Annotated in this window: 56 protein-coding genes (1 of these 56 running past the window's edge); 23 read left to right on the top strand and 33 right to left on the bottom strand. The window is 71.5% G+C overall.

What is annotated here, in order from left to right; translation table 11 throughout:
* From AB0E05_RS28555 to AB0E05_RS28535, 5 genes are all read right to left on the bottom strand, one after another.
* Positions 1-408, bottom strand: the start of a protein-coding gene (locus tag AB0E05_RS28555) for a methyltransferase (protein WP_361968608.1). The gene continues 612 nt to the left of window position 1, outside the view; the window shows 408 of its 1,020 coding nt (coding positions 1-408); its start codon is at positions 406-408; its stop codon lies beyond the left edge, outside the window.
* 85 nt (positions 409-493) lie between these two features.
* The gene (locus AB0E05_RS28550; RefSeq protein ID WP_361968606.1) at positions 494-1,603 is read right to left on the bottom strand and encodes a DegT/DnrJ/EryC1/StrS family aminotransferase; all 1,110 of its coding nucleotides are present in this window, start codon (positions 1,601-1,603) and stop codon (positions 494-496) included.
* On the bottom strand, positions 1,600-2,043 hold the full coding sequence (locus AB0E05_RS28545) for an FdtA/QdtA family cupin domain-containing protein (protein WP_361968604.1): 444 nt from the start codon (positions 2,041-2,043) through the stop codon (positions 1,600-1,602). The genes AB0E05_RS28550 and AB0E05_RS28545 overlap by 4 nt, the downstream gene beginning before the upstream one ends.
* Positions 2,040-2,861: a class I SAM-dependent methyltransferase gene (locus tag AB0E05_RS28540; protein WP_361968602.1), complete on the bottom strand. Its 822-nt coding sequence runs from the start codon at positions 2,859-2,861 to the stop codon at positions 2,040-2,042. The genes AB0E05_RS28545 and AB0E05_RS28540 overlap by 4 nt, the downstream gene beginning before the upstream one ends.
* Complete coding sequence (locus AB0E05_RS28535; protein ID WP_361968600.1) at positions 2,858-3,997, bottom strand: glycosyltransferase; 1,140 nt, start codon at positions 3,995-3,997, stop codon at positions 2,858-2,860. Before AB0E05_RS28535 ends, AB0E05_RS28540 begins: the two co-directional genes overlap by 4 nt.
* An 815-nt stretch (positions 3,998-4,812) precedes the next feature.
* On the opposite strand from AB0E05_RS28535, the gene AB0E05_RS28530 reads away from it, so the two are divergent.
* The 4 genes from AB0E05_RS28530 to AB0E05_RS28515 all read left to right on the top strand — a co-directional run bounded on the left by AB0E05_RS28530 (position 4,813) and on the right by AB0E05_RS28515 (position 8,915).
* The gene (locus AB0E05_RS28530; RefSeq protein WP_361968598.1) at positions 4,813-5,880 is read left to right on the top strand and encodes a glucose-1-phosphate thymidylyltransferase; all 1,068 of its coding nucleotides are present in this window, start codon (positions 4,813-4,815) and stop codon (positions 5,878-5,880) included.
* A complete protein-coding gene (gene rfbB / locus AB0E05_RS28525; protein WP_361968596.1) occupies positions 5,877-6,863 on the top strand; it encodes a dTDP-glucose 4,6-dehydratase in 987 nt (328 codons plus the stop codon). Before AB0E05_RS28530 ends, rfbB begins: the two co-directional genes overlap by 4 nt.
* A 197-nt stretch (positions 6,864-7,060) precedes the next feature.
* The gene (locus AB0E05_RS28520) at positions 7,061-7,666 is read left to right on the top strand and encodes a response regulator transcription factor (protein WP_361968594.1); all 606 of its coding nucleotides are present in this window, start codon (positions 7,061-7,063) and stop codon (positions 7,664-7,666) included.
* Positions 7,667-8,303: 637 nt separating this feature from the next.
* The gene (locus tag AB0E05_RS28515; RefSeq protein WP_361968592.1) at positions 8,304-8,915 is read left to right on the top strand and encodes a hypothetical protein; all 612 of its coding nucleotides are present in this window, start codon (positions 8,304-8,306) and stop codon (positions 8,913-8,915) included.
* A 159-nt stretch (positions 8,916-9,074) separates the two neighbouring features.
* On the opposite strand, the gene AB0E05_RS28510 is transcribed toward AB0E05_RS28515, so the two are convergent.
* The 14 genes from AB0E05_RS28510 to AB0E05_RS28445 all read right to left on the bottom strand — a co-directional run bounded on the left by AB0E05_RS28510 (position 9,075) and on the right by AB0E05_RS28445 (position 21,250).
* Complete coding sequence (locus AB0E05_RS28510) at positions 9,075-10,067, bottom strand: acyltransferase domain-containing protein (protein WP_361968590.1); 993 nt, start codon at positions 10,065-10,067, stop codon at positions 9,075-9,077.
* Positions 10,064-11,035: an ACP S-malonyltransferase gene (locus AB0E05_RS28505; protein WP_361968588.1), complete on the bottom strand. Its 972-nt coding sequence runs from the start codon at positions 11,033-11,035 to the stop codon at positions 10,064-10,066. Before AB0E05_RS28505 ends, AB0E05_RS28510 begins: the two co-directional genes overlap by 4 nt.
* A gap of 103 nt (positions 11,036-11,138) precedes the next feature.
* Entirely contained in the window at positions 11,139-11,357 is a 219-nt protein-coding gene (locus AB0E05_RS28500; RefSeq protein ID WP_361968586.1) for a ferredoxin, read from the bottom strand.
* The gene (locus tag AB0E05_RS28495; RefSeq protein WP_361539909.1) at positions 11,354-12,538 is read right to left on the bottom strand and encodes a cytochrome P450; all 1,185 of its coding nucleotides are present in this window, start codon (positions 12,536-12,538) and stop codon (positions 11,354-11,356) included. Before AB0E05_RS28495 ends, AB0E05_RS28500 begins: the two co-directional genes overlap by 4 nt.
* 30 nt (positions 12,539-12,568) lie before the next feature.
* On the bottom strand, positions 12,569-12,829 hold the full coding sequence (locus tag AB0E05_RS28490; RefSeq protein WP_361968584.1) for an acyl carrier protein: 261 nt from the start codon (positions 12,827-12,829) through the stop codon (positions 12,569-12,571).
* Positions 12,830-12,896: 67 nt separating this feature from the next.
* Entirely contained in the window at positions 12,897-14,102 is a 1,206-nt protein-coding gene (locus AB0E05_RS28485) for a ketosynthase chain-length factor (protein ID WP_361968583.1), read from the bottom strand.
* Positions 14,099-15,370, bottom strand: coding sequence for a beta-ketoacyl-[acyl-carrier-protein] synthase family protein (locus AB0E05_RS28480; RefSeq protein ID WP_361968582.1), 1,272 nt, complete (start codon positions 15,368-15,370; stop codon positions 14,099-14,101). The genes AB0E05_RS28485 and AB0E05_RS28480 overlap by 4 nt, the downstream gene beginning before the upstream one ends.
* Positions 15,371-15,565: 195 nt before the next feature.
* Positions 15,566-17,101 carry an FAD-dependent monooxygenase gene (locus AB0E05_RS28475; protein WP_361968580.1) on the bottom strand — a complete coding sequence of 512 codons (1,536 nt, stop codon included), beginning with the start codon at positions 17,099-17,101 and terminating at the stop codon, positions 15,566-15,568.
* Positions 17,098-18,045, bottom strand: coding sequence for an aromatase/cyclase (locus AB0E05_RS28470; protein ID WP_361968578.1), 948 nt, complete (start codon positions 18,043-18,045; stop codon positions 17,098-17,100). Before AB0E05_RS28470 ends, AB0E05_RS28475 begins: the two co-directional genes overlap by 4 nt.
* A 32-nt stretch (positions 18,046-18,077) precedes the next feature.
* Positions 18,078-18,326, bottom strand: coding sequence for an acyl carrier protein (locus tag AB0E05_RS28465; RefSeq protein WP_361968576.1), 249 nt, complete (start codon positions 18,324-18,326; stop codon positions 18,078-18,080).
* Between the two features lie 14 nt (positions 18,327-18,340).
* Positions 18,341-18,667 carry a TcmI family type II polyketide cyclase gene (locus AB0E05_RS28460; RefSeq protein WP_361968574.1) on the bottom strand — a complete coding sequence of 109 codons (327 nt, stop codon included), beginning with the start codon at positions 18,665-18,667 and terminating at the stop codon, positions 18,341-18,343.
* An 88-nt stretch (positions 18,668-18,755) separates the two neighbouring features.
* The gene (locus AB0E05_RS28455) at positions 18,756-20,306 is read right to left on the bottom strand and encodes an FAD-dependent monooxygenase (RefSeq protein ID WP_361968572.1); all 1,551 of its coding nucleotides are present in this window, start codon (positions 20,304-20,306) and stop codon (positions 18,756-18,758) included.
* Positions 20,303-20,872, bottom strand: a complete 570-nt coding sequence (locus AB0E05_RS28450) for an NAD(P)H-dependent oxidoreductase (protein WP_361968570.1) — start codon at positions 20,870-20,872, stop codon at positions 20,303-20,305. Before AB0E05_RS28450 ends, AB0E05_RS28455 begins: the two co-directional genes overlap by 4 nt.
* A 54-nt stretch (positions 20,873-20,926) precedes the next feature.
* Positions 20,927-21,250: a darcynin family protein gene (locus tag AB0E05_RS28445; protein WP_361968568.1), complete on the bottom strand. Its 324-nt coding sequence runs from the start codon at positions 21,248-21,250 to the stop codon at positions 20,927-20,929.
* Between the two features lie 227 nt (positions 21,251-21,477).
* Here AB0E05_RS28445 and AB0E05_RS28440 point away from each other — a divergent pair, with 227 nt between their 5' ends.
* The gene (locus tag AB0E05_RS28440) at positions 21,478-21,987 is read left to right on the top strand and encodes a MarR family winged helix-turn-helix transcriptional regulator (RefSeq protein ID WP_361968566.1); all 510 of its coding nucleotides are present in this window, start codon (positions 21,478-21,480) and stop codon (positions 21,985-21,987) included.
* 17 nt (positions 21,988-22,004) lie between these two features.
* Here the strand turns inward: AB0E05_RS28440 and AB0E05_RS28435 are convergent, their stop codons facing one another.
* From AB0E05_RS28435 to AB0E05_RS28425, 3 genes are all read right to left on the bottom strand, one after another.
* Positions 22,005-22,790, bottom strand: coding sequence for an SDR family NAD(P)-dependent oxidoreductase (locus AB0E05_RS28435; RefSeq protein ID WP_361968564.1), 786 nt, complete (start codon positions 22,788-22,790; stop codon positions 22,005-22,007).
* A gap of 316 nt (positions 22,791-23,106) precedes the next feature.
* The gene (locus AB0E05_RS28430) at positions 23,107-24,309 is read right to left on the bottom strand and encodes a DegT/DnrJ/EryC1/StrS family aminotransferase (protein WP_361968562.1); all 1,203 of its coding nucleotides are present in this window, start codon (positions 24,307-24,309) and stop codon (positions 23,107-23,109) included.
* Positions 24,306-26,042: a carbamoyltransferase C-terminal domain-containing protein gene (locus AB0E05_RS28425; RefSeq protein ID WP_361968560.1), complete on the bottom strand. Its 1,737-nt coding sequence runs from the start codon at positions 26,040-26,042 to the stop codon at positions 24,306-24,308. The genes AB0E05_RS28430 and AB0E05_RS28425 overlap by 4 nt, the downstream gene beginning before the upstream one ends.
* 323 nt (positions 26,043-26,365) lie before the next feature.
* On the opposite strand from AB0E05_RS28425, the gene AB0E05_RS28420 reads away from it, so the two are divergent.
* On the top strand, positions 26,366-27,424 hold the full coding sequence (locus AB0E05_RS28420; protein ID WP_361968558.1) for a radical SAM protein: 1,059 nt from the start codon (positions 26,366-26,368) through the stop codon (positions 27,422-27,424).
* Between the two features lie 82 nt (positions 27,425-27,506).
* Positions 27,507-28,583: a methyltransferase gene (locus AB0E05_RS28415; protein ID WP_361968556.1), complete on the top strand. Its 1,077-nt coding sequence runs from the start codon at positions 27,507-27,509 to the stop codon at positions 28,581-28,583.
* A 49-nt stretch (positions 28,584-28,632) separates the two neighbouring features.
* Here AB0E05_RS28415 and AB0E05_RS28410 read toward each other — a convergent pair whose 3' ends face one another.
* Together AB0E05_RS28410 and AB0E05_RS28405 are read right to left on the bottom strand one after the other, a co-directional pair.
* Positions 28,633-29,160 (bottom strand): hypothetical protein, encoded by a 528-nt coding sequence (locus AB0E05_RS28410; protein ID WP_361968554.1) that lies wholly within the window; start codon positions 29,158-29,160, stop codon positions 28,633-28,635.
* Complete coding sequence (locus tag AB0E05_RS28405; RefSeq protein ID WP_361968552.1) at positions 29,157-29,795, bottom strand: hypothetical protein; 639 nt, start codon at positions 29,793-29,795, stop codon at positions 29,157-29,159. Before AB0E05_RS28405 ends, AB0E05_RS28410 begins: the two co-directional genes overlap by 4 nt.
* A 713-nt stretch (positions 29,796-30,508) precedes the next feature.
* Here AB0E05_RS28405 and AB0E05_RS28400 point away from each other — a divergent pair.
* The 7 genes from AB0E05_RS28400 (at position 30,509) to AB0E05_RS28370 (ending at position 40,112) form a co-directional block, all read left to right on the top strand.
* On the top strand, positions 30,509-32,410 hold the full coding sequence (locus AB0E05_RS28400) for a KedN5 family methylcobalamin-dependent radical SAM C-methyltransferase (RefSeq protein ID WP_361968550.1): 1,902 nt from the start codon (positions 30,509-30,511) through the stop codon (positions 32,408-32,410).
* Positions 32,411-32,433: 23 nt separating this feature from the next.
* Positions 32,434-32,718: a phosphopantetheine-binding protein gene (locus AB0E05_RS28395; protein ID WP_361968548.1), complete on the top strand. Its 285-nt coding sequence runs from the start codon at positions 32,434-32,436 to the stop codon at positions 32,716-32,718.
* Between the two features lie 5 nt (positions 32,719-32,723).
* Positions 32,724-33,914, top strand: coding sequence for a glycosyltransferase (locus AB0E05_RS28390; RefSeq protein ID WP_361968546.1), 1,191 nt, complete (start codon positions 32,724-32,726; stop codon positions 33,912-33,914).
* Positions 33,911-35,578: a beta-ketoacyl synthase N-terminal-like domain-containing protein gene (locus AB0E05_RS28385; protein WP_361968544.1), complete on the top strand. Its 1,668-nt coding sequence runs from the start codon at positions 33,911-33,913 to the stop codon at positions 35,576-35,578. Before AB0E05_RS28390 ends, AB0E05_RS28385 begins: the two co-directional genes overlap by 4 nt.
* A complete protein-coding gene (locus AB0E05_RS28380; RefSeq protein ID WP_361968542.1) occupies positions 35,571-37,304 on the top strand; it encodes a radical SAM protein in 1,734 nt (577 codons plus the stop codon). Before AB0E05_RS28385 ends, AB0E05_RS28380 begins: the two co-directional genes overlap by 8 nt.
* 93 nt (positions 37,305-37,397) lie before the next feature.
* On the top strand, positions 37,398-39,134 hold the full coding sequence (locus tag AB0E05_RS28375) for a radical SAM protein (RefSeq protein WP_361968540.1): 1,737 nt from the start codon (positions 37,398-37,400) through the stop codon (positions 39,132-39,134).
* A 3-nt stretch (positions 39,135-39,137) separates the two neighbouring features.
* A complete protein-coding gene (locus AB0E05_RS28370; protein WP_361968538.1) occupies positions 39,138-40,112 on the top strand; it encodes a Gfo/Idh/MocA family oxidoreductase in 975 nt (324 codons plus the stop codon).
* Between the two features lie 46 nt (positions 40,113-40,158).
* On the opposite strand, the gene AB0E05_RS28365 is transcribed toward AB0E05_RS28370, so the two are convergent.
* Positions 40,159-40,944, bottom strand: a complete 786-nt coding sequence (locus AB0E05_RS28365; RefSeq protein WP_361968536.1) for an alpha/beta hydrolase — start codon at positions 40,942-40,944, stop codon at positions 40,159-40,161.
* A gap of 192 nt (positions 40,945-41,136) precedes the next feature.
* Here AB0E05_RS28365 and AB0E05_RS28360 point away from each other — a divergent pair, with 192 nt between their 5' ends.
* From AB0E05_RS28360 to AB0E05_RS28345, 4 genes are all read left to right on the top strand, one after another.
* Complete coding sequence (locus tag AB0E05_RS28360) at positions 41,137-42,357, top strand: bis-aminopropyl spermidine synthase family protein (protein ID WP_361968534.1); 1,221 nt, start codon at positions 41,137-41,139, stop codon at positions 42,355-42,357.
* Between the two features lie 123 nt (positions 42,358-42,480).
* A complete protein-coding gene (locus AB0E05_RS28355; protein WP_361968532.1) occupies positions 42,481-42,903 on the top strand; it encodes a GNAT family N-acetyltransferase in 423 nt (140 codons plus the stop codon).
* Positions 42,900-43,982: an HAD-IIIC family phosphatase gene (locus tag AB0E05_RS28350; protein ID WP_361968530.1), complete on the top strand. Its 1,083-nt coding sequence runs from the start codon at positions 42,900-42,902 to the stop codon at positions 43,980-43,982. Before AB0E05_RS28355 ends, AB0E05_RS28350 begins: the two co-directional genes overlap by 4 nt.
* Positions 43,979-44,248, top strand: a complete 270-nt coding sequence (locus tag AB0E05_RS28345) for a phosphopantetheine-binding protein (RefSeq protein ID WP_361968528.1) — start codon at positions 43,979-43,981, stop codon at positions 44,246-44,248. Before AB0E05_RS28350 ends, AB0E05_RS28345 begins: the two co-directional genes overlap by 4 nt.
* 163 nt (positions 44,249-44,411) lie before the next feature.
* Here AB0E05_RS28345 and AB0E05_RS28340 read toward each other — a convergent pair whose 3' ends face one another.
* The 3 genes from AB0E05_RS28340 to AB0E05_RS28330 form a co-directional block, all read right to left on the bottom strand.
* Positions 44,412-44,813, bottom strand: coding sequence for an S-adenosylmethionine decarboxylase (locus tag AB0E05_RS28340; RefSeq protein ID WP_361968526.1), 402 nt, complete (start codon positions 44,811-44,813; stop codon positions 44,412-44,414).
* Between the two features lie 88 nt (positions 44,814-44,901).
* Entirely contained in the window at positions 44,902-46,356 is a 1,455-nt protein-coding gene (locus AB0E05_RS28335; protein ID WP_361968524.1) for a fatty acid--CoA ligase family protein, read from the bottom strand.
* A 2-nt stretch (positions 46,357-46,358) separates the two neighbouring features.
* A complete protein-coding gene (locus tag AB0E05_RS28330; protein ID WP_361968522.1) occupies positions 46,359-47,639 on the bottom strand; it encodes an aspartate aminotransferase family protein in 1,281 nt (426 codons plus the stop codon).
* A 341-nt stretch (positions 47,640-47,980) separates the two neighbouring features.
* On the opposite strand from AB0E05_RS28330, the gene AB0E05_RS28325 reads away from it, so the two are divergent.
* Positions 47,981-48,709 (top strand): SDR family oxidoreductase, encoded by a 729-nt coding sequence (locus tag AB0E05_RS28325; protein WP_361968520.1) that lies wholly within the window; start codon positions 47,981-47,983, stop codon positions 48,707-48,709.
* Positions 48,615-49,445 carry a histidine phosphatase family protein gene (locus AB0E05_RS28320; RefSeq protein WP_361968518.1) on the top strand — a complete coding sequence of 277 codons (831 nt, stop codon included), beginning with the start codon at positions 48,615-48,617 and terminating at the stop codon, positions 49,443-49,445. Before AB0E05_RS28325 ends, AB0E05_RS28320 begins: the two co-directional genes overlap by 95 nt.
* Before the next feature lie 83 nt (positions 49,446-49,528).
* Here AB0E05_RS28320 and AB0E05_RS28315 read toward each other — a convergent pair whose 3' ends face one another.
* A complete protein-coding gene (locus AB0E05_RS28315) occupies positions 49,529-50,275 on the bottom strand; it encodes a class I SAM-dependent methyltransferase (RefSeq protein WP_361968703.1) in 747 nt (248 codons plus the stop codon).
* A 245-nt stretch (positions 50,276-50,520) separates the two neighbouring features.
* On the opposite strand from AB0E05_RS28315, the gene AB0E05_RS28310 reads away from it, so the two are divergent.
* Complete coding sequence (locus AB0E05_RS28310) at positions 50,521-51,333, top strand: serine protease (protein WP_361968516.1); 813 nt, start codon at positions 50,521-50,523, stop codon at positions 51,331-51,333.
* Between the two features lie 331 nt (positions 51,334-51,664).
* Complete coding sequence (locus AB0E05_RS28305; protein ID WP_361968514.1) at positions 51,665-53,041, top strand: MFS transporter; 1,377 nt, start codon at positions 51,665-51,667, stop codon at positions 53,039-53,041.
* Positions 53,042-53,056: 15 nt separating this feature from the next.
* On the opposite strand, the gene AB0E05_RS28300 is transcribed toward AB0E05_RS28305, so the two are convergent.
* On the bottom strand, positions 53,057-53,530 hold the full coding sequence (locus tag AB0E05_RS28300) for an Rrf2 family transcriptional regulator (protein ID WP_361968512.1): 474 nt from the start codon (positions 53,528-53,530) through the stop codon (positions 53,057-53,059).
* Positions 53,531-53,659: 129 nt separating this feature from the next.
* On the opposite strand from AB0E05_RS28300, the gene AB0E05_RS28295 reads away from it, so the two are divergent.
* Complete coding sequence (locus AB0E05_RS28295) at positions 53,660-54,406, top strand: SDR family oxidoreductase (protein ID WP_361968510.1); 747 nt, start codon at positions 53,660-53,662, stop codon at positions 54,404-54,406.
* A 283-nt stretch (positions 54,407-54,689) separates the two neighbouring features.
* Here AB0E05_RS28295 and AB0E05_RS28290 read toward each other — a convergent pair whose 3' ends face one another.
* From AB0E05_RS28290 to AB0E05_RS28280, 3 genes are all read right to left on the bottom strand, one after another.
* The gene (locus AB0E05_RS28290; protein WP_361968508.1) at positions 54,690-55,115 is read right to left on the bottom strand and encodes a DUF732 domain-containing protein; all 426 of its coding nucleotides are present in this window, start codon (positions 55,113-55,115) and stop codon (positions 54,690-54,692) included.
* Between the two features lie 128 nt (positions 55,116-55,243).
* Positions 55,244-55,441, bottom strand: a complete 198-nt coding sequence (locus tag AB0E05_RS28285) for a hypothetical protein (protein WP_361968506.1) — start codon at positions 55,439-55,441, stop codon at positions 55,244-55,246.
* Positions 55,438-55,749, bottom strand: a complete 312-nt coding sequence (locus AB0E05_RS28280; RefSeq protein ID WP_361968504.1) for a hypothetical protein — start codon at positions 55,747-55,749, stop codon at positions 55,438-55,440. The genes AB0E05_RS28285 and AB0E05_RS28280 overlap by 4 nt, the downstream gene beginning before the upstream one ends.
* Positions 55,750-55,844: the final 95 nt, after the last annotated feature.

Here is a 55,844-nt window from a genome sequence, read left to right as displayed (position 1 = left end):
CCACACGTCCTGGCCGTGCATCCGCTCGAAGGCCGGGGAGCCGGTGCGCACGCTGTCGGCGAGCCCGGCCCAGGTGGCGCGGTCGGCGGTGAGCCCGACCCAGCGGGCGAAGTTGCGCATGGAGGTCGGCGAGTCGGTGCGCAGGGCCTCGCCGACCGGGGTGTTGGCGAACACCTTGCCGTCGCGCTCCTCGAAGAGCCCGACGTCCGTGCCCGCCCGCAGCAGGCGGTAGAGCGTGGGCGGGTGGGCGCCCACGGCCGCGGCGATCTCGTCCGAGGTCCGGGGCCCGTCGCCGAGGGCGTCGGCGATGCCGAGCTCGGCCGCCGCGCTGACGGCGGCGGCCATCCAGCTGGCGGTGGCGAGCTGGAGCACCCGGACGGACGGCGGCAGCTGGGGAGGAGGGGTCATGGCGCGCGGTTCCCTTTCGGTCGCGGTCGGGTGGAGGTGGTGGGGTGGAGCGGGGTGCGGGACGGGGCGGTGCCGCGCGGGCGGCTCACACCGCGTCGCGCACCGCGTCGATGACGTATCGGACGTCCCCGTCGCTGAGATGGGGGCCCATCGGCAGGCTCAGCACCTGCGCCGCGACGGCCTCCGCACGCGGGTACGTCCCCGCCGGCCAGCGCTTCTCATCGGCGTAGGCGGGGGAGAGGTGGACCGGTACGGGGTAGTGGATCAAGGTGCCCACCCCCGCGTCGGTCAGGCTGCGCTGCACCGCGTCCCGGTCGTCGCAGCACACGACGTAGAGGTGCCAGGAGGGCTCGGCCCCCTCGGGCACGGCCGTCGGCCGCAGCCCGGGCAGGTCCGCGAAGGCGGCCCGGTAGCGTTCGGCGATCTCGGCCCGTCGGCCGTTCCAGCGCTCCAGGTGTGGGAGCTTGGCCCGCAGCACCGCGGCGTGCAGCTCGTCCAGCCGGGAGTTGGTCGACTTCAGCTCGTGGTGGTACTTGCTGCGGGAGCCGTAGTTCCGCAGCAGCCGCAGCCGGTCGGCGAGTTCGGCGTCGTCGGTGAGCACGCCGCCGCCGTCGCCGAGCGCGCCCAGGTTCTTCCCGGGGTAGAAGCTGAACGCGGTGGCGGTCGCCTGCCCGCCGCCGCCAACCCGGGTGCCGTGCAGCCGGGCGCCGTGCGCCTGCGCCGCGTCGTCGATCAGCGCGAGTCCGTGCCGGTCGGCGATCCGCCGCAGCGCGGGCAGGTCCGCCGGCTGTCCGTAGAGGTGCACGGGCATGACGGCGCGGGTCGCGGGGGTGATCGCCGCCTCGACCGCGGCCGGATCCAGCAGATGGGTGTCCGGGTCGACCTCGACGGGCACCACGTCCGCGCCCGTCTCGGAGACCGCGAGCCAGGTGGCGATGTACGTGGCGCTGGGCACCACGACCTCGTCGCCCGGGCCGATGTCGAGCGCCCGCAGGGCGAGTTCCAGCGCGTCGCACCCGGTGGCGACGCTCACGCAGTGCGCGGCCCCGCAGTAGGCGGCGTACTCCTCCTCGAAGGCGCGCACCTCCTCGCCGAGCACGAACCACCCCGAGTCCACGACGCGGTGGTACGCGGCGTCCAACTCGGCCCGGATCTCGGCGTGCGGCCCCTTCAGGTCCAGATACGGGACCTTCATGTCCGCGCTCCCGCGTCCGCGAGGAACTCGTCGTAACGGCGGTAGTAGTCCGCCTCGTCGTAGTGCTCGGAGGCCAGGACCAGCGCGATGGCGCCCGCGGAGAAGTTCACCAGGCTGTTCCACACCATCGGGCCGATGTAGAGGCCCTGCCCGGGGTCGTCGAGGCGGCAGACGGCGGTGTCGACGGTGTCGTCGACGGCGACGTCGAAGCTGCCGTTGATGGGGATGACGAACTGCTCCAGATTGCGGTGGGCGTGGTCGCCGCGGACCGACGACGGAGGCAGGTCGTACAAGTAGAAGAGCCGCTTGACCGGGAAGCCGATGTCCTTGGCGCCCTCGACCACGGCCAACTGGCCGCGCGGGTCCCCGATCGTCTGGAGGTTCATCAGTGTGCACGGGCGGACCTTGCCGACCCGGCTGACGTCCGTGCCGTGGTTCATCGCCGCCCTCCGTCCGTCGTGCCGTGCGCCTTCTCGTCCGTCTTCGCGGGCGCGACGCCGAGGAAGAGCCCGCGGCCCGACGGCCCGTCCTTGAGGAACTCCACCGCGAAGCCGGCCTGCTCGAAGGCCTCCTCGTACTGCTCGCGGGTGAAGAGCGTGAGCACGTGCAGGTCGGAGAAGCGGCGCACGCCGTTCACGGGCTCCGCGACGGTGTACTCGACGGTCATCCGGCTGGTGTTCCCGGCGCGCACGGTGTGGGAGACCCGGGCGATGGTCCGGCCGTCGACCTCCACCAGGCTGCTGCCGACGTAGCCGTCGAGGAACGTCTCGGGGAACCACCACGGCTCGACCAGCGCGACCCCGCCGGGCGCCGTGTGCGCCCGGAAGGTGCGCAGGGTCCGCCGGAGGTCCTCGACCGTCTTCAGATAGCCCACCGAGCTGAACAGGCAGGTCACGGCGGAGAACCGACGGCTGAGGTTGAAGGAGCGCATGTCGTCCTGGTGGACGGCGACGCCCGGCAGCTGGCGGGTCGCCAGGGTGTGCATCCACGGCGACAGCTCGACGCCCTCGACGTGGTCGACCGAGGCGCGCAGCGCCGCGAGGTGGGCACCGGTGCCGCAGGCCACGTCGAGCAGGCTGGTGACCTCGGGGCGCCGGGTGCGCAGCACGGCGAGGAAGGCGTCCGCCTCGGCGGCGTAGTCGCGGCCCCGGCCGCGGTAGATCGCGTCGTAGACGTCGGCGTGCTCGGCGCCGTACGCCTGCTCGACGTCGGCGGGGGTCACCGGCGCGGTGGGCCGGGTGACCGAGGGGGCGTTCATCCGCGCACCAGTCCTTCCAGGTCCTTGACCACGTCGTTCGGGGTGGGCAGGGAGTTGAGTTCATCGGCGAGGACCCGGGCCTGCTGGCCGTAGCTCCCGTCGGACAGCACCTTGCGGCAGGCTTCGAAGGTGCCGTCGGGGGAGCCCTCCTCGCGGTGCAGCACGACCGCGGAGCCCTGCTGCTGCAGCAGGGCCAGCGACGGCTCGAAGGCGACGAACTGGTTGAGCACGACCTGCGGGATCCCGGCGGACATGGCGTTCAGCGCGGTCAGACCGCCGCTGTGCACGATGCCGTCACAGGTGCGCAGCAGGAACTCCAGCGGCACCCAGCCGGCGCGGACCTGCGGGAAGCGCTCGCGCAGCTTCTCCGTCGCGGCCTCGTTCGCGGCGACCACGATCTCGGCGTCCAGGTCCACCAGCCGGGTCAGCAGCGCGCACAGGTGCTCGAAGATCTGCGGCATGGCGGTGCGGAAGCTGCCGTACGTGACGCAGATCCGCGGGCGCTCGCCCTTGGCGTACATCCACGGCTCCAGCGCCCGCTGACGGTTGCCGGGCACCCAGCGCATGGGGCGGCCGGGCGTGGCGAACGAGGGGAGGAGGCTCGGCGGGCAGATGTCCAGGAAGACGTCCGGGGCGGGCAGTTCCGCGAGGCCCAGCCGCTCCAGCTCGGGGGCGAGCTCCTCGGCGGCGTACTGCTCGGCGCCCCCGAAGTGCAGCCAGTCCCACGCCTGGCGGACGTGCGGGACGCCGAGGTGGGCGGCGATCAGCCCGGCGGCGTGCGCGTCGGTGCCGCCGATGACGAGGTCGGGGCGCCAGTGCCGGGTGAGTTCGAGCAGCCCGTCGAGGCTGACGGCGGCCTGCCGGCCGAACCAGCGCCCCACGTACGGCAGTTCCTGATCCGGCGACCAGGGGAACTCGATCGGGCCGCCGGGGCGGTCGAGCTGCTTGATGCTCTCGGTGGTGTGCTCGGTGACCACGGCCACCGGGGGCAGCCCGACCGACTCGATGCTGGAGGTCAGCTCGTCGAAGGAGGCCACCAGGATCTCGTGACCTGCGTTGCGCACCGCGGTCGCGAGCGGGGCGAGGGCGAAGACGCCGGCGGGGCTGGTTCCCGCTGCGATGAACAGGACTTTCATGCTTCTCCGTAAGGTCTGGGCCGCCGTCCGGGCAGGGCGGAGCGCCGGCTCGCGGTGAGGGCGCGGGCCGGTCGGGACGCCGAGGTGTCCGGGAGGGCGTACGGGATGCGCGACGCGGGATGCGTACGGGAAGGAGCAGCGCCGTGCGCTCGAAGGGCGCGGTGCGCGGAGGGTGAGTCGGAACGCCGGGTGAGGGTCGGGTCCGGGCGGCGCTCAGAGTGGGAACGGGCCGGTGAGGCACAGCAGTTCCACGATGGACGCAATCTTCTTCACGGCTGGTCGCGGTGTCAAGGGGGGTCGGGCGGACCCCGTGGGCGTCGGGTCGCTCCGCCTCGGCGCCGTGCTCCGGGGGCCGGAGGTGAGGGCCGAAGGTCTGTTGACAAGCGGTCCAGGGAGCAATTAGCTTTATCATGAAGATACCTCAGGGCGGAGATAATCTCCGTCCGAGTGGGCGACCCGGTCGGTCGGTTCAAACCCCCGTAGCCGACCGGCCGGGTCCTTCGTCCAGTCCCGCCGCCGGCGTGAGGAATTCAGTGCCGGGATGTGCACAATGAATGCCCCTGGTAAATCAACATTCCACCCGGGCAGCAATTCATGGGGTGGTGACGAGAAAGCCTGGACAGTCCAGTCGGCGTGTGCCTAGGCTTTATTGCCGGTGCATCACCCTTGACCAAGCCTGTTGGTCCGCCTCTGATGTGAAGGATGGGCGGCATAAGGCTTCGGCCGGAATCTGGGAGAAAAATGCCGTCGCACAAGTCCGTCATCGATGCTCGTTACGGCGTCCGCAGCCAATTCCTGGCGCGAGGTGGCCGCCCGTGAAGGCCCTCGTCCTGTCCGGCGGCGCCGGAACGCGGCTCCGTCCCCTCACCCACACCTCCGCCAAGCAGTTGGTCCCCGTCGCCAACAAGCCCGTGCTCTTCTACGGTCTTGAAGCCATTGCCGAAGCGGGGATCCGTGAGGTCGGCATCATCGTCGGCGACACTGCGGACGAGATTCGCGAGGCAGTCGGCGACGGCTCCAAATTCGGCATCGACGTCACCTACATTCCCCAGGAACTTCCCCTTGGACTCGCCCACGCGGTGCTGGTCGCCCGGGACTTCCTCGGGGACGACGACTTCGTGATGTACCTCGGCGACAATTTCATCGTCGGCGGCATCGCGGACCTGGTGCACGGCTTTTGCGAGGACCGCCCGGACGCCCAGATCCTGCTGACCCGGGTGTCGGACCCCTCGGTCTTCGGCGTCGCCGAACTCGACGCGGCCGGGGAGGTGGTCCGGCTGGAGGAGAAGCCCCAGCACCCGCAGAGCGACCTGGCCCTCGTCGGCGTCTATCTGTTCACCCCCGCCGTGCACGAGGCGGTCCGTGCGATCCAGCCCTCCCTGCGCGGCGAGTTGGAGATCACGCACGCCATCCAGTGGCTCATCGACCGCAGCTACCGGGTGCGCTCCACCACCATCACCGGCTACTGGAAGGACACCGGCAACGTCATCGACATGCTGGAGGTCAACCGGTCCGTGCTGGAGACCATGGAGCCCTGGATCGAGGGCAGCGTCGACGAGGAGAGCCAGCTCATCGGGCGGGTGACCGTCGAAGCGGGCGCCCGGGTGGAGCGGTCGCGGATCGTCGGACCGGCGATCATCGGGCGCGGAACCGTGATCAGCGACTCGTACGTCGGGGCGTACACCTCCGTGTCGGAGGGCTGCCGGATCGAGAACAGCGAGATCGAGTTCTCCATCGTGCTGCGCGACTCCTCGATCAAGGGGGTGCGTCGGGTGGAGGCTTCGCTCATCGGGCGCAACGTGACCGTCGCGCCCGCCCCCGCCGTCCCGCACGCCCACCGACTGATCCTCGGCGACCACAGCAAGGTGCAGATCTCCTCATGACTTCGACACACATCCTGGTGACCGGCGGCGCGGGCTTCATCGGCTCGCACTACGTGCGCACGCTCCTCGGGCCGAACGGCCCCGGTGACGTCAAGGTCACCGTCCTCGACCGGCTGACGTACGCCGGCAATCCGGCGAACCTGGACCCGGTGCGCGAGCACCCCGCCTTCGGCTTCGTCCGCGGCGACGTCACCGACAGTTCGCTGGTGGGCATGTTGATGGCCCGGGTCGACGAGGTCGTCCACTTCGCGGCCGAGTCCCACGTGGACCGCTCCTTGGAGTCCTCGGCCCCCTTCGTGCGCACCAACGTGGTGGGCACCCAGGTCCTGTTGGACGCGGCACTCAAGGAGGGAGTGCGCACCTTCGTCCAGATTTCGACCGACGAGGTGTACGGCTCCATCGACGAGGGCTCCTGGTCGGAGGAGCGACCGCTCGCGCCCAACTCGCCCTACTCCGCCAGCAAGGCCGCGGCCGATCTGCTGGCGTTGAGCTACCACCGCAGCCACGGCCTGGACGTGCGGGTCACCCGGTGCTCCAACAACTACGGCCCCCACCAGTACCCGGAAAAGATCATTCCGTTGTTTGTGACCAACCTCCTGGACGGGGAGAAGGTTCCCCTCTACGGTGACGGGCGCAACGTCCGTGACTGGCTGCACGTGGACGATCATGTGCAGGGTGTCGAGCTGGTGCGCACCAAGGGTCGCCCGGGCGAGGTCTACAACATCGGGGGTGGCACCGAGCTGACCAACCGTGAGCTCGCGGATCTGTTGGTGACGGCGTGCGGCGCCGACGGCGACAGCGTGAAGTACGTCGCCGATCGCAAAGGTCACGACCGCCGGTACTCAGTCGACTGTACTAAGATCCGCACCGAGCTGGGATACCAGCCTGTCCGAAACTTGACTGCCGGACTGGCTGAAACTGTCGCTTGGTATCGGGGGAATCGCAAGTGGTGGGAGCCGTTGAAGGAGCGCGCGATGGTGTGAGACCGTCCGCATCGCGCGCCGGCGCGCCGGCTGGTGCGCCCACATCTCATCCGCTTAACCGCAGGGTAAGCGGGTCTTCAATCCGTGCACAGGGAAACTTGTCCCTGCCCAAACGGATCCTCAGAGGCTAAGCTCGTGACCGACTGGCGTTGCCATTGGCGCGCTGCAGGACACTCGCGTTCACCTCTGGAGGGAAAGTGATTAAGGTTCTGCTCGCCCAAGACGGCCGTATGGTACGGGGGGCATTTCTCGCGCTTCTGGCGCAGGAGAACGACATCGTCGTCGTTGCCGAATTAGCGGCGGGACGCGAGTTGGTGCCGGCTGCACGCCGTTTTGAGCCGGACGTTGCGGTGATCGATATCGATACGCCGGGACATGATGACCTGTCGTCTATCCAACAAATTCATGAAGAGCTGCCGAACACGCGCACGCTCATTCTGACGAGTACGTGGCGGCCGACGATCGTGCGGCGGGCCCTCGATATCCAGGTGGGCGGATTCCTGGTCAAGGAATCCCCACCAGAGAAACTCGTCAGCACCATAAGGGAGTTGGCGGCGGGGCTGCGGGTCATCGACTTCGACCTCGCCGTTTCGGCGTGGCAGTCACCGCCGCCGCCACTCACGGAGCGTCAACTGGAGATCCTGCGGCTGGCGGCGGCCGGTGACGGCGTGCCCGAGATCGCCGCGCGGCTCCATCTGTCGCCGGGTACGGTCCGCAACTACCTGAGCTCGGTCACCACCAAGCTCAATGCGCGGACCAGGATGGATGCGGTCCGGATCGCGGCCGACGCGGGCTGGTTGTGACCTTCCCTCCTTCGGCGTCCATGCGGCCGGGGCGGGCCCGAGGTGGCTGGAACACCTACGGTGCCCACCCCGGCCCTTGCGCGTTGGCGACCGCTCCGCGGGGCCGGCGGGGCAAGGACGGCGGGCGTTCGCCGGGGCTCCGTAGGGCACTTCGCGGGCTCGCCATCGGGGCTTGGGAAGATGTTTTCTCGCCAGTCACGACGTGTACTTCGGTTGTGCTGACAGTTATTTATGCAGGTGAGACCCGGTGAATGACGCCTTCTGGATGTCATGTTCGCGCCGGACGTGACCATCACGTGATTGACGCACATGACGATGTGCGTTCTTCACGATGCGCATGGGTTTTCCATAATGTGTTGATGATGAAGACACTCCCCCGTGGAGTCTTGCTGCCCTACGGTGGTGGGAAACCAGTCGAGATGTCTGGCTGAAACAAGGGGGATCTGGCGCGACTATGCGAAGCCCGTCATGGAATCACTGCCGCGCTCCGAAAGTCACGGTCGGTTGCACAGCCGAGGGAGGCACCACCCTGTGCGACTGCTGCAAGGACGAACTGTTCACCGCCTTCGGGGAGCTGCCCGCGCTGTACTTCGCGTGTGAGGCGGCCCTCGGGGGATCCCGTACGGTCCAGGAAAGGGTGTCCGGCGGCGCCGGGCGGCGTGACCTGCCGTTCGACGACAACGCCGCCGAAGTGCGCTCCCGGGTCCGGGCGGTACTGGCCTCCTGGTCGGCCCTGGTGGTCGAGGAGCGGGGGATCGAGGCGCCCGAACGGCGTGTCGCGCCGATGGCACGCTTCTGCCAGGACCACGTGTCCTGGCTCGCCGAGCACTGGGCGGCCAGGGACGTGTTGGAGGAGTTGCGGGCCCTCACCCGGCTCGCCCGCAGGGCCACCGAGTCCGACCGGGTGCGGATCGTGCCCCTCGGCGCCTGCGTCCACCAGGACTGCTCCGGCAAGCTGAGGGCCGTGGTCAAGTCGCCGAGCGCCGACGCGAAGCCGTCGGAGATCCGGTGCAGCGCGGACGTGACCCACGCGTGGGGACCGGACGAGTGGGCCGCGCTCCGCACGGCCGCGCACGGCCGCACCGCCAGCCCGCGCGCCTGGTACACGGTCGTGGACATCAAGGCGCTGTGGAACCTGCCGAACGGCAGCATCTACCGACTCGCCAACCAGAACGAATGGCGTCGGCGAAAGGTCGCGGGACGCGTGTACTACCACGCTGGGGACGTGACCGCGGCGCTGCGGGGCTGACCTGATGCGGCGCCGGCGCCGGTGAACGTGTGGGGCGCCACCCGACGGGGTGGGCGCCCCACACGTGCGTGCGCGCCCGCACGTATATGAGCGTTCGTCACCGGCGCGACGACGAGCACATCGGACCGGGAAGCCCCGGCCAGGGGCTTCCCGAACCGCTCACGGCGCCGGCTGCGGCACCGACCCCGTCAGCCGCTGCACCGCCCCCGTCCACACGGGCCAGGGCTCGCGCGAAGCGGGCGCCAACAGCGGTACGACGGGGCTGTCGCCTGCGCGCACCGAAGGGTGACGGCGCGCCAGGGTCGCCAGCGCCCCCGCGGGGGCGGCGTCGGCCACCGTGTGCGCCGCACCGTCCAACACGGTGCACAGCGCCGGCCAGAACCGCACGGGCAGCGCCATCTGGTCGGCCCAGAAGTCGGGCCGCACCGCCTCGCCGTCCGACACCGGCCGACCGGTGCGGGTGGACACGATCGGTATCCGCGGCGGGCTCAGCACCTCGGCCGCGACCGCGGCGCGGAACCGGTCCGCGGCCCGCTGCATCGCCGGGGCGTGCCACGGCTCCAACGCCCGTACCCGGCGCGCCGTGAGTCCCTGCTCGCGCAGGGTCCGTTCGGCCGCGGTCAACGCCGGCTCCGGGCCGGCGAGCACCGTCTGCGCCGGCCCGTTGTGCGCACCCAGCGCCACGTCCGCGCACCCGCCCTCGGCCCGTACCCGCTCCAGCACCGGCTCCGGCGCCCCCGCCACGGCCAGCATGCCGCCGGCGGGGGCCTCCGCGAGCGAGGCGCAGCGCGCCGCGAGGATCCGGGCCGCCGCGGCGGGGGAGAACACCCCCGCGAGCGTCGCGGCGGCCAACTCGCCCACGCTGTGCCCGATCAGGACGGCCGGGCGCACGCCGCGGGCCGCCAGCGCCTCCCCGATGCCGTACCCGATCAGGAACAGCAGGGGCTGCGCGGTGACGCCCCGGTCGGCGGGCGCGCCGTCGACCAGGCCGAGCCACGTCTGACGCACCCCCGCCCCCCAGGGCCCCAGCGCGGGCAGGAACGCATCGGCGACCGCGGTGAACCGGGGCTCGCGCCGGTACAGCTCGACGGCCATGCCGACGTGTTGGAAGCCCTGCCCCGGCAGGAGCAGGGCGATCGGGGGCGCGGTCACCGGGCCAGCGCCCCGGGGGAGTGCGCCGCGCCCAGCGCCGCCACGGCCTGGGCCAGGCGCGGGGCGTCATTGGTGCGGTACACCTCCGAGTCCGGGGAGATCCGCTGGCACAGCTTGCTCAGCGCCTTGCCGGCGCCGACCTCGACGAACCGCCCGACGCCCGAGGCCGTCAGGGCGCGCACGGTGTCCGCCCACAGCACCCGACTGGTGAACTGACGGCGCAGGCACCGGGCGGCCTGCCGTGCGTCGAGCACCGGGGCCGCGGTCAGCGCCGAGTAGATCGGGATCACCGGGTCCCGCAGTTCGAGGCCGTCGATCGCGCGCCCGAACTCCTCCTCGATGCCCGACAGGAGGCTGCAGTGCGCCGGCCCGCCGATGTCCAGGGTGAGCACCCGCTCGGCGCCCGCGGCGTCCGCGTACTTGAGCAACTGCGCCACTCCGGCGAGTCCGCCGGACACCACGATCTGCCGGTCCTCGTTGAGGTTGGCGATCTCCACGACCTCGCCCGTGTCGGCGGCGGCACGGGCGCACAGCTCCTCCACCCCGGCGACCGGGATGCCGATCACGACGCCCAGACAGCCGGGCACGGTCCGGTTGACCGAGTCCATCAGCTCGCCGCGCAGCCGGACCAGGCGCAGCCCGTCCCGCAGGTCGAGCACCCCGGCCGCGACCATCGCGGCGAACTCGCCCAGGCTGTGCCCGGTCACCACGTCGGGAACGACGCCGTGGCCGCGCAGCACCTCATGGGCGACGACACTGGTCAGGAACACCGCCGGCTGGGTGACGGGCATGGTCCGCAGCTCCTGCGCCGGCCCCTCCCAACACAGCTGCGTCAGCGGGATCCCGAGGATCTCGTCGGCGACCCGGTAGTGGGACTCGATCAGGTCCGGCCGGTCCGCGACGAGGTCACGGCCCATCCCGACGCGCTGCGACCCCTGTCCCGGGAAGACGAAGGCGGTCGAACTCATCCCGGGCGTCACCCCCTTCTACTCCGTGGCTTTCCTTCATGGCTTCGGTCTCGTGCTGCACCGCTGTCGCCGACCCCCGCTCCGGTGCGGGCGCGGACGGCGCTCAGGTGAACCTGAGCGCCGCGATGGGACACGTGTGCACGGCGCTGAGCGCCGCCTCCCGCTGGTCCTCCGGTACGTCCCCGGCCACCAGCACGTTCGCGTGGCCGTCGTCGAGCAAGAGCAGTTCGGGCGCCTCCGCCTCGCACAGCCCGTACCCCTCGCACCGGTCGAGGTCGACGGTGATCCGCATCCCGTCGGTCTTCTCCCCGGCAGTGGTCACGTGTGCAGCGTGACCGGCAGCGAGGCGATGCCGCGGATGGTGTTGTGCAACCGCCAGGTGGGCTCGCCGACCTCGATGGAACGGACCTTCGTCGACAGCGCCTTGAGCAGGCTGTGCCCCTCAAGCCGGGACAGCGCCTGACCCACGCACCCGTGGATGCCGTGGCCGAAGCCGACGTGCTGCGCCACCGCGCGGCGGTGGATGTCGAAGGCGTCCGGCTCCGTCCAGTGGCGCTCGTCGCGGTTGGCCGAGCCGTACAGCAGCAGGACGCGCATCCCGGGCTCCAGCGACACCCCGCCGAGCTCCCGCTCGCGGGTCACCAGCCGGGTGAAGCCGCGCAGCGGCGACTCGATGCGGATGATCTCGTTGAACGCCCGCGGGATGTGCGACTCGTCCGCGCGGATCTCCTCCCACTGCTCCTGGTGCGTGCCCAGCAGCCACAGCATGCTGGAGAGCGCACTGACGGAGGTGTCCATCGACGGGGCGAGGAAGTCGCCGAGGAGCCCCGGCAGCAGATACTCCTCGATCTTGCCGTCCTTCGCGTCGGTCACCAACTGCTCGCCCCAACTGCCCGGCCGCAGATTGCCGGGCACGGACATCCGCGCCAGGAACTCCGACATCTCCTTCAGCAGCGGGAAGCCCGACATCGTCCGCTGGTTGAGCGGACCGAAGGCGTTGAAGCCGGCGGTCGCCCACTCCAACAGCCGCTCCTTGCCCTCGTCCACCGGCCAGCCGAGCAGATCGGGCACCACGGCCAGCGGGAACGCCTGCGCGAAGTCGGTGACCGCGTCGAAGGTGCCCTTCTCGATGAGCTGGTCGACGAGGGTGTTCGCCCAGCCCTCGATGTAGTCGTGGAACTCCTCCAGCGCCTTGGGCTTCAGATGGCGGGCCACCAGCCCGCGCACGTAGTCGTGGTACGGCGGGTCGCTGGTGAAGCTGGACCCCTTCTGGGCCTTGTTGAGCGTCTCCGTCAGGCCCACGCCCGACGCCGACGAGAAGGTGGTGTGGTCGTGCAGCGCGTCGTACACCTCGCGGTAGCGCGCCACCGCGTAGACCTCGTGCGCCTCCAGCCACACCACGGGTCCCAGGTCGCGAAGTCGTCGGTAGTCCTCGTACGGGGAGAGGATCGACGCGTCGGTGTACGGGTCGATGTCGCTGCGGGGGATGGTGCCGGTCGCCATGGTGCTCCGTCTCCTTGGAAGTTCTTCGGGTCAGCCGCGGGACGCGGGGGCCGACAGATGGGCATTGACCACGCCGACCAGGTCGCGCGGGGTCTCGACGTCGGCGAACGCCGTGTCCTCGAACTCCAGCCCGTACTCACGACCGATGCGGCTGCCGGTCTCCAGCAGCGCCAGGGAGTCGTACCCGAGGTCGTCGAAGCTGGCGTCGAGGATGTCGCCGTCCAACTCGGCGGTGGCGCCGGCTCCTTCCCGCAGGATGCGCTTGAGGTCGTCGATGGAGAAGCTGCTCATGTTCCGCTCCTTCGTGGCGGTCGTGCTGCGCCGGGGCGCGTCTGTCGGATCGGGCTGACGGCGGCTCTCACGCCGCCCGCACCACGACGGCGGAGTTGAAGCCGCCGTGTCCGCGGGCGAGGACGACCGCGGTGCGCACCGCGGCCTGCCGCGGCTGGCCGGTGACCAGGTCGATGCCGTACGCGGCGGCGTCGTCGACGTGCAGCGTCGGCGGGATCACCCCGTCGCGGACCGCCAGCAGCGCGGTCGCCACGTCCAGCGCGGCGGCGCCCGCGGTCAGCCGGCCCGTCATCGTCTTCGGGGCCGTCACCGGCACCCCGCCGCGGCCGAAGACCTCGTTGATCGCATCGGCCTCGATGCGGTCGAGTTCGGGCACGGCGGCGCCGTCCGCGAAGACCACGTCGACCTCGTCGGGCCGCACCTGGGCGTCTTCCAGCGCCAGCGTCAGGGCCCGGCGCAACCCCGGCTCGCGCCCGCTGCCGGGCCGCGGGTCCATCGTGGAGCCGTACCCGGCGATCAGCCCGTGGATCCGGGCGCCGCGCTCCCGCGCCGCCGCCACGTCCTCCACCACCAGGTGCGCCCCGCCCTCACCCGGCACGTGCCCGCTGGCCCGTGCGTCGAAGGGCAGGTAGGCGCGCTCCGGATCCTCCGAGGTGCTCATCCGGTCGCCCGCCATCTGCGCCACCCAGCCCCAGGGGCACAGCGAACCGTCCACCCCGCCCGAGACCACCAGTTGGGTGCCCTTGCGGATCTGGCGGCGGCTCTGGGCCAGCGCGTCCAATCCGCCGGCCTGGTCGCTGACGACGACCCCGCTGGGGCCGCGCATGCCGTGCCGGATCGAGATCTGCCCGGAGTTCACCGCGTAGAACCAGGCGTACGACTGGTACGCACTGACGTACTTCGGGCCCTCGCGCCAGAGGTTCTCCAACTCCCGCTGGCCGAACTCGAAGCCGCCCGCCGAGCTGGCGGTGATCACCCCGGCGCCGAAGTCCGGCAGGTCCTGCGGCTGCACGCCCGCGTCGTCCAGCGCCCACTGCGCCGCGATCAGCGACAGCCGGGTCATGTGGTCGGTCTGCGGGACGAGCCGGCTCGGCAGGTGCTCGGCCGGGTCCAGGTCGATCTCGCCGGCGAGCTTCGCGGGGTAGCCGGAGGCGTCGAAGCGGCGCAGCGGACCGATGCCGCTGCGCCCCGCCAAGGTGGCCTTCCAGTACTCCTCGGTGCCCTGCCCGTTGGGGGCGATGGCTCCGATGCCGGTGACAGCCACGGCCGTCATGCCGCGCTCCTCTCGGGACGGGACAGGACCATGGCGCTCTGGAAGCCGCCGAAGCCGCTGCCGACCGTGAGCACCCGGTCGGTGCGCCAGTCACGGGCGGTCAGGGGCACGTAGTCCAGGTCGAGTTCGGGGTCCTGCTGGTGCAGGTTCGCGGTGGGGGGCACCACGTTGTGCCGGATGGCGAGCGCGGACGCGGCGATCTCGATGGAGCCGATCGCACCCAGGGAGTGGCCCACCATCGACTTGATGGAGCTGACCGGCACCCGGTAGGCGTGCGCGCCCAGGCTGGCCTTGAAGGCGGCCGTCTCGTGCCGGTCGTTCTGCTTGGTGCCGGAGCCGTGGGCATTGACGTAGTCGATGTCCGTCGGCGAGAACCGGCTCTCGTCCAGCGCGGCCGTGATCGCCGCCGCCATCTCGGCGCCGTCCGGGCGCAGCCCGGTCATGTGGTACGCGTTGCTGCGCGTGGCGTACCCGGTGACCTCGGCGTACACGGTCGCACCGCGGCGCCGGGCCGACTCGTACTCCTCCAGCACGAACACCGCGGCGCCTTCGCCGAGGACGAAGCCGTTGCGGGTGCTGTCGTAGGGGCGGGAGGCGTGCTCCGGGTCGTCGTTGTGGACCGTGGTGGCCTTGATGGCGTCGAAGCAGGCGACCGTGATGGGGGAGATCGGGGCCTCCGTGGCCCCGGTGACCATCACGTCGGCGCTGCCCTCACGGATCAGCTCCACGGCGTGCCCCACGGCGTCGATGCCGGAGGTGCAGCCGGTGGACACCACCGTGGCCGGTCCCTCGGCGCCGGCCGCCCAGGCCACCTCGGTGGCGAAGGAGCTGGGCACGAGGTAGTCGTACAGGTGCGGGGTCGCGTAGGAGTGGTCGACGAGGTGCTTGGTGCCGTCGTCGCTGACGACCCGGTACTCGTCCTCCAGGCTGGTGGTGGCGCCGACGGCACTGCCGATCGTGACGCCGATGCGGTACGGGTCGACCTCGGGCAGCTCCAGACCGCTGTCGGCGACCGCCTCGGCGGCGGCGACGACGGCGAACTGCGCGGCCCGGTCCATCCGGCGGATCTCCTGGGCGCGCAGCCCGTGCTCCTCCGGGTGGAAGTCGACCTCGGCCGCGACCCGCGACCGGTAGGGGGTGGGGTCGAAGTGGGTCAGGGTCCGGGTGGCGGTGCGTCCCTCGCTGATCAGGGACCAGAAGTTCTTGGTGCCCACGCCGCCCGGCGCGAGTACACCGATACCGGTGATGACCACTCGCCGCCTCGTCATGATGTCCTCCACAGAAACGACAGGTTGGTGATCCGGAAGTCCGGAGTTCCGGGATGGCCGTTGCCCGCCCTCCGGACTCGACTGGGGCGTGTCTGACAAATAGCGTCGTCCGCCCTTGGGGCGGGGGCCGCGGCCCAGACGGGATTTGCCAGATACGCCCCTGGGGGCGGTGCGGCTGTTCATGTGCGTTCGGTGCTACCGGGCGCCCGCCGGGTCGGCGGTGCCGAACCAGTCGGTGAGCGCGGTGCGCAGCGGGGTCGTCGTGCGGTCGGTCCACACGACGTGTCCGTCCGGGCGTACGAGGACGGACGCGAAAGGCGCGCCGTCGGCTGCGGCCGTGGCGCGTACGGCGTGGACCCGGTCGGCCCAGCCGTCGGCGTCGGCCGCGGTCGACGCCGGGCCGGTCGCCAGGTCGAGCAGCAGCCCGCGGCCGTCGCGCAGCAGCGCGTGGACGCCGGTGCGTTCGCCGTTCGAGCAGGTCAGCGCCAGGTCCGGGACGCGGGATCCAATCAGCGGGGCCGGCTCGCCGGAGTCGTCGCCGCGGACGTCGTAGCGCACGTCCAGGCCGGTCACCCAGGCGGCGATCCGGTCCCGGGGGCCGGGGTCCGCCAGCACTTCGGCGAGCACCTGGCGCACCGGCGCGGTCTCCGCGCCCCCGAACATCAACGTGCCCTGCGCCTGGACGTTGTCCAGGACCCGCCGCCCGACCGGATGCCGCTCGTCGTGGTAGCTGTCGAGCAGCCCGGGCGGGGCCCAGCCCTGCACCCGGGCGGCGAGCTTCCAGCCCAGGTTGGCCGCGTCCTGGAGCCCGAGGTTCAGCGACTGGCCGCCCACCGGCATGTGCGCGTGCGCTGCGTCGCCGGCCAGCAGGACCCGTCCGCGTCGATAGGCGGCGGCCTGCACCCAGGAGTCGTCGAAGGCGTCCCGCCAGATCGGCACGGCGCCGTCGAGGTCCTCCCCGGTGACGGTGCGCCAGGCCGCGACGATCTCCCGCAGGGACGGCGGGCCCTGCCGGCGGACCGGCGGGGCGCCGGCGACCCGGACCATCACCCGGGTCACCCCGTCGGGGCGCCGGGCCGACGCGGCGAAGCCCCGCTCCAGCAGGTGGAACCGCCGGTCGGGCACCTCGATCCCGGTGAGGTCGGCGCGCAGCAACTCGCGGCGCGCCGGGCCCGCTTCGACGGGGAAGCCGACGAGCGAACGGACCGTGCTGTGTCCGCCGTCGCAGCCGACCGCGTACGCGGCCCGGACCGTGCGCGGCCCGTCCTCGGCGCGGAAGCGGGCGACGACGCCGGCGCCGTCCTCGGACAGCTCCGCCAGCTCGTGCCCGCGCAGCAGCCGGACGCCCGCAGCGAGCGCCCGCTGCGCAAGCACCGCCTCGGTGCGGAACTGGGGGACCTTCCAGTGGCCCGGATACGGGCTCGGCACGCCGGACGCGTCGAAGGTGAGACCGGCGAAGTGGCCGCGCGGCTCGGCGACGAGGTCGTCGCCGAAGTCGGCCAGCAGCCCGCGCTGGGCCAGCACCTCCATGGTGCGCGCCCCCAGTTGGGAGGCACGGGACTCGGTCATCGGCGCGCTCAGGCGGTCGGCGACCACCACGTCCACGCCCCGTTCGCCGAGGTCACCGGCGAGCAGCAGCCCGACGGGCCCGGCGCCGACGACGAGGACCGCGGCCCTGACGTCCGCCGTACCGGACCCCGTCGTCCCGCCGCCGGCCGGCGGGGTCGTCAAGACCGGCCCTCGACGTGGACCTTGGCGTGGTTGAGGGTGCTCAGGCTGTTGGTGCCCAGGGCGCGCCGTACCGCGGCGCGCGCCTCGGCGAGCCCCGCGCCCTCGCCCAGCACTTCGGCGATCTTCGCCTCGTTGATGGCGACGGTGTGCCGCGAGACCGCCAGCACCCCGTCGGCGTTCTCGGTGAAGCTCCACCGACCGGTGTGCAGCGTCATCAGCGCGGGCAGCTTGATCTGCTTGTAGTGGATGGTGCCCGCGGGCCGCTGGCACACCCGGACGGACTTCGTGGTGTGGATCGAGCCGTCGGGGGAGCGGGTGTCCATCTCCAGGAGCTGGAGCCCCTCGGTCTCCTCCTCCAGGACCACGCGCGCCACGTGCGGCAGCCGCTCCTGCCACAGCTGCGCCTGGTCGATGAAGGCGAAGACCTCCGCGGCGGTGCCGGCGATCTGCAAGCTGTCGTCGAAGGTGAACGGCTTCTGCGCGGCGTCGGGGCCGAGTTCCGCCGTGGTCTTCAGGGCGGCCAGCTCCGCGTGGCTGTTGCGGTCGACGGCCTCGGCGATCCACTTCAGGGCCGCCGGGTCGTCGTCCACGGCGCGGTAGTCGTGCAGCAGCCGCACCCGACAGCGCTCGTCGCCCTGCGGCTCGACGATCCACGTGCCGCCCATGCCGGCGACCGGCGCGCTCGACTTCTCCTGGCGGAACCGGATGACGCCCTCGTCGGGCAGCAGCCGGCGGATGGACGTCCAGCTCTTCGCCGCGCCGTTGGCGGTGGCGCAGATGCGGATGCGCTCGTGCTCGCCGTCCTGCTCCACGCGCTCCACGTGCACGCTCGGCGGGAACATCGCCGGCCAGTCCTCCACCTCGACCAGCAGTTGGTAGACGGCCTTGGCGGACGCGTCCACCGTGATCTCGTGCTCTACTTCGCGGACCTCCGGTCCGGACATGGCAACTCCGTAAGGGTTGTGGGACGGGGTGCTCACGCCGCGTTGACCAGCTCGATGAAGCCGCGCGGGGTGGTGACGGCGGTGACGGCGTCGTCCACCAACTCCACGCCGTACTCCCGGGAGACCACGGCCGCGGTCTCCAACAGGGCCAGGGAGTCGTAGCCGAGGTCGCTGAAGAAGGTGTCCAGGATGTCGCCGTCCAGGTCGACGGACTCGTCGGCGCCCGCGGCGTCGACGAGGATGCGCTTGAGTTCGGTGAGGGTGAACGTGTCGACGGTCATGGGGCGTCCTCTCGTCAGTCCTGCTGCCAGTGGTAGAAGCGCTGGGCCATCGCGTCGGCCGGCGAGCGCCAGGTGTCGGGGTCGTACGCGGTGATGTGCTGCTTGAGGTCGTCGCTGATGCCGACGAACAGCGGGTGGGAGCGGGCCTCGGAGATCCGCTCGCCGCCGTCGTCGTCCGCGAAGTCCTGGAGGTGGAAGTAGAGGCCCTGGTAGCTGAAGAGCTGTCGGCGCAGGGTGCCCATCCGCTCGGGCATGTCGGTGCGGTCGAAGGCCGCGAAGAGTTCGCTGACGTCGTCGACCGAGTTCGGACGGAGCCGGGCGACGATCAGGGTGCTGTGCATGGTGAGTCCTCGATGTCGGGTGTCCAAAGGTCCGGGCGCCCCGGTGGACACGTGTCCACCGGGCGGGCCGGGCGGGCGGGTGCGGCGGTCACGCCGCCGCGGGCAGCGGCTCGCCGCTCGGTTCGCCGAACCACCGGGTGAGGGCCGCCGTCAGGTCGCCGCCGTCGGGCGCCACCCAGGCGACGTGCCCGTCCGGGCGCACCAACAGCGCCTGCACGCCGTCCAGTTGCCGGTCCGTGCCTTCGCCGACCAGCGTCGCCGCCACGACGTCGACCCGGTCGGCCCACGGCTGCGCGACGCCCTGGAGCCCGGCGGAGCCGTCGAGGACCAGCAGCAGGCCCCGTGCGGAGTGCAGCAGCCGGCTTCCGGTGGTGGTCCCTTCGGCGGTGCGCAGGTCGCACGGCGGCAGTCGGCGGCCGAGCAGCGGGTGCGTGCCCTCGCCCGTGTCGTACTGCACGTCGAGCCCGCTGACCATGCCGGCCAGCCGCTTCAGCACCTCGTCGTCCGCCATCAGCTCGCCGAAGACCGCCCGCAGTGGGTCGACCTCGGTGCCGCTGAGGTAGAGGATGCCCTGGGCGCGGGTGTTCGTCAGCACCCGCTCGCCGACCGGGTGGCGCTCCTGGTGGTACGTGTCCACCAGCGCGTCGTCAGCCCGCCCGGTGACCACGGCGGCCAGCTTCCAGCCGAGGTTCACCGCGTCCTGCACGCCCACGCTCAGCCCCTGGCCGCCGGCGGGGAGGTGGATGTGGGCGGCGTCGCCGGCGAGCAGCACCCGGCCGCTGCGGTAGGCGGTGGCGATCCGCGAGGCGTCCGTGAAGGAGCTGACCCAGCGCGCCTCGCCATGGCCGATGTCCTCGCCGGTGAGCCGCTTCCAGGCGGAGGCGACCTCTTCGTACGACGGGGGAGCGGTGCGCTCCCCGGGGGCCGTGCCGCGCTCGCAGACGATGACCCGGTCGAGCCCGTCGCTCAGCCGCGCGGCCATGACCATGCCGCCGGCCACCCGCTCGCCGATGAACCGGGGCCTGATGTCCGCGCCGGCCACGTCGGCGAGGAACATCTCGCAGGTGGCGTCGTGGCCGGGGAAGTCGAAGCCGGCCGCCTGGCGCACGGTGCTGCGCCCGCCGTCGGCGCCCACCAGGTACGAGCAGCGCAGCACCACCGGTCCGGCGGGCCCGGTCGCCGAGACGACGACCTCGTCCTCGCCCTGGGCGATCGCGGTCACCGTGTGGCCGCGGCGGATGTCGGCGCCGAGTTCGACGGCCCACGCGGTGAGCACCGCCTCGGTCTCCGACTGCTCGACGTTGCGCACGCCGAAGTGGCCGCCGGGCAGGACGGAGTAGTCCATCGGGATGCCGCCGAAGTGGCCCTTGGCGCTGATCTCCGCGTCGGCGAAGCGGTCGAGGAGACCGCGCTGGTCGAAGACCTCGGTGGCGCGGGCGGTGAAGCCGAGGCCGCGGGACTCGGTGACGGGCTCCGCGAGCCGGTCGAGGACGATCACCTCGGCGCCGCCGAGGCGGAGTTCGCCGGCGAGCATCAGACCGGTGGGTCCGGCGCCGACCACGATCACCGGAGCGTCGAGGGACTCTCCGGTCGCGTTCGTCGTCTGGGCCTTCTGGGGCGCTTGGGGCGTGCCGCTCATGACGCCGCCTTGCGACGCACCGGCGCCAGCGCCTCGCTCCAGGCCACGACCTGGTCGAGCACGCTGCCCACCAGCTCCGCCTTCTCGGCGCTGGGGCGGAACTCGCTGCGGTCCACGAAGTCGGCGTCGAAGGTGAGGGCTACCTGCGCCCGTACCGTCGCGACCTGGAGTTCGGCCATGATCAGCCGCAGGTGCTCCACCGCGCGGACGGCGCCGACGGGCCCGTACCCGACGAAGCCCGCCGCCTTGTCGTTCCACTCGGCGAACAGGTAGTCGACGGCGTTCTTCAGCGCGCCGGGCACCGAGTGGTTGTACTCGGGGGTCACGAAGACGAACCCGTCCAGGCGCGCGACCCGCTCCGCCCAGGCCCGGGTGTGCGGGTGCTGGTACATCCCGGCCAGCGGCGGGATGGGCTCGTCCAGCAGGGGCAGCGCCAGGTCGGCGATGTCCACGAGTTCGTACTCGGCGTCGCCGCGGCGGACGGCGATGTCGTGCACCCACTCGGCGACGGCTGCGCCGTTGCGCTGGGGTCGGGTGCTGCCGAGGATGATGCCGATTCTCGTCATGGTCGCTCCGGTGTCGTGGTGGGGAGTTCGGTGCCCGGGGTCAGCGGGGCGCGGTCACGCGTCGTCATCGGCCCCGAACGGCTGCTCGATGCCGATGGCGTTGTCCGTGACGGTCACGTACCGGCGGGCCGCCAGCGGGGACTCCCGCAGGTCCTCGACGAAGGCGTGGTACTGCGCCACGTCGTCGAAGCCCACGAGGAAGAAGTCCGTGTGGCGGGTGGAGAAGCCGGACGCCCGGAAGGGACGGATGTCGAGGGTCGCAGCGTGCTTGCCGAGGATCGGGAATACGTGCTCGGCTTCGAATCGATCGCGTTCGGCCGGCTCCAGCAGGAACCATTCGGGCTCGAACCGAACCCCGAGAAATGCCGTGTACTTCATGTGCTGATCTCCTTCTGGGGCTACTGAGGGCAAGGAACGCTCGGGGCGAAAGTAAGGAAAGTGGGGCAATCTGCCCGGCCGAGGTCGGAGTTCCGCGGCGCCCATCCGCATCCGTGGTGCCCGTTCACGGGGATCGCTTTGCCGTGGAGTTGTAACGCCGTGATATATCCTGGTGGAATAACGAGCCGCAGGAATTCCGGCGTGCGATGCTGACGAGGAGCGGACGGATGAAAGAGCCCGAGACTGCGCAGATTGCGGAGCAAGGGGGTCGCATCGTGGATGAGTTGCGTTCCTGGGGGGCCAACTACACGGAATTCACCCGGCGCTTTGCCACCCAATTGGGACTGCATTCCACGGACGCCGCCGCCCTGGTGGAGATCCTCTACGCGGAGGACCAGGGCCAGCCGCTGTCGCTGGCCCGGCTGAGCGAGCGCGTCTCCCTGACCTCGGGCGCGACGACCGCCCTGGTGGACCGGTTGGAGAAGGCCGGCCACATCGTGCGGACCCGCGGCGAGCACTCCGACCGCCGGGTGGTGACGCTGCGCAGCGGGCCGGAGATCGGCAGGGCCGCCACCGAGTTCTTCACGCCCTTCGCGAACCGGATGACCACCATGATGTCGTCCTACCCGCCCGAACTCATCGGCCAGTTCGAGGAGTTCCTGAAGGACATGCGGCGCACGCTCACCGCGCTGCTGGCCGAGGAGTACCGGGAGAACCGGCCCCGCGAGCGCGGCTGACGTGGACGGCAGCGGGGTCAGAAGTTGCCGAGACCGCCGCAGACGTTGATGGCCTGCGACGTCACCGACGCGGCCGTGTCGCTGACGAGGTAGCCCACCATGCCGGCGACCTCGGTCACCGTCGAGTAGCGGCCCAGCGGGATCTTCGCCTGGAACCGCTCCAGGATGTCGTCCTCCGTGGTCTCCCACGCCCGTGCGTACCCGGCGCGCACCCGCTCCGCCATCGGCGTCTCGACGTAGCCGGGGCAGACCGCGTTGACCGTGATCCCGGTCTTCGCCAACTCGTTGCCCAGGGACTTGGTGAAGCCCACCACGCCGTGCTTGGACGCCGAGTACGGGGCGGCCAGCACCACGCCCTGCTTGCCCGCGGTGGAGGCGATGTTGACGATGCGGCCACGGCTCTTGTCCCGCATGCCGCCCACCGAGAGCACGTCCCGGGTCACGTAGAAGACGCTGTTCAGATTGGTCTCGATCACCGTGAGCCAGGCGTCGTCCGTGAGGTCCGCGGTCACCCCGCCGCCGCCGGTGCCCGCGTTGTTGACGAGCACGTCGATGCTGCCGTACCGCTCGACCGCCGCGGTCACCATGGCCCGTACGTCCGCCGCGGAGCGCACGTCGCAGGCGACGCCGTCCACGTCGTGGCCCTGCTCCCGCAGCTCCGCCACGGTCTGCTTGACCCGGTCGGCGTCCCGGGCGCAGAAGAAGACCCGGTGCCCGAGTCCGGCCAGGTGCTGGACCACGGCCAGCCCGATGCCGCTGGTCGCCCCCGTCACCAGCGCGGTCCTGCCGACGCCGTTCGTCATGGTCCGTCCCCAATCCCGCGCCGCGGCCCCGCTCGGCCCGTCGGCGCGCACGAAGAAGCGGCCCGGCCGTTGGCCGGACCGCTGTGGAGTCGCTCGCCGTGATGGCTCGCTACGAGCGTTCGATGTGTGAAGTCGTGTGGCGTGAAGTCGCCTGCTGTGGGAGGTCGTTGCTCCGACGTCGTGTGCGTCCCGTCAGGGGGACGGAGCACTCAAGCCCCGCCCGCCGGGCACAACCTTTCCAATGTGATGCATATGTTCTTCATCCCAGGTCGGCCTGTCAAGCCCCTCCCGGAGCCAACCCGTCGTAGCCGCCCTCTCAACCGCTGCTTCCGCGCACGTCGGCGGCGGTCTTGTGGACCGCGGCGACGATCGCGTCCACGTCGTCGTCGGTCATGGCGGCGCCCAGTCCGATCGTCACGGAACGGCCGAGGAACCCCTCGCTGATCCGGTGGCGCTCCGGGCGTTCCCACTCCACGCCCCACGGGGTGCGCCCCTCCCGCACCGCCCGGTGCGAGGTCACCGTCTGCCCCTGGTAGAGCGTGTACGCCGGGATGCCCTCCGCCCGTAGCCCCTCGACGAATCCACGGGCCGTCAGCCGGGAGTCCAGCAGCAGCGTCAGATCGCCGCCCGAGCCCTCCTCGTCCGGCAGCCGGCGCCAGTCGAGCGCCAGGTCGGCGGTCTGCGCGCGCACCTGACGGGCCACGTCCCGCAGCCGCTCGCACATCGGCGCCAGCCGGGGCAGCTGCACCAGCAGCACCGCCGCCGCCAGCTCCGTCATGCGCAGGTTGGTGCCGACGAACGCCGGACCGTCGCCCGCGCCGCGCACCGCGCCCTTGGACGTGCTGAACTGGCCGCCCTGGTCCTGGTAGCGCACCATCCGTTCGTACGCCTGCGGATCCCCGGTGAGGACCGCGCCGCCCTCGCCCGCGGTGATGTTCTTGTCCAGTTGGAAGCTGAGGGCGCCCGCGTCCCCGAGCCCGCCCACGGGCCGGCCCCGATAGGCGACGCCCGCGGCCTGTGCCGCGTCCTCGACGACCCGCAGTCCGCGCCGCCGCGCGATCTCCATGATCGGGTCCATGTCGGCCGCCGCGTTGTTCAGATGGACCGGCATCACGCCCCAGGTGCGCTCGGTGATCCGCTCCTCCAGCCGCTGCGGATCCAGCGTCAGGCAGTCGTCGACCTCGGCGAAGACGGGGATGCCGCGGGCGGCGACCACCGCCCCCACACTGGCCACGAAGGTCACCGCGGGGACGATCACCTCCGCTCCGGCCGGGATGCCGAGCCCGATCATCGCGGTGGTCAGCGCCGCCGTTCCGGACGATACGGCGACCGCGTGCGGCACCCCCGTCAGCTCGGTGAGACCTTGCTCGAAGGCGTCCGTGCGGTGGGTGAGGCCGGGGCCGTAGTAGCGGAACGGGGAGCGCGAGCGGATGACCTCGACGGCCGCGGCCTCCTCCTGCTCGTCCCACAGGGCGAGTCCGCGCCAGGTCTCGTACCGCATGCCGGACCCGTTCGTCACGACGCGTCCTCCGCGCCCTCGGCGCCGGCCGGGCCCTCGCCGAGCAGCGCGTCCAGATCGGCCGCCGCGTGCGCCACCACGAAGTTCTCCAGGAAGAGGTAGTCGAGCTGGCTCGGGCCGAAGAAGGCCAGCGCCTGCTGCGGGGTTTCCACGATCGGTTCTCCACGGTCGTTGAAGGAGGTGTTCAACACCACCGGTACGTCGGTGAGTTCGTCGAAGCGGGCGACCAGGTCGTAGAAGGAACCATTCGCCTCCGGGGTGAGGGTCTGCACCCGGGCGGTCCCGTCCACATGGGTGATCGCCGGCACCTCGGACCGCTTCTCCGCCCGGACCGGCGCCACGATCAGCATGTACGGCGACTCGATGTCCAACTCGAAGTAGTCGGCGGCCCGGTGCGCCAGCACCGCCGGGGCGAACGGCCGGAACCACTCGCGGTGCTTCACCTTGCTGTTGAGGACGTCCTTCATCTCCGCGCGACGGGGGTCAGCCAGGATGCTGCGGTGGCCCAGCGCCCGCGGCCCGAACTCGCTGCCGCCGGTGAACCAGCCGATCAGCGCCCCGCCCGGCAGCACCTCGGCGGCCAGCCGCGCCGCGTTCGCCACCCGTCGGTACGGCAGCCCGGAGGCGTCCAGTGCGGCCTGGATCTCCTCGGTGTCGTACGACCGGCCGAGGTAGGTGTGCCGCTGATGACCCGGCGCGGTGCGCGGGGCCTTCGGCGCGCGCGGGCGCGGATGTCCGCCGAGGACGTGGTAGCCGTAGTACGCACAGCCGACGGCGCAGCCGTTGTCGCCCGCGGCGGGCTGCGCGAACACATCCGTGAACGGCGTCTGCCGCAGCAGCTTCCCGTTCGCCACCGAGTTGAGCACCACGCCGCCGGCCAGACAGAGCCGGGACAGTCCGGTCTCCCGGTGCAGCCAGCGCGCGGCGTGCAGCACCGCGGTCTCCAGCAGGTCCTGCGCGGCCCACGCGAGGTCGGCGCCGCGGGCGAAGCGCTCCTCGCCCTCCAGTCCGGTCAGGGCGCCCTCGACGAAGGACAACAGCCCGCCGTCCTTCAGGTGCAGCGAGAACCGCCCCTCGGGCAGCAGGTCGAGATGGCGGTGGAACTCGGCGCGGTAGCGGTCGCTCCCGTACGGCGCGAGCCCCATCGTCTTGCCGTCCTCCGTCAGGTACCAGCTGCCCTCCTCGTAGAGGGTGAACCCGACGGCCCGGCTGACGGCCTTGTACATGAAGCCCAGCGAGTGGTCGCTGTCCCCGGCCTGGTACACCCGGTCCGCGCGCAGGCCGTCGGTGCTCCAGTTCGTCCCGTACACCTTGGACAGCTCGGTGATCTCCGTGCCGCTGCCCACCCCCAGCGTCATGGTCTCGATGCCCTGTCCCTCGAACAGGCTGCCCGCCCCGTCGACCACGAGGACCGCGGCCTCCGGAAAGGGCGAGGGGTGGAAGGCGCTCGCGGCATGTGCCAGGTGGTGCCGGATCAGGGTCGTACGGCTACGGAAGGGGAAGTAGCAACTCGGCAGCAGGGTGTCGTCCGCCACCACCACGTCCACGTCCGCGAGCCGCGCGCCGTGAGCCTGGAGGCAATACCGCCAGCACTGGTTGGCCAGCGAGTTCACATTCACTGAGTACTTGCGGCGGGTCAGCCGCTCTTCCTCGATGCCGACGGCTATCTCGCCGTTATCGACCAGGCACGCGGAAAAATCATGATTGGAACCGCCGAGACCCATGGCGAGCATGCAGCGTCCTCACTCCCCGTTCAGACATGCCGATTTGGTGAGTTTGGTGAGTTCAGCACGTCACGTTACCGTGCGTCCACGGACGGGTCCACAGGGCAATCCAAGCCATCGACCCCGGTGATCATGGCTCTCGGCGAACGGGGCTCAAAAACAGGGCCACCCGCCATTGCCTTGTACGGAGGGAAATCCTAGACTCTCCCACTCAACGGCAGAGTCATGCGCAAAAACGACCTGGGTGCGGTGATGCGGGCGTGACGCTGAAGGATCAATTACGCGATGCGGTGTTCGCCGATCGAGACGGACAGGAACGTCTCAAACTCCTCATGAACGACATGGTAATCGAGGAGCAGTTGTGCCAGATGAGGTGTTCCTACTGCCTCACCGAAGACTTCAACCTCCTCATGAACGTGCCGGACGCCCGGCTGAGACTGACCACGGACCGCCGCGCTGACTGGCACGAGATCCTCGACGCCTACCACCGCAACGTGGACAGCCCGATCATGCGGCTCTCCGGCGGCGAGTTCTTCTGGCTGAAGGGCTCCACCGAGTTCGTCGCCGAGTGCAGCGACCGCTACGAAGTCGTCCAGGTCATCACCAACGGCGTCTTCCTGACCCCGCCCCGGCTGGAGGCCCTGGCCGGCCTCGGCAACGTCCAGCTCTGCCTGTCGCTGGACGGCCACACCCTGGAGATGAACAGCCACCGGTTGCCGCCGAAGCAGCACCGGCTCTTCGACGTCATCATGAAACACCTCGACCACGCGGTCGAGTTGGGCATTCCCATCGAGATCCAGGCCGTCCTCACCGATGCGAACGTCACCGCGCAGGCGGACTTCGCCCAGTTCCTGCTGGAGCGCTACGGGCAGGGCGTCATGCTCTACTTCTTCCCGGTCCGCGGCGAGACCCGGGCCTCCCACGCACCACCGCTCGGCGATCACTTCGCCCCCCTGGTGGAGCGCTACGACGAACTGGAACCGGTGCTGCCGCCGCGCGCCTTCGTCGAGCACATCGGGAACCAGCTGAAGACCGGCGTGCGCACGCTGCGCTGCTACGCCACGGCCACGATGGTGCAACTCTTCGGCCAGGGCGACGTCTCCTGCTGCCCCTACGCATGGCTCAAGCCGATGGGCAACATCAAGGAGGAGCCCCAGCTGATCCACGAGCAGTTCGGCAAGCACCAGCATTACGAGATGTTCATGCAGTCCCGGCCCCGCTTCCCGTTCTGCAAGAGCTGCACCGGACCCATCGACGTGGTCAACCTCTATCTGTTCGGCATCATCTCCGAAACGGAGATCGCCCGCTGCGCGCCCTACGCCGGACCCCGCGCCCTGGCGCGACTGCGCGAGTTGAAGGCGACGTTCGAGCCGGCCTACTCATCCGCGTGAGCGCGGCGCGAACGGCACCCCCGCGGTGCGGCGGACCTCGACACCTCGAATCCATCGTGTGCACGGCGTCAAGGAGACCCGATTGATTTCCGCTGACGGCATTTCCCCCTCCGACGAGACGAGTTCGGCACTGCGCCGGCTGCGGGCCCTGCCGCAGCACGACCTGCTCACCTTGGCCGGGGACTGGTTCGGCGAGCTCGCACCCTGGCGCAGCGCCGAGACCCTGGGAGCGATCGCCGGGCTGCCCGCCGAGCGGGTCCTCGCCTCACTGCTCGTCTTCGGCGAGCAGGTGACGGAGACCGAAGCGCGCGAGGACGTGCCGGGGCCGCTGATCGACCTGCTGCTGGACACCGGGGTGCTCACCGAGTCGGCCGGGAAGCTCACCGCGGAGTACTGCCTGGTCCGCGGGGACGGCCTGGCGCTGTTCGCCGCGTGGCGGGCCGCCGGGCGGGACGTCGGGTCGTACGCGCCGTGGATCGGCACCGACTCGATCACCCTCGCCCGGCTCGTCGGCGCCCGCCGGGGGGTGGGGAGCTGCCTGGACCTCGGCTGCGGCACCGGCGTCCTCGGACTCGCCGCGGCACGCAACGGCGCGAACGTCCGGTCGGTCGACGTCAATCCGGAGTGCACCGCGGCCACCACCCTCAACGCCCACGTCAACGGGGTCGCGGACCGGGTGACCGCCACGGCCGGGGACATCCTGTCGCTCTCGCTCGACGAGCGGTTCGACCTGGTGGTGTCCAATCCGCCGTGCCTTCCGCTGCGCCGCGGCGCGCTCGGCTGGCTGGCCGGGGAGGCGGGGCTGGACGGGCTGGACTTCTTCTGGGAGCTGCTCAGCCGGGCCCCCGGCCTGCTCACCGACGACGGGGAGGCGCTGCTCCAGGCCGCCGCGTACGGGGACGAGCGGGGCCCCTTCTTCATCTCCCGGCTGGAGGAGGAGGTGCGGCGGCTCGGCGTCCTCGGACGGCTGCTGGTCCGCCCCGCGACCCCGCCGCGCTGGCCGGCCTTCGCGCCGCGGGACGAGAACCAGCAACTGACGGGCCCGCTGGGCGACGAGGTGCGGGAGTACGTGGCGCGCGTCGGCGCCACGCACTACTACGGCTTCGTGCTCAGCCTGCGCCCCGGTGACCCCGGACTGGCGGTGGGCCGGTTCCGGTGACGACGGGGGCGACGGGCCGGGCGGGGCGGCCCGGTGAGCGGGGCGGGCGTCAGACGGGGGCCGCGATCCACTGCGGTCCCAGCGTCGCCAACTCCAGGGACGCCACCGCGTCCGTCGCCTCCTTCAGCGGCAGATGGGTGGTGTCGACCAGCCGGATCCCCGGCACGTCGGGCACCTCCGCGTCGAGGTAGCGCTCGGCGAGCCGCCCCTCGATGAAGTGCTCGCCGCCCGGATCGCCCGTGATCCGGGCGGCCAGGGCCTCCGGCCCGGCCCGCAGGCCGTAGTAGACGGAGTCCATGCCCAGGTCGTCGAAGACGGTGCGGAAGCGGTCGTACACCCGGCCCGCCAGCACGACCCCGCTGATCACCACCACGCGGGCGCCCCAGTCGCGGTACACCGGCAGCGCGGCCCGCACGGTCGACGCCGTCAGCTCGTACAGCGCGGGCTCGCCGGCCCACGGGTAGACCACCGGGTCGCAGTCCAGGGCCGCGGTCGGTACGACGTAGCGCGCGGCGAGCTGTTGGCTCAACCGGGTCTTGCCCACGCCCGGGGCGCCCGTGATGACCACCACCCTCATCGGACCACGCTCCCCTCGACGGTGCCCACCAGGCGGAAGCCGAGGTGCGGGACCTTGAGGAGCTTGGCGCCCGACTCGATGTCCAGCAGCTTCTGCTTGAGCACGGAGGTGACCCGGTTGACGTCCTCACCCAGGGTCGCCCGGGTGAGGTCCTCCCGGGACACGATCTGGCCGGGGCGGTCGGAGAGCAGGCGCAGCAGCCCCGCCTCGGCGTCGGTGACCGGCACCGACTTCACCGCCGAGCGCAGGGAGCCTCTTCCGTCGAGGGTGAGCACCTGGGTGTTCTCCGGCGGAGTGACGGTGCGCAGGTAGTTCAGGGTCTCCACCAGCCGGGGCCGGCGCAGTGGGCTGGCCAGGGTGAAGCCGTAGCCGTTGGAGACCGCGGCGAGCACGTCCGTCGCGGATATGCGGTCCAGGACGGCGACGGCGTACCCGCCGAGTTCTTTCAGATCGGCCAAGGACGGCTCGTCCGGGCCGGTGGCGGCGACCCGGTGGAAGGCCACCAACAGCGAGTCGGGTGCTTCGGCGCGGCGCTCGTCGGGAGCGGACTCCCGCAGGGTGATCCCCAACTCCGCGCACGCTTCCGCCAGGACCGCGAGGTCCGGGGGAGTCAGGGACTGGGCCAGGACGTACATGGAAACCCCTTCGCATCACAGCGGATTGCCGTGGCGGTCGTCGGCACGGGCGGCTCGACGGGATCGCCGGAACGTGAAATGAGGTCGGATGCTCGGTCGCCTGGTCCGTGCGGCGGAGGGGCGACGACCGTGTGCGCCGATCGGTCCTCGAAGGGCGACGCCGTCACAGGGGGCGGGACGGGCGGCATCGTGCATCGGGCGTCTTCCGTCATGCAACTCCGAGCAGAGCAGGGCGAAAAAGGCGCAGTGCAATACCTCGGCAGTGTAGCCAGCGGCCCGCCGTCGCTTCGGAGCGATTGTCGGGATAGGCAAGAAAAGGCAGGCCGGGTGGCCGAAACACACCCTTTGGGGCGGAGGGTCGTCGGTGCGATTCACTGATCGGATCGACCCCTGTTTCCGAGGGTGCAGTTCTGGCCAATCATCCACCGTGCGACGAGTTCGGATGTTTGATCAAGGAATACTTGCCTGGAGAGATCGAAATCCCTGCCTCGCATGGATGAATTCGCACGTGGGGAACCCTGCGGTAGTGGTGGAACGATCATGCTTCCGATGCTTCCGACGGCCCGTCAGATGATGTTCCCTGTGGGTCAACACCGGTGAATCGGCCATGGTTTCGGGCCTCTTGTGTCGGGCTCATTGCTTCGTAAACGTGCTGCTGTAGCCTCAGAGGGCGACTTGCCTGCGGAAACGATCAGGGGGAGCGAGCCAGACGTATGAAGACTCGTGTGCTACTGGTGCAGCAGGGAGTCTGGGGAAATTCCGCATCGTCCATGCCGCTGGCCGTCGGCTATCTGAAGTCCTACGCGGAAACGGACGCCCGCGTCCGCGAGGCCATGGACATCGCCATCCGGAACTATCCCGGCGACGCGGCGATGAACGCGATGGCGCGCGACCTCCTGCGGGACGACTGCCCCGACATCCTTTGCTTCTCCGTACTCGGCTGGAACTACCGCCCCTTCGGGGCCCTCGCGGAGACCTTCAAGCAGATCAATCCGCGCGGTTGGGTGATCTTCGGCGGCAACCACGTGGCGCACCAGGGAGAGCGGGTCTTCCGGGAGTTCCCGAACGTGGACGTGGTGGTCAACGGGGAAGGGGAGCTGGTCTTCCGGGATTTGATGACCGGCTATCTGGACGGAGTCGACCGCCGTGAGCTGCACGACATCGGCGGCATCTCCTTCATCGAGCGGGGTGGCAAACGGATCACCACCCCCGAGCGCGAACGCATCGAGGACCTGGAGATCCTGCCGTCCCCCATTCTGACCGGGGCGGTGCCCCTGCTGGACGCCCAGGGTCGATTCGCCTACGACTACGCGCTGATGGAGACCAATCGCGGCTGCCCCTACAAGTGTTCCTTCTGTTACTGGGGAGGCGCGACCGGACAGAAGATGCGGGCGTTCTCGCGCGAACGGCTGCGTGAGGAGTTGGAGTGCCTGGGGCGGGCGGGCGCCGAGGTCGTCATGCTCGCCGACTCGAACTTCGGGCTCATGCGCCAGGACGAGGAGTTCGTCGACGACCTGCTCCGGGTCCGCAGTCGCTACGGGTACCCGAAGCGCATCGAGACCTCCTGGGCGAAGAACAAGTCAGCCGGTTTCTACCGCATCATGGACAAGATGAAGCAGTCCGGGATGCACAGCGCCTTCATCCTGGCCCTCCAGACCATGGACGAGAACGTGCTCGACCTGATGCAGCGGCGCAACATGAAGCTGAACGAATGGGAAAACCTCGTCGCCTGGCTGATCGACCACGACATCAACCCCTATCTGGAGCTGATCTGGGGAGCGCCGGGCGAGACGGTCGAGTCCTTCCTGCGGGGCTACGACCGGGCCGCCAAACACACCCCGTTCATCGCCGTGCACCCCCTCATGCTCCTGCCCAACACCGAGTACCACGAGAAGCGGGACGAGTTCGGTCTGGTCACCGTCCGTGGCGAGGAGGACGACTTCGAGTACGTCCTGGCCCACCACACCATGACGCTCCAGGACAACGAGCTGATGCTCCGCTTCATCTGCTGGAACCGCGTCCTGGCCCGGAGCCTGTGGCTGAACAACGTCTGGATCGCGCTGCGCGAACTCGCCGGCGTCTCCCAGTCCAGCGTCATCCTCGCCTTCTCCGACTGGATCGAGACCTCCCGGGACCCCGAGGCCCGCGAGATGCACGCCCTGGCGAGACCGACGAGCTCCGCCAGCGAGATGACCGACCCCCGCGTCTGGCAACTGCTCACCACCCGGCTGCTGCGGCGCTGGTGGGAGGAGGCCATGCGCCCCCGGGTGCCCGAGGAGCTCCGGCCGCTCGTGGACGAGGTCTTCCGCTACGACTTGATGTGCCACCCCGTCCGCTCCGAGGACACCGGGCCGGACGTCGACGGCCCGCTCCCGGTGGTGGAGCGGGGCGGGGAGGAGTGGTACCTGCGCTCCGACGTGGACTTCGCCTACCCCGTGCCCCACCTGATCGCCGCCCTGAGACGGGGCGAGGAGGTGAGCACGGAGCCCGAGACCCACACCACGGCCTTCTACTACCGCACCGGCTTCGGCGGCGACCTCCAGCACTACTTCCGGATGGACCGGTTCCGCGGGATGACGGAGCAGCAGCTCGCCGAGCAGAGCACAAGCGTGTGACCTGGGAAGGAAGGGACGACACGATGGATCGAGACGGCCTGATCCGCGAACTGCACGAGCTCGCGGCCCAGATGACGAAGGCGGAGCGGCTGCACGCCGCGCCGGTCGACGCATCGGGGGACGCCAGCCTCGTTGACCAGTACGGGTTCAGCTCCCTCGACGCTCTGGAGTACCTGCTGATCCTGGAGGAGAAGTTCGACGTCGTCTTCGAGGACGAGGAGCTGACGGAGGAGACCCTCTTCTCCATCCAGGGCCTCGCCACGTACATCCTCGATCAGAAGGCCGGCCAGAGCCCGTCCATCCCATGACAGCCATGCGGACGTCCCCGTCCCTCGGCCCACCGGGCAGCGGCTGCGACCCGGTGGCGCTCAGCGTCGTGGTGCCCACCCGGGACCGGACCACCCGGCTGCTGTTGACCCTCACCGCGCTCGGGCAGCAGACCCTGCCGCCCGACCGGTACGAGGTCGTCCTGGTCAACGACGCCGCCGACGCCACCGGTGCGACCGATCTGAAGTCCGTCCTCGCGGCCGTCCCCGACCACGTGCCGCTGCGGACGGCCGCCACCGGCGGGCGCGGCCCGGCCCGGGCCCGCAACCAGGGTGCGGCCCTGGCCCGTGGGGAGGTCCTGCTCTTCCTCGACGACGACACCGTGGCCACCCCCGGGCTGCTCGACGCCCATCTGCGCGCCCACCGGGCAGCGGGACCCCTCGTCGTGCACGGAGCCGTCACCGACCTGTCCGCGTTCGCCCTGACCCCCGACCCCGCCGTGCTCCGCCCGGCCCTCGTCGGCGCCCGGGGCCGCAGCATCGACGCCGCCGCGCTCGCCGACCTCCCCGAGCACGCCCGCCTCTTCGGCCCCCGTCGCTCCTTCATCGAACGCACCGCGCGGGCGGTGCTCGACACCCCGGGCCGGGAGCGGCTGCACTGGCTCGCCTGCATCGGCACCAACACCAGCGTGCGGCGCACCGTCTTCGACCGGGTCGGCGGCTTCGACGAGCACTACGGCGACCTGTGGGGCGGCGAGGACCTGGAACTCGGCCTGCGGCTGAAGGCCGCCGGCGCCGCCTTCGCGCTGCTGGACGCCACCGCCTACCACCTCCCCGGGTTGCGCCGCGACGCCGCCGACCTGCTGGCGCGGTTCTGGCGGCTGGTCGCCGAACGCCACGGGGACCCGCGCCTCGCCGAGGTCGGCGCCTTCCTCGCCGGCCGGCTCACCCTCGACGCGCTGGCCGACCTGCTCACCCCCGCCGTCGCCCCCGACAGGGCTAGGTCCTGTACGGAGTTCCCGCGCGGCGTCGCGTCGCCTGGCACCGCCGCCTCAGGCGTTGTCGTCCCTCGCCGACAGCCCCCTACGCCCGAAGGGCGTGGGGGGACCCCCACCGTGTCGACTCTTCCCCTTGGCCCTGCGGCCCGGGAGGTGCCCCCATCCTCCGCCTTGGATTCGACGGCACCAGACACCGATCCTTCTCCCACGCGGGAACTCCGTACAGGACCTGGGCCGTGAAGGCCGCGCTGGAGGAGCTGGACGCACGGCGCCGGCGGGCCGCGCCGACCGCCGGCCAAGCGCTGGCCGCCACCTTCGTCGAGGTGCTGACGTCGACGCTGGCGCAGCTGCCCGACGCCGTGCGCACCACCGTCCCCGTCGTCCTGGCGGCCACCGACTACAGCGTGGAGACCACCTCCGCGTACGTCAGCCGGTGCGCCGAGGCCGAGGCGGGCGGGCGCCGGCTTCGGCCCTCGGAGGCCATGTCGCCCGAGCCCGCCCAACTCCTCCAGCACCTCGCGGAGCCGGGCACCTGGCGGGGGCCCGGATACGTCCTGATCAGCCCGGGAAGGGCGGCCGAGCAGGCGGTCCGCTGGGCCAGGGCCGCGGTCGACACCGGGCTGCACCCGGCCGTCGTCGTCTGCGCAGTGGTACGGGACCACGACGCGCCCGCGTTCCGGGTGGCGGCGCTCCCGGTGACCCCCGAGGGCACCGCCGCGGCGCGTCCCGCCCCCGCCGACGCGGTCGTCATCTCCGGCACGGGCCTGGTCACCGCCTTCGGCGCCGGGACGGACGCCTTCTGGCGGGCGCTGCTCGACGACCGGCGTGCCCTCGGCGAGTTGACCCGGTTCGACGCCGCCCGCTTCCGCAGCCGTACGGTCGGCCAGGCGACCCGCGACGAGCCGGTGGCGGTCGGACGCCCGGTGCGCCGCTCCTTCGCCGACCGCGCGGGCGCCGAGGCGCTGCGGGACGCCGGCATGGACGAACTCCCCGCCCGCACCCTCCTGGTTGCTGCCGGGGTGGTGCCCCATCTGCCGCGGGTCGCGGGCGCCCCGCGCATCGAGGAGATCGCCCTGGAGCCCGACTGGGCGGGCGAGGGCTTCGGCGTCGACGCCGGGGACGCGGCCGTGGTCGCGCACGCCTGCGCGTCCGGCGCCTTCGGCCTGGCCATGGCCCGCGAGTGGCTGCTCTGCGGCCTCGCGGACGTCGCCGTGGTCACGGGGGTGTCGGCGCTCAACCCGTACGACTACGCCTGTCTGGACGTGCTGCGGGCCACCAGCACCGACACCGCGCGGCCCTTCGACGAGCACCGCTCCGGCGTCACCGTCGGCGAGGGCGCCGGCGCGATCGTGCTGGAGACCGCCGCGCGCGCCGAGGCCCGCGGCCACCCGCCCCGGGCGACGCTCGCCGGCATCTCCTGCCGGGTCGCGGGCCAGGGCATCAGCCGGCTCAACGCGCACATCAGCGCCGACTGCATCCGCACCGCCCTGACGATGGCCGGCCGCACCTCGGTCGACCACGTCCACGGCCACGCCCCCGGCACCCGCCAGGGCGACGAGGCGGAGCTGTCGGCCCTCGACGAGATCGGCGCGGAACTCGGCTGGCGGGACGTGCCCGTCAGCTCCCACAAGGGCGCCACCGGACACCTGCTGCACGCGTCGGCCTTCCCCGCCGTCGTGGCCGCGGTCCGCGCCCTGCGCCACGGCGCGCTCCCGGGCACCCCCGGGCTGCGCACCCCGCTGGCCGCCCGGCACGTCCGCGTCCTGCGCACCCCGGAGCCCTGCCCGGGCATCCGTTCCGTACTGGTGAACAACTTCGGTTTCGGCGGCAACAACGCGGCGCTCCTGCTGACGGCGGGCACGAGCGCCCCGGACGGACGTCTGGAGTGGAGTACACATGGCTGACGCGGTGCTACTGACCCCCCGCGAGATCCTCACCGGATTCTCCAGCGTCAACAACCAGAACGTGCTCATCAACGACGAGGAGTACCTGCGCCTCGATCCGGCGATGCGGCTGTTCTACGAGAAGGTCCGGGAGAACCTGGGGGTGGCGTGCATCGCGGGCCACCTGCGCTCCTGCGGCTACTCGGTGCGGGCGCTGAACCTGCACGGGCGGCATCCCAGCGACGAGGCGATCACGGACCTGGTGCGTCGGGAGCGGCCGAGCTTCGTGGGCATCAGCATCATGTACGACCTGCACATCATCGATGCCGTACGGCTGTTGCGGTGCGTGCGGCGGGCGGATCCCAAGGTGTTCGTCGCCATCGGCGGGGCCTTTTGCACGTACAACGCGAAGCTGATCGCCGAGCGGATCCCGGAGGCGGACTGCGTGGCCTTCGGCGAGGGCGAGTTGACCGTCGAAGGGCTCATGGAGTGCCTGGCGGCGGGGCGTGACTGGCGGAAGGTGCCGGGCTTGTGGTTCTGGCAGGAGGGCCGGGTCCGCAGCAGCGGCCCGCCGAAGCTCCCCGACCTGGCCAAGGAGTCCTGGCCCGCGCGCGACCTGCTGATCCACCACCGCGAGACCGGCATCCCCACCCCCGTCGCCTCCACCTACACCAGCCGCGGCTGCCACGCCAAGTGCACCTTCTGCTATGTGCCGCGGGCGCCGGGCGTGGCGGTCGGCAACGCCTGGCGGGTCCGTTCTCCCGTCGACGTCGTGGACGAGATCGAGTACCTCCAGATGGAGTTCGGCACCCGTTTCCTGTGGTTCAACGACGACAACTTCGGCGGTGCCTTCGCCGAGGGGTACAGCCACGCGATCGGCTTCGCCGAGGAGATCCTGCGCCGCGGCGTGAAGATCTCCTTCCACTCCGAGTTCCGGGTGGACACCGGGCTCATCGACCGCGAAGCGCTCCAAACGCTGCGCCGCGCCGGGATGCTCTCCGCGCTGCTCGGCATGGAGACCGGCTCGCCCACCATGGCAAAACGCTTCCGCAAGGGCACCACCGTCGAGTACAACTTCGACGCCGCCCGGCTGTTCAAGAAGGAGGGCATCGAACTGGAACCCGGCTGGATCATGATCGAGCCGGGCACCACGGTCGACGAGCTGTGGCAGAACCTCGCCTTCATCGTCGCCGCCGACATCGCCCCCAGCGAGAACCCCTTCTCCTTCATCAGCCGCGCCATCGCGCTGCGCGGCACCGAGATGTACGACAAGGTCGTCGACCCCGGCACGCCCGAACTGCCGGACGTCGAGGGCCCCGCGAAGGACGTCCTGCTCGAAGCCCGCCGGGAGTACCGCATCCCCGACGGCCGCGTCGAGGACGTCTGGGCGGTCTGGAGCAGCGTCAGCGGCGAGGTCAGCGACCGCAAGGAGGAACTGCCCTTCCTCGCCCAGCTGATCGCCGACGCCACCCGGGCCCGCCGGGCCCGTAGGGAAGCGGGGCTGCGCCCACTGCTGGGCCGGCTGCGCCGCTGGGTCGAGGGGCTGCCCCATCTGCTGGTCGCCTTCCTCAACGTCGGGCTGCTGCTCGCCGACGAGGACCCGCCGCAGCTCGCGGCGCGGCTGGAGGCCGAGTTGCGTGCGCTCGTCGACGCGTACGACCGAGAACATCTGGGCCGCACCTACCCGGACTTCGTCGCGGACACCAAGAGGCGGTGTGCGGAGTCGGAGCGGGCCCTGGCCGGCTGAGCCCCGGTGCCGCGAGCCGGGAAGGCCGCGCGGGGCCGGGCGCCGCGCGGGGTCATGTGAGGAACGTCAGCGAAGAGGAAAAGGAGACGGGTCGTGTCGGATGTGCTCCTGCTGACCCCCCGGGAGATCCCCACCGGTGCCGCGAGCCTGAACAACCAGAACGTGATGATCAACGACGAGGAGTACCTGCGCCTCGATCCGGCGATGCGGCTGTTCTACAAGCGCGTCCGGGAGAACCTGGGCGTGGCGTGCATCGCCGGCCACCTGCGCTCCTGCGGCCACACCGTACGGGCGCTGAACCTGCACGGGCGGCATCCCAGCGACGAGGCGATCACGGACCTGGTGCGTCGGGAGCGGCCGAGCTTCGTGGGCATCAGCATCATGTACGACCTGCACATCATCGATGCCGTACGGCTGTTGCGGTGCGTGCGGCGGGCGGATCCCAAGGTGTTCGTCGCCATCGGCGGCGCATTCTGCACGTACAACGCGAAGCTGATCGCCGAGTTGATCCCCGAGGCGGACTGCGTGGCCTTCGGCGAAGGGGAGATGACCGTCGAAGGGCTCATGGAGTGCCTGGCGGCGGGCCGTGACTGGCGGAAGGTGCCGGGGCTGTGGTTCTGGCAGGAGGGCCGGGTCCGCAGCAGCGGCCCGCCGAAGCTCCCCGACCTGACCAAGGAAGCGTGGCCCGCGCGCGACCTGCTGATGCACCACCGCAAGACCGGCATCCCCACCCCCCGCGCCTCCACCTACACCAGCCGCGGCTGCCACGCCAAGTGCACCTTCTGCTACGCGCCGAGGCAGCCCGGAGTCATCGGCAGCTACTGGCGCGTGCGGCCCGTTGAGGACGCCGTCGACGAGATCGAGTACCTGCAACGCGAGTTCGGCACCCGCTTCCTGTGGTTCAACGACGACAACTTCGGCGGTGCCTTCGACGAGGGGTACAGCCACGCGATCGGCTTCGCCGAGGAGATCCTGCGCCGCGGCGTGAAGGTCTCCTTCCACTGCGAGTTCCGGGTGGACACCGGGCTGATCGACCGCGAAGCGCTGCGCACCCTGCGCCGCGCCGGCATGGACCTGGCGCTGCTCGGCATGGAGACCGGCTCGCCGGGCATGATGAAGCGCTTCCGCAAGGGCACCACCGTCGAGTACAACTTCGACGCCGCCCGGCTGTTCAAACAGGAGCACATCGAACTGGAACCGGGCTGGATCATGCTGGAGCCCGGCACCACGGTCGACGAGCTCTGGGAGAACCTGAAGTTCATCGTCGCCGCCCGGGTCCACGAGAGCGAGAACCCCTTCTTCCTCATCAACCGCGCCATCGCCCTGCGCGGCACCGAGATCTACGAGAAGGCCACCCGCTACGACCTGCCCGACATCCCCGGCGTCGACGGGCCCGCCCGCGAGGTGCTGCTCCAGGCCCGCCGCGACTACCGCATCGAGGACGAGCGCGTCGAACACCTGTGGACCGCCTGGAGCCGCATCTCCTCGGAGATCAACGACCGCAAGGAGAACGAGGTCCCCTTCCTCGCCCAGAGCATCGCCGACGCCGTCCGGGCCCGCCGCGGCCTCGACGCCGCGTCGCTGCGCCCCCTGCTCGGCCAGTTGCGGCTGTGGGACCAGGGACTCGCCGGTCTGCTGGTCGCCTTCCTCAACGCCGGGCTGCTGATCGCCGACGAGGACCCGCCGCACCTCGTCGAACGGCTGGAGGACGAACTGCGCGCCATGGTCACGGCGTACGACCGCGAACACCTCGGGCACACCTTCCCGGACTTCGCCGTCGAGGTCGCGCGGGCCTGCGGTGAACACACCCTCGCGCAAGTGCGGGGCTGACCGGTGGCCCCCGCCAGCGAGACGCCTCGCGCGCGGCCCGTCCGCTTCGCCGCCGTGGGCTGCGGACGCGTCTTCGAGCGCTACCACCTGCCCTGCGTCGACGCCCGCGACGACGTCGAACTCGTCGGCGTCGTGGACACCGACGCCGAACGGGCCCGCGCCCTGACGGCGGACCGCCCCGCGGTGTGGAGCGGTGACTCGGTGCACCGGCTCATCGAGGCCACCCGGCCCGACGCGCTGAGTGTGTGCACCCCCAACGACGCCCACGCCGAAGCCGTCCTCGCGGCCCTGGACGCGGGCGTCGCCGTGCTGTGCGAGAAGCCCCTCGCCGCCACGGCGGACGAGGCCCGGCGCATGGCGGCGCACCCCGCGGCCCACCTGCTGTCCGTGAACCTGCCCTTCCGCTGCCACCCGCTCGCGGCCCCCCTCGCCGCGGCGGCCCGGGCCGGCGTACGGCACGTCACCGCCGCCGTCGTCACCCCGGGCAATCGGGTCTGGCGGGCGTACACCCCCTGGTACGGGGACCGGGCGCGGGCCGGCGGCGGTGCTCTCCTGGACCTGGGCCCGCACCTCCTGGACCTGCTGGTCACCGTCTTCGGCGCCCCCGAGGTCCAGGAGTGCGAGGTGGACGCACCGGGCGTCGAGGAACGCGCCCGGGTGGAACTCACGTTCCCCGGCGGCCTGCCCGCGACCCTGCGGATCGACCGGGCCGCGCGCCGGCTGGACACCTCCGTCACGCTCACCACCGCCGACGGGGACCACGTGCTCGACCTGCGACGGGGCGAGTTCCGCCACGAGGACGGCACGGTCACCACCGCGGCCGGCCGCCCGGAACTCGCGGCCGTCACCGCCTTCTTCGACCGGCTGACGGCCGTCGACGGGTCGTCCGCGCCGCTGGCGGGCGCCAAGGAAGCACTGGAGGTGCAACTGCTGGTGGAGTCCGCGTACGACCGGGCACGAACTGCACCGCTCGCGTGAGCGCGCCGACAGCGCCAGCGCTTCCTTGTGCGCGTGTGGACAGGCCCTAGGCCAGGAACGCCAGCACCTCGGCGTCGAAGCGCTCCGGCTCCTCCCGGTGCACGTAGTGCCCGGCGTCCACGGCCACCATCCGTCCGTGCGGCACCCGCGCGGCGACCTCCGCCAGCAGGGGCCGGGGGACCGGGCTCGACAGCCCGCCGCTGATCACCAGCGTCTGCGCGGTGACGTCCGCCAACCGGCGCCACCACTGCTCGTCGGCGCGCCGCAGCTCGTCGATGATCGGCCGCACCGCCGCGGCGTCCAGCTCGCCCGAGCGGCGCAGCGCACGGAACTCCCGGTAGAGGGCGAGCACCTGCGCCCGGCTGCCGTCGCCCCCGCTCCGGGCGGCGAGTTCCGCCTCCGCCGCGGCGTCACGCGGCGGCGGCGGGGTGTCCTCGATCACCAGCCGGCGGACCCGCGCGGGCTGGCGCTGGGCGAGCAGCCAGCCGACGTGGCCGCCCATCGAGTGGCCCACGACGTCGATCCCGGACAGCTCGTGCGCGTCGAGCAGCGCCACCACGTCCGCGTACAGCGCGGCGAAGGAGTAGCCGGCGGACCGGGGGCTGCGGCCGTGGCCGCGCAGATCGGGGACGTACAGCCGGCGCCCCCGGACGGCCAGTTCGGAAGCGAGCCGGTCCCAGCTGGCGCCCGTCTCGCCCAGGGCGTGCAGCAGCACGGTCGGGCGGCCCGACGGGTCGCCGACGACCCGGCAGTGCAACGGCAGCACGGCCTCCCACGTCTCCGCCGGCGGGTCCGCACCGCCCTGACTTGTCCGACCACCGTCACGCAGCACTCCGCGATGGTATCCGCGGCGCCGTAGGATGCACACGGAGTCAGGGCGCCGCGGCCGAACCGCGCACCCGCCGTGCACCCGCCGCAGGGCGACACGGCGACCGACGCGACGAGCACGATGCGTGACCACCGCCCCTCAGGACACCGAACAGCACGACGCACACGAAGAAGTTGCCGACACGGTGAGGACGTCATGGTGAGCAAGGCCGCCCCACAACTGCGCCCGTCCCCGGGGGCAGTCCTGTACGAGGTCGCCGACGCGGTCGGCCTCCAGGAGGGCGCCCCCGGAGTCCGCGGCGTCCTCGCCGCCTTCCGCCGCCTCGGCGCCCCCGCGGTGCGCGACGTCAGCCGGGCCACCTCGCTGCCGGTGCCGCTGGTCGCCGCGGTCGCCAACGAGTTCCGCAAGCGGGGGCTGCTCAGCAAGGAGCGCCCCTCCCGCCTCACCCCCGAGGGCGCGGCCCTGACCGCGGACCTCGGGATGACCCTGGAGCTGTCGGCGCTCTGCGCGACCTGCGAGGGCACCGAGTACGTCATCCCCGACCGGCTCCAGGGCGCGGTGGAGGAGCTGCGCGAGATCATGGCGGCCGGCCCCGCGGTGGACCTCGCCCTCGACCAGTCGCACTGCACGGCGGAGACCAAGGTCCGCCGGGTGCTCGCGCTGATCGACGCCGGGCTGCTGCCCGGCAGCTCCCTCGTGCTGATCGGCGACGACGACCTGGTGTCCCTGGCGATCGGGGTCGTCGGCAGGGCCCTCGGCATCCAGCTGGCCTCCCGGCTGGCCGTCGTCGACATCGCCCCCCAGTTCCTGGACTTCATCGCGGACACCGCGACCGGCCTCGACCTGCGCGTCGACCTCACCCAGCACGACCTGCGGCATCCGCTGCCGCAGCGGCTGCGCGGCCAGTACGACGTGGCGATGACCGACCCGCCGTACACCGCCGAAGGCGCCCGGCTCTTCCTGTCCCGGGCCGTGGAGGCGCTCGCCGACGGGCCCGCCCGCAGCATCTTCTTCTCCTTCGGCTCCAAGGGCCCCAACGACATGTTGGACGTCCAGCGGGAGATCATGGACCTGGGCCTGGTCACGCACTCCTTCATCCGGAACTTCAACGCGTACGAGGGCAGCGGCATCCTCGGCGGCACCGGCTTCTTCCAGCACCTGCTCACGACCGAGGCCACCGGCCTCGCCGACGTCGACGAGTACCGGGGCCCGCTCTACACCCGCGACAAGCGCCGCCGGGCCCGTGAGTACCGGTGCACGGAGTGTGACGCCCGCTACGAGGTCGGCCCCGGCGCGCCCCACGCCTCGGTCGCGGAGCTCCAGCAGGCGGGCTGCACGGCGTGCGGCGGGACCCGGTTCCGGCCGGGGACCCTGGTGGCCGAGGCCGCCGACGGCGCCGGGACCACCGAGGGCTGACGTCACCCGGGACCGGGGCCGCCGCGGCGCCCCCGGTCACCGACGGCTACAATCGAGGGCATCATGCAAGGTGATTTTGGCGGTATCACGGTCCGCAGGGCCGACGAGCACGACATTCCGCGGATGGCCGAATTCGAGGTCGAGATCGCGAAGATCTCGTTCGCCGACGAGGCCATCACGGATCCCGCGGTGCACGAGAAGAAGCTCCTCAAGGCGATGACGCGCACCCGCGACGGGATGCTGGTGGCGTGCCGTGGCGACGGGCCGGCCGACGGCTGGCTGTGGATCACGGTCAACACCAACGCCATGAGCGGCGCCCGCTACGCGAACTTCCGCTCGCTGGCGGTCGCGGACGTCCCCGAGCGCACCGAGATCGGCGAGCTGCTGCTGGAGAAGGGTCTGGAGTTCGTCCGGTCCGAGGGCGTCGAGGAGGTCGTGGGCAAGGTCCACGTCCGGAACGTGCGGATGCGCACCCTCTACCGCAAGTTCGGCTTCGAGTCCACGCATCTGACGATGCGGCTCCCCTCGGCGGGCCCGCAGCAGTGATCCCCGACGACGCGATGGTCAAGTGCGTCGTCTGGGACCTGGACGACACTCTCTGGGACGGCATCGCCCTGGAGTCCCCCGACGGCACCCTGCCGACGCCCCGGCCCGAGGTCCTCCAGCTGATCGACCGGCTGGCCGCCTGCGGGGTCCTCAGCAGCGTCGCCAGCCGCTCCGGGCCCTCCGTGCTGGCACGGCTACGGGCCGACGCCGAGCTTTCGGGACGCTTCTTCGCACCGCAGGTCGCCTGGCACGACAAGAGCGAGTCGCTCCGCCGCATCGCCGGTGAGCTGAGGATCGGCCTCGCCTCCCTGGTCCTCGTCGACGACAGCCCCTACGAGCGCGCCGAGGTCCGCGCGGCCCTGCCCGAGGTGCTGACGCTCGCGCCCGAGGACGCCCCCGGACTGCTCGACCTGCCCGCGCTCGACCCCGCCGGCCTCACCGAGGAGAGCCGGGGCCGCGTCGCCCGCTACCGCGACGAGGCGCGCCGCAAGGAGGCCGAGGGGACCTTCGAGGGCTCCCGGGAGGACTTCCTGCGCTGGTGCGGGATGCGCGTACGGATGCGTCCCGCGCAGCACGCGGACGTCCCGCGGATCGTGGAGCTGGCCGCCCGCACCCACCGACTGAACTCCAGCGGCATCGAGCTGGACGCCGCCGCGGTGCGGTCGATGGTCGACGCGCCCGACTGGTTCCTGCCCGTGGCGGAGCTGACGGACCGGTTCGGGACGTACGGCATGGTCGGCACCGCCGTCGTCGCCGTGGCCGGCTCCGAGAATGGCGCCGACGCTGCCTGGGATGTACGCCTCCTCACCCTGTCCTGCCGGGTCGCCGGCCGCGGGGTGTCCGCGGCCTTCCTGCGCTGGCTCCTGGAGCGGGCCCGGGCGGCGGACGCCCCGGCCGTGCGCACCCCGGTGCGCATCGGCGCGGACAACATGGAACTGCGGCTGCTGCTGCGCCAGTTCGGCTTCCGCGCCGAACAAGACGGCGCCGCCGCGCCCCTGGTCACCTTCGCCCGCGCCACCGACGGGCCCCTGCCCGAAGCCCCTGCCTGGATCGAGTGTGAGTACGGAGCCGCGTCATGACGTCCGCTGAGCCACGGGACGCGCTGGAACAGGAGATCCGCGGGCTGATCGCCCGGGCCGTGGGCGTCGACCGGGCGCAGATCGACCACCTGCCCGCCGACACCCCCCTGTTCGGCCCCGAGGTGGGCCTGACCTCCCTCGCCGGCATGACGCTGCTGGCCCTGATCCTGGAGCGGTACGCCGTGGACGTCGCGCTGGAGGACCTGAACCTGGACGCGCTGGAGTCCATCGCGAGGCTGCGGGACTTCGTCGCCGAGTACCGCTGAGCCCTACGGGCGGCCCGGTCCCGCGTGCGCCTGCCGGGGCCGGGGTCACCTCCGGCGGGCGCGCTGGCGCCGTGATGAGTGTGCAGTGACGGCCCGCAGAGACCAACGCATCCGCAGGCAAGCGACGAGCAAGCGGCCCGTACCGCCAACCCCGCGGGAGGCGTCAGCGCACAGCGCGGTGCAGCCGGGAGATGTTGATCCGTTCCGGCTTCAGCGCCGCCTCGATCTCGGAGATCATCAGCTCGCCGTTGAGCCGCCCATAGGCCAACAGGTCGATGTTGGCCAGCCTGAATTCCGGCCATGTGTGCACGCACAAGTGCGACGCGGACAGCAGCAGCATCGCGGTGACGGCGCCGTTGGGGAAGACGTGCGACGACTCGTCGAGGACCGTCGCGTTGCCCGCGTGGGCCGCGTTGCGCAGGATCGACCGGAGCGCTTCCTCGTCGGTCAGGACGGCGGGGTCGGTGACCCAGACCTCCACCGCGTAGGAGCAGAGTTCACCCTGGATGATCTCGACGACGTCGCTCGACGAACCGTTGGCGCTCGTGCCGTGCTCTGTGGACATCGCGCCAGCCTACCGCCGTGCGCCAACTCCGCACAGCAGCAAGGGACATGAAGATCGCCGACTTCCCCGGCCCCCGGGGTGCGCGCCCTCAGGCGCCGCTTCCCGGTGCGCCGACGGGGGAGGGCCTGATCACCTTCCCGGTCTCGGTGGTCGCCAGTTCGGCCACGGCTCGGTACAGATGGGGGACGCGGGAGTCGGGCAGGCGCTCCCGGCAGAAGCGGTCGAGGGCGGCCAGGTCGATCGATTCCGGGGTGACCGTGGCGCTGATCCGCTGCCCGAGCACCGGGTCCGCCACCCCGACCACCAGACAGGACGCCACCTCGGGGAAGGCCAGCAGCACGGCCTCGATCTCCTCCGGGCTGACCTTGTCCCCGGCCACGTTGATGCAGGTCGACAGGCGGCCCTCCAGGACCAGCGCGTCCCCCGCCCAGCGCGCGAGGTCACCGGTGGTGAAGCCGTCGCGCACCGGTGCGGCGTCGACCGCCCCGTCCTGCGCGTATCCGAGCATCATCGACGGCGAGCGCACCGTCACCAGCCCGGCCGAGCCGCCGTTCGCCCGCCGGCCCGGGGGCGGTGCGAGGGTCACCGTGACGTCGGGGAGCGGCGCGCCCGGTGCGGGCGTGCCCGGCTGCCATGGCCGTGGCGGTCGTACGCAGATCGGGCCGGTCTCCGTGGTTCCGTAGACCTCGCCGACGTGACCGCCGAGGCGGGTCGCGATCGACGCGGCGGTGTGCTCGTCGAGCGCCATGCCGGCGGAGAGGAAGCCCACGGCGCGGGCGCCGGTGGGGTGAGCGCCCGCGCGGCTCGCCTTCGCGAGCAACCGCAGTAGCGGCGGCACCCCCACGAACAGCGTCACGTCGCCGGCCGCCGCCTCGCGCAGCAGCACCCGCGGCCGGCCCGCCTCCACACAGCGCACCCGCGCCCCCGCCAGCGGCGCGGCCAGGGCGCACAGCCCGAAGCCGTACGCGTGGTGCAGCGGCACCGGGGAGAGCAAAACGTCGCCCGGGCCGAGCCGCAGCGCCGTGCGGTAGTGCTCAGCCTCGGCCAGCAGGGCGGTCGCGGGGCGCAGCGCGAGCCGGGCGTGGCCCGTGGTACCCGAGGTCAACTGGGCCGTGGCCGCTGCTTCGTAGGCCCGTTGCGGCTGCCCCGCGCCCCGGCTCAGGGTGCGTCCCGGCCGTAGGGCCGCGGGGGAGCGGAGGGTCAGGGGCGATGCGTCGGGGGCCGAGAGCCATGCCAGCGGTGCATGGGCCTGGAGCCGTTCCAACTGCCAGGGGGTGCAGCGGCGCGACAGCGGCACGGCCACCGCCCCGACGGCCACCGTCGCGAGGACGTCGGCGATGAACGCGGCCGGCGGCCAGGCGACCGTCCCCACCAACTCGCCCGGCCCGACACCGTGCGCGCGGAGCGCGTCCACGGTGGCGTCGACGAGCGCCAGCAGCTCACGGGCGCCCGTGCTCTCCGCGTCGTCGCTGACGAGCGGGGCGTCGCCGAGGGCGGCGGCCCGCTCGCGCAGCAGGTCGACGGGCGCGATGCGGGCCGGCACCGTCAGAGCCCGGCGAGGGCGCGGCGCAGGGCGCTCGTCGCCTTGTCGATGACGTCCCGGGTGTGCGACATGCTCAGGAACCAGGGCTCCATCGCGTGCGGGTGGAAGTACAAGCCCTCCTTTTGCGCCAGCATCTGCAACTTGCGGTGCCCGGAGGGGTCGACGGCCGCGGCGAGCGAGCGGAGGTCGCCGGGGTCCTCGACGGGGGACTTGAGCAGGGACACCGACAGCAGGCTGCCGACCCTGGTGATGTGCACCTTCCGCTTCTCGGTGGCGAAGACCTCGTTCAGGCTGTCCTGCGCATAGGCGCCGACGGCCTCCAGCTCGTCGTACAGCTCGGGCAGTGAACTGATCTTCGTGAGGGTCGCGACGACCGCGCGCAGTGCGGCGTGGTTCCCGGCGTAGACGCCGGCGTGGTACGCGTCGTTGCGGGCGAGCATCCGCATGGCGTGGGCCCGGCCGCCGAAAGCGGCGACGGGGACGCCCCCGCCCATCGCCTTGGACAGCACCGTGAGGTCGGGCTCGACGCCGTAGAGCTCCTGGGCTCCGCCGCGGGCCACCCGGAAGCCGGTGATCACCTCGTCGAAGACCAGCATCGCGCCGTTGGCCCGGGTCAGCTCCCGCAGGAGTTCCAGGAACCCGGGCGCCGGCGGGATCACTCCCGCGTTGACCAGGACCGGTTCCAGGATGACCGCGGCGACCCGGTCGCCTTCGCGGGTGAAGAACGAACGCACGGCGTCGGCGTCGTTCCACGGCAGTTGGGCGGTGTGGGCGAGCGCTTCGGGGATCATCCCCGGGGCGCCGGGCACGACGTCCGAGGGGGTGCTGCCGGCGATGGCGAGCGCGGACTTGCCCGCGCGCAGGACCGTTTCGCTCCAGCCGTGGTAGTGCGCTTCGAAGGTGACGACGAGGGTACGCCCGGTGGTGGCGCGCGCCAGCCGCAGGGTGGAGGCCACCGCTTCCGTGCCGGAGTTGGCGAACCGGACCATCTCGACGCCGGGCACCAGGTCGGCGATCAACCGGCCGGCCTCGAAGTCCAGTTCGTGGGGGAGGCCCGTCATGTGCCCCTGGGCGAACTGATCGGCGACGGGGCCGAGGACGTCCTGGTCCGCGTAACCGAAGATGTGGGGGCCGTATCCCATGTTGCAGTCGATCAGTTCGCTGCCCTCGACGTCCCTCAGGAAACAGCCCTGCGCGCTGCGGACGACCAGGGGCACCGGTATCGCTGCGGCGCGGAGGCTGCTGCTGACGCCGCCGGCGACCACGCTCCTGATGCTGTCCAAACACTCGGCATTCGATGATCGAACAACGCCCCCGGTGCTCACAGAGAACCTCCGACTTCGACGCATGTGGGGACCACAGAGTCCCGCAGACATCTGAAGAGCGACAGAGCGCCCCCTCGGAATGGCTGATTTACGAGGGGTGGTTCGTCGCCGGGCCGGCTGGCACGATCTTCTTGGTGGATTTGCGAAAGCGGAGAAGCTGGAGGAGGCGGAGCAGGCCGATGGGCGAAGCAGCTGACGGGACGGGTGAGGAAGCCGGGGCAGCCGGGGAGGGTGCTGGGACGAAAGGGGAAAGTCATGACAGCGCGAGGGGCGGGGAGCCGGCCCGGCCCGTCGCGGTCGTGACCGGTGCGGGCTCGGGGCTCGGGGCGGCCGTCGCGGTGCGCCTCGCCGCCCGCCACGACCTGGTCCTGACGCACCTCGCCGCCGACGGCGGTCTCGCGGACACCGTCGAGCGGGCGACGCGCGCCGGCGCGGACGTCCTCGCCACGGTCGTCGGCGACCTGACGCAGCAGGGGACCGTGGACGCCTTCGACCGTGCCGTGCGCACCCATCGGGAGCGGCTGGAGGTGCTGGTGTGCAACGCCGGTGCCTATGAGTACCGGCCCTGGTCGCAAACCTCCGGGGACGACGTGCGGCGCGCCGTCGACGTGAACCTGATCGCGCACATGGCGTGCGTCCGCAGCGTCACCCCGCATCTGGTCGCGCGGGGCGTCGGCCGCATCGTCGCGGTCTCCACCGTCCTCACCCGCACCGGCCGGGTCGAACTCGTGCCGTACATCGCGGCCAAGGGCGGCCTTGAGGCGTTCGTCCGAGCGCTCGCCCGCGAACTCGGGCCGCAGGGAATCACGGTGAATTCGATCCGTCCCGGCTCCATCGAGTTGAGTTCTGACCAAAGATCCCATCCGGATTATCCCGCTTGGCGGGAGCGCGAGTTCGCACGCCAGTGCATGCAGCGGCACGGCAGCCCGGGCGATGTGGCGGCGGCGGTGGAGTTTCTGGTATCCCAAGATGCTGGGTTCATCACCGGGCAGAGCCTCGCCGTCGACGGCGGTTGGCATCTCGACTGAATGCCGGTGCCGGAATTCCAGGCCCGTGAAATCCATACGAGAAAACAAAAGGAAAGTCGCACGAATGGCGCACGACCATGAATTATCCACCCGCGTAAGACTGGTACGACACGGACAATCACACGCCAGCGTGCAGAAGATCGTCGCCGGGGGCGACAACTGCGCAGGACTCACCGACCGCGGCCGTGCCGAAGCGGCCCTCCTCGCCGACCGGCTGCGACTGGCGCAGGATCCGCCGCACACCCTGCTGACCAGCCCGATCCTCCGGGCCCACCAGACCGCCGCCGTCCTGGCGGACGGCCTCGGGCTCGGTGAACCGCTCGTCGAACCGGGCGTGCGGGAGATGGACTTCGGCGCGGCCGACGGGCTCTCGACCGAGGAGTACGCCGAGGTCCACGGCACGTTCGACATAACGGTCCACCGCGACCGGCCCTTCGCCCCCGGCGGGGAGAGCTGGTCCGCGTTCACCGGTCGGGCGCGTCGGGTGATGGACCACCTGGCGGCGCGTCACCGCGGCGACGACGTCATGGTGGTGTGTCACGCCGGCTTCGTCGTGGCCGCGACCGTCGGCCTGTTGGACGTCCCCCCGCCGGCGCTCTTCTCGGACGCCTCGCCGGCGCCCACGTCGATCAGCGAGTTCGTCCACGACGGACAGGGGTGGAGCCTGGTGCGGTACGACGACGCGGCCCATCTCGCCGAGCCGTCCCTGGAAGGTTCGCGCGGGCCCGCTTCGTAGCGGAGGGGCCGGCGGACCGAGGGGGCCGCACCCTCCCCGGCGGCGGGTGCGGCCCTTTCGTCTGCCTCGTCCCCGTCCGCAGTTCAGCGGGCCATCAGGGCGAAGACGCCCCAGCCGAGGTGCTCGCGCTCGTGCTGCACATAGCTCGCGGGGTCGGTGCGCAGCTCGTCCCGCACCTGCTCCGCCAGGTCGTCGTCCGGGTTCTCGTCCAGCCAGCGGCGGAGGTTGAACCACTGCGCCGCCCGGTACCGGTCCCAGCTGTCCTGGTCGGCCAGCACCATCTCCACGACGTCGTAACCGAGTCCGCCGAACTGGCCGATCAGCCCGGCCAGCGCCAGGTAGTCGGAGGGGTCGGCGGCGTGGCACGCCTGGACCGTGGCCCGGTCGGGCGGGTCCAGTCGCCAGTACGGATGGCCGATCAGCAGCAGGCCACCGGGGCGCAGGCTGCGGCGGAGCAGGTCGACCGTGCCCGGGACGCCGTCCCCGATCCAGGTGGCGCCGAGGCAGGCGGCGACGTCCACCGGCTCGTCGGCCACGTACCCGGAGGCGTCGTCGTGGACGAAGTCGACCCGGTCGCTCACGCCCAACTCCACGGCGCGCGAGTGTGATCGGGCGGTGAAGACGCTGCTGATGTCCACCCCCGTGCCCCGGACGCCGAGGTCCCGGGCCCAGGTGCAGAGCATCTCCCCGGATCCGCTCGCCAGGTCGAGCACCCGTGCCCCCGGCCTCAGCCGCAGCGCCCGGCCGACCGTCGCCAGCTTCTCGGCGGTGATCGGGTTGTGGATGCGGTGGCTGCTTTCGCGGAGGGTGAAGATGCGCGGCAGATCCACGGGGAGCGTCCTCACGGATGTAGGGGATATGAAGGTACATCCGTAACACATGGGGCGGCTGGCATCGGGGTGATCGCGGGTGGCGCGCGGGCGTCGAGCCGTTTCGACGCGGGGTGTAGCAGGCTGCCCCCTCGTCAGGGGGGCAGACGCTCGCATCCATGCGGATGTTGGCCGGATGGTGCCGTGGGTCCGCTGCGGACAGGCTGGTCGACATCACCGACCTTCGATTCCCCAGAGGTGTTCCCGTGCAGAGTTCGAAGTCCCCTCGCCGCCGTCGATCCGTACGCGCCGCGGTCGTCGCCCTGGTCGGCGCGGCGTGCGTCGCCGCGACGGCCGGCAGTGCCGGAGCGATCGTGGGCGGCGTGGACTCCACGCAGCGCCATGCGTTCATGGCGTCGATCCCGGTGTCCGCGGAGGGCATGCCGGACGGGGTGTGCGGGGCGTCGCTGATCGACCGCCAGTGGGTGCTGACCGCCGCCCACTGCCTGGACCCGGGCGTGGGCGTGACGCCGCAGGGCACGGTCCGCATCGGCAGTGAGCACCGCAAGTCCGGCGGCACCGTCCGCGCCATCGAGCGCGCCGTGATCCACCCGGGCTACGAGAACGGCATGGGCGAGACGTACAACAAGCACGACGTGGCGCTGGTCAAGCTGGACCGGCCGGTCGCCCGGAAGCCGATTCGCATCGCGGAGCGTCCCGGTCCGCCCGGCACCCCGACCCGGCTCCTGGGCTTCGGCACCACCGTCGACACCCCGATGGTCTTCGCGGAGCGGCTCCAACAGCTCGACACGCGCAGGGGTGCCGCGCAGGAGTGCGCCCCCGGATACGCGGACGAGACGCGGCTGTGCACCATCAGCCGGGTGCCCGACGCCATGGCCTGCCACGGCGACTCCGGCGGACCGCAGATCCAACGGGGCAAGGGCGGGCGCTGGGAGCTGATCGGCGTGACCTCCGGCCCCGGCGCCCCCGGGGTGCCCTGCTCGCAGGGCCCGGGCCTGTACGCCAGTGCACCGGCGTACGCGGAGTGGATCCGGGACACCCTGGCCGGCCGCGGCTGACCCCGCCCGGTGTCGCCGCGCGGTCGTCCGAGCGCGGCGGCCGCCCCGTAAACCGGACGTGGTCCTCCACGCCCCCTGACAGCTCCCGCCCGCCCCTGCGGACTCCCCGACCGCCCCCGGGCCGTAAGTCCGCTGCTTCGGTACGCCGTTGGGGCCGTCCCGCCGACGCCCGAGTTGACCGGGCGGCGGCCGGCGGCGCTCGGGAACGGGGCCGGGATCGGGAAGTCAAGTGAACGGGCGATAACGGAAGGGCCGTTCCGTGCAGCCTCCGGAGCCGTGGTTACTGCTGATTCACTTCACCGGAATCGGGCCACGTCCCAGGGAGGCATCCATGGCAGTCGATCAGCATGCGGCACCCGGCTCCGAGCCCCACGCGTCCAAGGCGGCCGACCGGGGCTCGGCCGCGCACCGCCGCAAGGCGTGGATCGTCATGGCGCTGCTGGTGGGGCTGATGCTCGTCAACTTCGCGGACAAGGTCGTCGTCGGCCTCGCCGGTGTCGGGATGAAGCAGGAACTCGGTCTGGACGACCGGGACTTCGGCTTCATCCAGAGCAGCTTCTTCTGGCTCTTCTCCCTCGGGTCCGTGCTCGGCGGCTGGCTCGGCGGGAAGGTGCGGGTGCGGTGGCTGCTCGCGGGCGTCGCCGCGCTGTGGGTGCTCAGCCTGGCGCCGATGGCCTTCCAGGTCGGCTTCACCGCCATCGTGGCGTGCCGGGTGCTGTTGGGCTTCGCCGAGGGGCCGACGACGGCGCTGGCGATGCAGGTGGCGCACTCCTGGTTCCCCGCGCACCAGCGGGCGGTGCCCAGTTCGATCGTGGTCGCCGGCGCCGGTCTCGGTCCGCTGATCGCGGCCCCCGTGCTGACGTGGGTGATCAGCGAGCACTCCTGGCACGCCGCCTTCGGGGTGCTGGCGGTGTTCGGGGCGGTCGTGGTGGTGCTCTGGCTGTTCGGCGGCGACGCGGGCCCCGAGTCCGCCGCCGCGGAGGAGGCGCCCGAGGGCGGGCCCGCCGCGGTGGTGCTGCCGAAACGGGTGCCGCTGGGCAGCCTGTTCCGCACCGGCACGCTGATCGGCGCCATGCTGCTGTTCTTCGTCGCGTACGCCAACACCGCCATCAAAGTGAGCTGGCTGCCGCTGTATCTGGAGGAGGGCCTCGGGTACGACGCGACGACCGCGGGCAACCTGGTCGCCCTGCCCTACCTCGGCAGCGCCACCGCCGTGATCTGCGTCGGCTTCTGGTCCCGCTCGCTGACCAGACGCGGGGTCAGCAACCGCGTCACCCGCGGCGTGCTGCCCGCCGTCATGGTCCTCGGCTCCGGGACGTGCGTCCTCACCTTCTCCGCCCTGGACCGCGGCCCCCTCCAACTCGTGCTGCTGGTGCTGAGCGCCTGCCTGAGCGCGGCCGGCTTCGGGGCCGGCTTCGCGGGGCTGTCCGACGTCGTCCCCGCCGGCCAGCGCGGCGTGGTCTTCGGCGTCGTCACCGGCTTCTACAGCGCGGCCGGGATCGTCGCCCCGATGGTGATGGGGAACATGGTGGCCGCGGGCCGGACGCGGGCGGACGGGTACGGCGACGGCTTCCTGCTGCTCGGCGCGTTCATGGCCGTCGGCGCGGTCGTCGCGCTGCTGCTGATCCACCCGGACCGGGACGCGCGCAAGCTCGCGGAACAGGGGCGCGGCGCGAAGATCGGCCACCCGCGGCGGCCCGTCGCCTGAGCCGTGCCCCGCACGTCACGACGGCCTCGACAACAACCGCCGGGTACGGGCCGGTGCGGACGGCGGCAGGGTCGCGACGACGTCCGTCAGGGTCGTCGCGGCGAGCGAGGCGCGCCACGCCTCGTGCGCCTCGGCCATCTTCACCGCGAGGACGCAAGGGGCGAGGCACGCCTCCGGCGGTGCCGCCCCCCGCCCCTGCTGCCGGATCTCCCGGCACTCGTACGGCGCCGAGGCGCCGTCCACCGCCTCGACGACGTCCAACAGGGTGATCTCGTGCGCGGGCCGGGCCAGCCGGAACCCGCCGCGCGGGCCAGTGGTCGCGGTGAACACGCCCGCCCTGACGAGCGTCTTGAGCTGCTTGACGAGATACGGCGCCGGCAGGTCGTAGTGCGCCGCCAACTGCACGGCCGACACGCTCGTGCCCGGTTCGAGCTGCGCCAGGGCGGCGGCGCAGTGCAGAACCCACTCAGTACTCACAGGCAGCTTCACGGAAACGATTCTATCGTGGACATTGAAGGTCCATATAGTCTTGAATTGCTTCGCGCCTCAACAGTCGTCAGCCGCGCCGGCTGCCCTGCTTCCGCGCCCAGTGGGTCGTACCGAAGGAGAGAACGCGCCATGAAGATCGCCATCGCCGGTGCCACGGGGAACATCGGCTCCCGCACCGCCGCCGCCCTCGAAGGGCAGGGCCACGAGGTCGTCCGCATCAGCCGCTCCCTCGGCGTGGACCTGACGACCGGCGCCGGCCTGGACGACGCCCTCGCCGGCGTCGCGGCCGTCGTCGACGCCACCAACTCCACGGCCACCGACCGGGACGAGGCGGTCGCGTACTTCGGCACCACCACCCGCACCCTGCTCGCCGCCGAAGCGCGCGCCGGCGTCCGCCACCACGTACTGCTCTCCATCGCGGCCGTCCACCGCACCGAGGGCAATGCGCACTACGCCGGCAAGCGGGAGCAGGAGCGGCTGGTCACCGAGGGGTCGGTGCCGTGGACGATCGTGCCGTTCACCCAGTTCCACGACTTCGCGGAGATGGTGGCGGGGTGGACGGAGCAGGACGGCGTCGCCCCGATCGCCCCGCTGCTCATCCAGCCCGTCGCGCCCGCCGACGTGGCCGACGTGCTCGCCGAGATCGCGGTCGGCGAACCGCAGGGCCGGTACGTGGACGTGGCCGGGCCCGAGACCCAGGACCTCGTGGACATGGCCCGCCGCACCCACCAGGCCCGCGGCCGGACGGTGAAGCTGGTGCCGACCTGGTCGGGCCTCTTCGGCCCCGGCATGGCGGGCGAGATCATGCTCCCGGGCCCGGACGCCCGCATCGCCCCCACCACCTTCGACGACTGGCTCGCCGAGCAACGCCGGTAGTCCGCGCCCGGAAGACCCCGTGCCACCGCGCCATCGCCGTGCGGCGGGCTCGTCGTGCGGCGGGTTGTTCGCGCAGTTCCGCCCCCTGTGCCAAGAGGGCATGGGAGGTACCCCCAGCGCCCCTGATTCGCTGCCCCCGTCACTTGGGTGCGGGCTGAGGTGGAGGTTTTTGGGGGCGCGGGGAACTGCGCAGACCCTACACCCTGACAACTCGAAAAGCACCAGGTCAGACGCAGAAAAGCCCCGTCCGGCGCGTGGCCGAACGGGGCTGTTTGCTGCCTGATCAGGAGCAGAACGACGACTTCACCGCGGACACGATGCGCGCCGCCTGGTCGTCGTTAAGGGTGGGCACGGTGCCTCCTTCGTAGCGGCTCCGCGCGTGCTTCTGAACCGTCGCTGCGTCCTTGCCTTCCTTGATGTCCAGACACACGGAGCGGGCTCTACTGACCGCGCGCTCCTCCTTGGCAACCAAGCCTGCGTCTACGGCTGCCAGAGCCCGTATGAGGGCTGCACGCTGCTGCGCGTCCGGTGTCGGAACACCACTGCCCGTAACGGGCGCTGACGGCTCCGCAGCGGCTGCGGAAGCCACGACCGACGCTTTGGCAGTCGGCTTGTCGTCGGTTCCCTTGTCGTCGTCCTCGAACAGCGAGAGAACGGCTCCGAACGCCAACACTGCCCCGCCCACGATGACCCACGTCTTACGCTCCACTGCGGTCCCTCCCCTGATCACCTAACTGCACGTGCTCATTACACACTGATCACGTCGACTGCACCGCAGGTACACGAAAGCCCCGTCCGACACGTGGTCGAACGGGGCTGACAGTGCCTATTGGTGCGCTACCTGATCACGTCGTCAGGGCTCGGCCCGGCGCCGTACTGCGTTGCGTGCTCGGGGCAGGCGTACTGAGTGAGCGGGGCTCCGCCTGCGCGCTCGATGGAGCCGACGACCACGGGGGCGTTGGTCTTGTGTCCGCAGTGGACGCACCACGCGGTGAACGGCTCGGCGGTGTCTGCGTGCAGCCATTCGCGGGTCATGCGACCACCGCCGTGACGCCCTCGGGCATGTAGGCGTAATCGATGCCCACAAGGGCGAGAGCGACCGCTACACGGCGCTGCGCCTGCTGCTGCCTCTCGATCCACGGGCCCATGTACGGCGGGATGCGGAACGTTCGGGGCGGGGGCGGCATGGTCCGGGCGAGGACGTGCACAGGGATCGGTGTGCGGGGCGCGCAGATGACGACCGGGGCGGGTCGGGGCGAGTCGGCGGGGGCGCGGTGACGACCCCGGGCGGGGACGAGTAGGCGCAGCAGCCACGTACAGGCGCGGACGATAAGGTCTCGCATGTCCTGCGCCACGAAGCGCTCTGACGTATCCCCGGTAAAGCCGGGAGGAACTCGGAGGTGTGTTCCTGGGTCCGATGACTTACTGCGCCCCGAAA

It is taken from the genome of Streptomyces sp. NPDC048057 (assembly GCF_040653095.1).
GTDB lineage: Bacteria > Actinomycetota > Actinomycetes > Streptomycetales > Streptomycetaceae > Streptomyces.
Note: the sequence above shows the minus strand (reverse complement) of the source record. Positions and strands in the feature narration are given on the sequence as shown.

Bases quoted from the DNA above. Each gene is read 5' to 3' on its own strand.
- AB0E05_RS28390 (WP_361968546.1), top strand. From the start codon at position 32,724: ATGCGGACGTCCCCGTCCCTCGGCCCACCGGGCAGCGGCTGCGACCCG.
- AB0E05_RS28460 (WP_361968574.1), bottom strand. From the start codon at position 18,667: ATGCACAGCACCCTGATCGTCGCCCGGCTCCGTCCGAACTCGGTCGAC.
- AB0E05_RS28550 (WP_361968606.1), bottom strand. From the start codon at position 1,603: ATGAAGGTCCCGTATCTGGACCTGAAGGGGCCGCACGCCGAGATCCGG.
- AB0E05_RS28505 (WP_361968588.1), bottom strand. From the start codon at position 11,035: ATGAGTTCGACCGCCTTCGTCTTCCCGGGACAGGGGTCGCAGCGCGTC.
- AB0E05_RS28295 (WP_361968510.1), top strand. From the start codon at position 53,660: ATGAAGATCGCCATCGCCGGTGCCACGGGGAACATCGGCTCCCGCACC.
- AB0E05_RS28420 (WP_361968558.1), top strand. From the start codon at position 26,366: ATGAACGACATGGTAATCGAGGAGCAGTTGTGCCAGATGAGGTGTTCC.
- AB0E05_RS28395 (WP_361968548.1), top strand. From the start codon at position 32,434: ATGGATCGAGACGGCCTGATCCGCGAACTGCACGAGCTCGCGGCCCAG.
- AB0E05_RS28470 (WP_361968578.1), bottom strand. From the start codon at position 18,045: ATGTCCGGACCGGAGGTCCGCGAAGTAGAGCACGAGATCACGGTGGAC.
- AB0E05_RS28305 (WP_361968514.1), top strand. From the start codon at position 51,665: ATGGCAGTCGATCAGCATGCGGCACCCGGCTCCGAGCCCCACGCGTCC.
- AB0E05_RS28405 (WP_361968552.1), bottom strand. From the start codon at position 29,795: ATGTACGTCCTGGCCCAGTCCCTGACTCCCCCGGACCTCGCGGTCCTG.
- AB0E05_RS28540 (WP_361968602.1), bottom strand. From the start codon at position 2,861: ATGAACGCCCCCTCGGTCACCCGGCCCACCGCGCCGGTGACCCCCGCC.
- AB0E05_RS28535 (WP_361968600.1), bottom strand. From the start codon at position 3,997: ATGAAAGTCCTGTTCATCGCAGCGGGAACCAGCCCCGCCGGCGTCTTC.
- AB0E05_RS28400 (WP_361968550.1), top strand. From the start codon at position 30,509: ATGAAGACTCGTGTGCTACTGGTGCAGCAGGGAGTCTGGGGAAATTCC.
- AB0E05_RS28495 (WP_361539909.1), bottom strand. From the start codon at position 12,538: ATGGCGACCGGCACCATCCCCCGCAGCGACATCGACCCGTACACCGAC.
- AB0E05_RS28355 (WP_361968532.1), top strand. From the start codon at position 42,481: ATGGCCGAATTCGAGGTCGAGATCGCGAAGATCTCGTTCGCCGACGAG.
- AB0E05_RS28450 (WP_361968570.1), bottom strand. From the start codon at position 20,872: ATGACGAGAATCGGCATCATCCTCGGCAGCACCCGACCCCAGCGCAAC.
- AB0E05_RS28485 (WP_361968583.1), bottom strand. From the start codon at position 14,102: ATGACGGCCGTGGCTGTCACCGGCATCGGAGCCATCGCCCCCAACGGG.
- AB0E05_RS28380 (WP_361968542.1), top strand. From the start codon at position 35,571: ATGGCTGACGCGGTGCTACTGACCCCCCGCGAGATCCTCACCGGATTC.
- AB0E05_RS28480 (WP_361968582.1), bottom strand. From the start codon at position 15,370: ATGACGAGGCGGCGAGTGGTCATCACCGGTATCGGTGTACTCGCGCCG.
- rfbB (WP_361968596.1), top strand. From the start codon at position 5,877: ATGACTTCGACACACATCCTGGTGACCGGCGGCGCGGGCTTCATCGGC.
- AB0E05_RS28280 (WP_361968504.1), bottom strand. From the start codon at position 55,749: ATGCGAGACCTTATCGTCCGCGCCTGTACGTGGCTGCTGCGCCTACTC.
- AB0E05_RS28345 (WP_361968528.1), top strand. From the start codon at position 43,979: ATGACGTCCGCTGAGCCACGGGACGCGCTGGAACAGGAGATCCGCGGG.
- AB0E05_RS28435 (WP_361968564.1), bottom strand. From the start codon at position 22,790: ATGACGAACGGCGTCGGCAGGACCGCGCTGGTGACGGGGGCGACCAGC.
- AB0E05_RS28410 (WP_361968554.1), bottom strand. From the start codon at position 29,160: ATGAGGGTGGTGGTCATCACGGGCGCCCCGGGCGTGGGCAAGACCCGG.
- AB0E05_RS28440 (WP_361968566.1), top strand. From the start codon at position 21,478: ATGAAAGAGCCCGAGACTGCGCAGATTGCGGAGCAAGGGGGTCGCATC.
- AB0E05_RS28545 (WP_361968604.1), bottom strand. From the start codon at position 2,043: ATGAACCACGGCACGGACGTCAGCCGGGTCGGCAAGGTCCGCCCGTGC.
- AB0E05_RS28490 (WP_361968584.1), bottom strand. From the start codon at position 12,829: ATGAGCAGCTTCTCCATCGACGACCTCAAGCGCATCCTGCGGGAAGGA.
- AB0E05_RS28360 (WP_361968534.1), top strand. From the start codon at position 41,137: ATGGTGAGCAAGGCCGCCCCACAACTGCGCCCGTCCCCGGGGGCAGTC.
- AB0E05_RS28320 (WP_361968518.1), top strand. From the start codon at position 48,615: ATGTGGCGGCGGCGGTGGAGTTTCTGGTATCCCAAGATGCTGGGTTCA.
- AB0E05_RS28425 (WP_361968560.1), bottom strand. From the start codon at position 26,042: ATGCTCGCCATGGGTCTCGGCGGTTCCAATCATGATTTTTCCGCGTGC.
- AB0E05_RS28465 (WP_361968576.1), bottom strand. From the start codon at position 18,326: ATGACCGTCGACACGTTCACCCTCACCGAACTCAAGCGCATCCTCGTC.
- AB0E05_RS28455 (WP_361968572.1), bottom strand. From the start codon at position 20,306: ATGAGCGGCACGCCCCAAGCGCCCCAGAAGGCCCAGACGACGAACGCG.
- AB0E05_RS28445 (WP_361968568.1), bottom strand. From the start codon at position 21,250: ATGAAGTACACGGCATTTCTCGGGGTTCGGTTCGAGCCCGAATGGTTC.
- AB0E05_RS28340 (WP_361968526.1), bottom strand. From the start codon at position 44,813: ATGTCCACAGAGCACGGCACGAGCGCCAACGGTTCGTCGAGCGACGTC.
- AB0E05_RS28285 (WP_361968506.1), bottom strand. From the start codon at position 55,441: ATGACCCGCGAATGGCTGCACGCAGACACCGCCGAGCCGTTCACCGCG.